Here is a 55,304-nt window from a genome sequence, read left to right as displayed (position 1 = left end):
CCTCGGCCGGCAGCTCGGCTTCGGGCCGCGACGAACGCGCCCGCGTGACGCCGACCAGCCCGGCGAGCTCCTCGGCCAGCTCGGCCTGCGCGGTGCTCAGCGGCCCGCCGGCGGCGATCAGCCACGGCACGGCGTGCCGGCCCTCGACCGGGACGACCGTCAGCGGCCCGGACTCCTTCGCCGCGTACTTGCGGACAACGTCGGCCGCCGGCACCGGCAGCGGCGTCGTCCCGGCGACCACCCGGCCGAGGCCGGACAGCACCCAGCAGGGCACCCCCAGCTCGGCCGACGCGCGCTCCAGCAGCGTCTCGACGGGCGCGTCCGCGGCGGCCTGCAAACGTTTGCGCGCACTCTCGGACGCGGCCGCGAGCGCCAGCACGACCTGCTCGGTGATCACCGAGAACGACAGGTCGGCGGGCACTTCCAGCAGCGGGATCCGGTGCCGGTCGCAGGCCTCGACGACGTCGCCGGGGATGCCGCCGGAGTCGGCGCCGGACGCGGCCAGCGCCGCCGCGCCCGCCCGGGCCAGCGCGGCCACGAACGGCTCGGCGTCGCCCGGGCGCCGCCACCACAGCAGGCCGGACAGCACCAGCTCGCCCGCCGACAGGTAGCGTCCGGGGTCGGGCAGCTCCGTGACGTAGATGCGGGTCACGGGCCGGTCGAGCAGGTCGGCCCCGGCCAGCGGGCGCAGCCGCAGCCCCGGCAGGCCGAGCAGAGTTTTCACGGTCGTCATCAGGCTTGTAGGAAAGCACAAACGTCCCGGGTTTCGCTGCGGTGCGTTTCATGGCCCGTGCCGTTGCCGCCCGCTCCCGGTTGGGCGTCTACTGGTCTATCGCCCTCACGAAGGAGCAACAACGGTGGAGTTCCTGCGTCCCGCGACGCTCGCCGAGGCACTGGCCCTCAAGGCCGAGCGGCCCGGCGCCGTGCCGATCGCCGGCGGCACCGACGTCATGGTCGAGCTGAACTTCGACCACCGCCGCCCCGAAGCCCTGCTGGACCTGACCACGGTCCCCGAGCTGACGGAGTGGTCTACATCGGACGGCACCGTCCGGCTCGGCGCCGGCGTCCCGTACACCCGCGTCATCGCCGATCTGGGTGAATCCGTCCCGGCGCTGGCCATGGCCTCGCGCACGGTCGGCTCGCCGCAGATCCGCAACCGCGGCACGGTCGGCGGCAACCTCGGCGCCGCGTCCCCGGCCGGCGACACCCACCCGGTGCTGCTCGCCCTGGACGCGCGGATCGAGGTGGCCTCCGTCCGGGGGACCCGGATCCTCCGCGCGGAGGAGTTCTACGTCGGCGTGAAACGGCACGCGCTGGACCCGGACGAGCTGATCACTGCCGTGCACCTGCCCGCGCACGCCGGGCCGCAGCAGTTCGCCAAGGTCGGGACGCGCAACGCCATGGTCATCGCGGTCTGCTCGTTCGCGCTCGCCCTGAGCGACGGCGCGGTCGGAGCCGCCATCGGATCCGCCGCACCCACCCCGCGCCGGGCGAAAGCCGCTGAAGAGTTCCTGGCCGCCGAACTGCCGTGGGGCTCGGCGGACGCGCTGCCCGACTCCCTGAAGCGCCGCTTCGGCGACCTGGTGGCCGAAGCGACGTCGCCGATCGACGACGTCCGGGGCAGCGCCGCCTACCGCAAGCACGCGCTGTCGGTGCTCGCGCGGCGTACGTTGACCTGGGCCTGGGACGACCACCGGACGGGGGAGCGGGCATGCGCCTGAATGTCACGATCAACGGCGAGAAACGGCAGGCCGACGACGTCTGGGAAGGCGAAAGCCTGCTCTACGTGCTGCGGGAGCGGCTCGGCCTGCCGGGGTCGAAGAACGCCTGTGAGCAGGGCGAATGCGGCTCCTGCACGGTCTACCTCGACGACGTCCCGGTGTGCGCCTGCCTGGTCGCGGCCGGGCAGGCCGAGGGCCGCGTGGTGCGCACGGTCGAGGGGCTGGCCGACGGTGCCACGCTCGACCCCGTCCAGCAGTCCTTTGTGGACGCGGGTGCGGTCCAGTGCGGGTTCTGCACGCCGGGCCTGGTCGTCGCCGCGCACGACCTGCTGAACCGCGTCCCCGACCCGAGTGACGAGGAGATCCGCGAAGCCCTGGCCGGCAACCTGTGCCGCTGCACCGGCTACGAGAAGATCCTCGACGCGGTGCGCGCCGTCGCGAAGGGCGGGGTCGCGTGAGGACACTCATCACCGGCGGGGCGGTCGCCACGGTCAGCGGCGACGAGTACGCCGATGGGTACGTCGTCGTCGAGAACGACCGGATCGCCGAAGTCGGCGAGGGCGTCTACACGGGCGAGTTCGATGAGCGCGTCGACGCGTCGGGCTGCCTCGTCACGCCTGGGCTCATCAACACCCACCACCACCTCTACCAGTGGGCGACCCGCGGCATGGCCGCCGACCACACGCTCTTCGAGTGGCTGGTCGCGCTCTACCCGGTCTGGGGCCGGCTCGACGCGGAGATCACGCACGCTGCGGGCACGGCCGGGATGGCCCGGCTCGCCCTGACCGGGTGCACGACCGTCGCCGACCACCACTACGTCTTCCCGCGCGACGGCGGCGACCAGGTCGCGGCGCTGGCCGCGGCCCGCCAGCGCGTCGGCGTCCGGCTGCACGTCGTGCGCGGGTCGATGGACCGCGGCGAGTCCGACGGCGGCCTGCCGCCGGACAACCTCGTCGAATCGACCGAGGAGGCGCTGACCGGCACCGAAGCGGCGATCGACCGCTTCCACGACGACTCGCCGGAAGCGCACCTGCAGATCGCCGCGGGCCCGTGTTCGCCGTTCTCGGTCACCGAGCGGCTGATGTCCGGCGCGGCCGAACTGGCCCGCCGCAAGGGCGTCCGGCTCCACACCCACCTGGCCGAGACCCTCGACGAGGAGCAGCAGTGCCTCGCCGAGGTCGGCTGCACGCCCGCCGAGTACGCCGACAAGCTCGGCTGGCTCGCCGACGACGTCTGGCTCGCGCACACCATCCACCTCGCGCCCGAGGCGATCCGCCGCTTCGGCGCCACCGGCACCGGTTCGGCGCACTGCCCGACGTCCAACGGCCGGATCGGCGCGGGCATCGCCCCGGTCCGCGCCCTGCTCGACGCCGGCGTCCCGGTCGGACTCGGCGCCGACGGGGCCGCGTCCAACGAGTCCGGCGGTCTCGGCGAAGAGCTGCACCAGGCGTTGCTGCAGGCCCGCCAGCGCGGCGGCCCGCGTGGGCTGACCACGCGCGAAGCGTTGTGGATGGGCACCCTGGGCGGCGCCCGCTGCCTGGGCCGCGCGGACGACCTGGGGTCGATCGAGCCGGGGAAGCTCGCCGACCTCGCCGTCTGGGACCTGACCGGCCTGAACTACGCCGGGATCACCGACCCGGTCGCGGCGCTGGTGCTGGGCACCACGCCGCCGGTGCGCCGGCTGTTCGTCGGCGGCAAGGCCGTCGTCGAGGACGGCTCGCTGCGCGAAGCGGACGAGTCCGAGATCGCGTCCGAGCTGGCGGCGGCGAGCGCTCGACTGCGGGAGGCAAGATGACCACCACCGTCAGCACTCGGACGGTCGACGGCGTCGGCACGTCGCCGCAGCGTCCCGACGGCGTCGTGAAGGTCCGCGGCGAGTTCGCGTACTCCTCGGACCTGTGGCACGAGGACATGGTGTGGGGCGTGACCCTGCGCAGCCCGCATCCGTACGCGCGGATCACCGGGATCGACATCACCGACGCGCTGAAGGTGCCCGGGGTCTACGCGGTGCTCACCCACGAGGACGTCCCCGGCGTCAACCGGTACGGCCTGGAGCACACCGACCAGCCGGTGCTCGCCGCCGAAGTCGTGCGCTACCAGGGCGAACCGGTCGCGCTGGTCGCCGCCGACCACCCGGAGACCGCGCGTCGCGCGATGAAGCGGATCGTCGTTTCCTACGAAGAGCTTTCTCCGGTGACGGACTCCGAAGCGGCTGTCGCGGGCGAAGGTCCTTCGCTGCACTCTGGCGGGAACGTCGTGCGGCACGTGAAGATCCGCCGCGGGGCGCAGGACGTGGCCGCCGACGTCGTCGTCTCGGGCGTCTACGAGGTCGGCATGCAGGACCAGGCGTTCCTCGGGCCGGAGTCGGGGCTCGCGGTGCCGGACACCGAAGGCGGCGTCGACCTGTACGTGGCGACGCAGTGGCTGCACGTCGACCAGCAGCAGATCGTCGCCGCGCTGGGTCTGCCGGTCGAGAAGGTGCGGCTCACGCTCGGCGGAGTCGGCGGCGCGTTCGGCGGCCGCGAAGACCTCTCGATGCAGGTGCATGCCTGCTTGTTGGCGCTGCACACCGGCAAGCCGGTGAAGATGGTCTACAACCGCGAAGAGTCCTTCTACGGTCACGTCCACCGTCACCCGGCGAAGATGTACTACGAGCACGGCGCCACTCGCGACGGCCGTCTCGTGTACGTGCGCACGCGCCTGTACCTCGACGGCGGCGCGTACGCGTCCTCGACGGGCGCGGTCGTCGCGAACGCCGCGACACTCGGCGTCGGACCGTACAAAGTGGACAGTGCGTCGGTCGACTGCTGGGGCACCTACACGAACAACCCGCCGTGCGGCGCGATGCGCGGGTTCGGCGCGGTGCAGGCGGCGTTCGGCTACGAATCGCAGATGGACAAGCTCGCGGCCGCCTGCGGCCTGGACCCGGTCGAGATCCGCGTCCGCAACGCGATGAGCGAGGGCGACCTGATGCCGACCGGCCAGGTCGTCGACTCCGCCGCGCCGGTCGCCGAGCTGCTGGGGCTGGTGCGGGACAAGCCGATGCCGCCGGAACGGCCGTTCGACCTGCGGCACATGCCGGGCGGGGTGTCCAACACGACGCACGGCGAAGGCGTCGTCCGCGGGGTCGGGTACGCCGTCGGGATCAAGAACGTCTGCTTCTCGGAGGGCTTCGACGACTACTCGACGGCTCGGGTGCGCTTGCAGCTGGTCGGCGGCGAGCCGGCGGCGACGGTGCACACCGCGGCCTGCGAGGTCGGCCAGGGCCTGGTGACGATCATGCAGCAGATCGTCCGGACCGAGCTGGGCGTCGAGCAGGTGACGGTCCTGCCGATGGACACCTCGATCGGCAACGGCGGTTCGACGTCGGCGTCACGCCAGAGCTACGTGACCGGCGGCGCCGTCCAGGCGGCCTGCGTGGCGGTGCGGGCGCGCCTGCTTTCCCGCTTCGACGCGAAGGTGCGCGTGGTCGGCGGCAAGCTCGTCGCGGCCGACGGCCAGGTGCTCGCCGACCTCGTGGACGTCCTCGCCGACGACGTCTACGACGAGACGGTGGAGTGGCGGCACCGGCCCACTTCGGGTCTGGATCCGGAAACCGGCCAGGGCACCGCGCACGTCCAGTACGCGTTCGCCGCGCACCGGGCGGTCGTCGACGTCGACGTCGAGCTGGGCCTCGTCAAGGTGGTCGCGCTGGACTGCGCCCAGGACGTCGGCAAGGCGCTGAACCCGCAGGCCGTGCTGGGCCAGATCCAGGGCGGTTCGGCCCAGGGGCTCGGGCTCGCGGTGATGGAGGAGATCCAGACCTCCGGCGGGAAGATCCGGAACCCCTCCTTCACCGACTACCTGATCCCGACGGTCCTGGACATGCCGCCGATGAGCATCGACGTCCTGGAACGCCCGGACCCGCACGCGCCGTACGGCCTGCGCGGGGTGGGGGAGCCGCCGACGATCTCGTCGACCCCGGCGATCGTGGCGGCGATCCGCGCCGCGACCGGGCTCGCGCTCACACGCGTCCCGGTGCGGCCGGAGCACCTCACGGGCACCTGAGTTACTTGAGGGTCCAGTTCTGGTTGGCGTCGTCGTTGCAGCCCCAGAGCTCGAGCTGAGTGCCGTTGACGTTGCCGGCGGGCTTGTCGCCGCCGGTGACGTCGACGCAGAGCCCGGCCTGGGTGATCGAGCCGTCCGGCGCGAGTTTGAACTTCTGGTTCGCGCCGCCGTGGCAGGTCCAGACGATGAGCTTGGTCCCGGCGGCGCTGCTGCCGCCGTCGGCGTCCAAGCACAGGCCGTTGGCCTTCAGCTCACCGGCGCTGGTGAACGTCCAGGACTGGTTCGCGCCGCCGTCGCAGTCCCAGATGTCGACCTTGGTGCCGGGCGTGGTGACGTTGCCGTTGATGTCGATGCAGCGGGACGACGACGCGCCCTGCAGCGGATGGGCGGTGTCGATGCTGGAGCCGGATGCGTTGGCCTTGACGCGGTAGATCACGGTGCTGTGCGACGGGACGTTCGCGCTGATCGTGCCGGTGCTCGTGGTCAGCTCCTTCGACCAGAGGTTGGTCAGCCGGTAGTTCGACGCGGCGGGCAATCCGGCCGCGGCGGCCGTCGTCGAGACGGTTTTCGTGGTGCTGTTCTCGTTGAACAGCACGACGGCGACGTCGCCGCCTTGCAGGGGTTTCGCGAGGACGTCCAGGCCGTTGCCGGTCGCGATGCGCGTGGCCTGCTTGCCGAGCGAGTCTTGGTCGACGGCGATGACGTCGCCGTTGAGGTAGGTCGAGAAGGTGGCGACACTGGCGCTGCGGAGATCGGCGCCCGCGATCAGCGGCGCGGCCATCGCGGCCCAGAGCGTGAAGTGGGCGCGGTCCTCCTGGAAGTCCATTCCGTCGCCGACCTCGAGCATGTCGGGGTCGTTCCAGGCGCCGGGCTTCGCGGCCGAAGCGAGGCCGACGTTCTGGCGGTAGATCGAGTCGATGCTGCCCCAGTTGTTGGTGATGTCCCCGGTGGTGCGCCACAGGTTGCCGACGTCCGGCGCCCAGGTCGAAGGGTTGAAGTTGCCCCACTCGCAGATGCTGTAGACGATCGGGCGGCCGGTGGCCTTCAGCGCGTCACGCATCGCGGAGTAGCGGCGGACGTAGTCCTGCTGGTTCTCGCCGCTCGGGCTGCCGCAGTTGTCGTACTTGAGGTAGTCGACGCCCCAGCTCGCGTAGCTGTTCGCGTCGGCCTGCTCGTGGCCGAGGCTGCCGGGGTAGTGCTGGCAGGTCTCGGTGCCGGCGCTCTCGTAGATCCCGAACTTCATCCCGCGCGCGTGGATGTAGTCACCGAGGGCCTTGAGGCCGCTGGGGAACTTCGCGGGGTCGGCGACGAGGTTGCCGGCGCCGTCCCGGTTGCGCGTCATCCAGCAGTCGTCGAGGTTGACGTAGGTGTAGCCGCGGTCGCGCATCCCGGAGCTGACCATGAGGTCGGTGGTCTGCTTGACCAGGGTCTCGTTGATGTTGCACTCGAAGGTGTTCCAGGTGTTCCACCCCATCGGCGGGGTTCTCGCGAGCCCGTTTTCGAGGGCTTCCGCGGAGGGACTCACGAGGCCGACGGCGGCGACGGCGGTGGCGAGGACGGCGAGGAATCTGCGCATGGCGGCTCCAACCGAACGACGGTGTTGAGGCAGGAGGACTAGACCACTGTTGACCAGCACTGCGTAGCTTCGATGTCCGATGCTGCGCGGTCAAGCGCCATGTTGAGTATTCTTGTTGGATTCCCGACTAAAGTTGCTCGTTCTGGAGCCGCTTGGCGACGTCCACGCTGGTCGCGCCCGCGACGGCCATGGCCTCGGTGTCCCGGAGCGCGCGGCAGAGGACGAACGCGCCTTCGAGGCTGTTGACGACGGAGATGGTGAGCGTCCGGGCGGCCTCCTGGCTCAGTCCGAACTTCGCGAACTTCTCGGTCCCGGCCTCGATCCAGGCGGTGAAGACGTCCGCGGTGGCTTCCCGCAGCGGTTCGTTGGTGCTGGCGACCTCGAGAGCGACGGTGGCGATCGGGCAGCCTTCGACGTAGTCGGTGGCCTGGAGCGTCGCGATCCCGGCGGCGAAGAAGGCCTCGATCCCGCTGACGAGATCGGGCGCGGGCGCGATGAAGAGGTCGAAGAGCTGGATGTAGGCGAGCCCGGAGGTGCGGATGACCTCCTGGCCGAGCTGCTCCTTGCCCCCGGGGAAGAAGTGGTAGAGCGACCCGAAGGGCGCATTCGCCTCGGTGACGATCTGTTTGAGCCCGGTGCCGGTGTAGCCGTTGCGCCGGAACAGTTCCGCGCCGGCGGCCATGATGCGTTCCTTGGTCCCTGCCACGACGCCACGATACGCCCGGATCGGTAGAGCGTTCTATCAATCCGGGCGCGCGTGGCTCAGCGGCTCAGTGGATGTCCCAGGCCGGGCCCGGGTCCTCGGCGTCGTCGCGCAGGATCGTGCCCTCGATCAGCCCGTACGGCCGGTCCGCCGCGTAGAACACCTCGTTGGCGTTCTTCAGCCCGAACGGGCTCAGGTCCACCAGGAAGTGGTGCTTGTTCGGCAGCGACAGCCGCACCTCGGCGACCTCCGGCCGCTGTTCGAGCACCGCCTGGCCCATCGCGTACAGCGTCTGCTGCAGCGAAAGGCTGTGCTTCGTCGCGAACGTCTCGAGCATCAGCCGCCGGATTTCGCGGTGGCTCTCGGCCCAGTCGATGCCTTCGCCCTGGTAACGCCATTTTGCTGTGACCGCCGTCGCGAGGATCCGGTCGTCGGTCTCGGCGAGCGTCGTGTACTGGTCGCGCGGGAAGCCGTGGAACTCCGAACCCGTCGACTTGAGCAGCGTCAGGCCGTCGATGCCGGACACGACCCACGCGCGGCCGTCCCGGATCGTCACGGCCGTGGTGCGCCGTTCGTCGCCGGAGCGGCTGAACGCGTGGTCGTGCGGCTCGCCGCCGACGGCGATCCGGTCCCAGCCGTGCTCGTCGACCTTGATCCGCGCGCCGGTGATGTTCCCCTGCGTGCCGGTGAAGTGCCGCGCCAGGCGCAGGGCGAAGTCCTCGATCTCGCCGACCGGCGCCTCCTTCGCGAAGGCGTACACGGTGTTCTTCTGCGTGTCGGTGGCGAGCACGCCCGCGTTGTCGCCGGTGAGGTGTGTCGCGGCGAGCTCACCACGCAGCGACGTCGACACGGTGAGGTCCTTGAGGTGGTGCACGGGGCCGTCGCGGCGCACCGTCACCAGGCGGACCTCCGCCTTGCCGTACTGGTTGGGGCCCAGGGTGATGGCCACGGTTCAGCTCCCTCGGTAGGTCGAATAGGCGAACGGGCTGAGCAGGAGCGGCACGTGGTGGTGCGCGGCGCCGTCGGAGATCCGGAAGGTGAGGGCCACCTCCGGGAAGAAGGCGTCCGGGCCCAGGTAGGCGCCGGTGTCGAAGACCAGCCGGTAGGCGCCCGGGTCCAGGGTTTCCGGGCCGAGGTCGCGGATCCGGCCGTCGTCGTCGGTGCGCCCGTCGGCGATCGGCTTCCCCTCGGCGGTCTCGAACCGGACGGCGATCCCCTTCGCGGGGCGGCCGGTCGCCGTGTCGAGGACGTGGGTGGTCACGAGGCTCACGCGGTCACCGCTTTCGCGAGTCGGAGTTCGGCGATCTTCAGCAGTTCCCGCCCGGCGACGGCCAGTTCGGTCGCGGGGTCGTTGTCCAGCCGGCTTTCGAGGATCTTCAGCAGTTCTTCCCCGCTGCGGCCACTGGCGCAGACGAGGTAGACGTGCCCGAACTTGGCTTCGTACTGCGCATTCGCGACGGCGAAGGCGTCGGCGTTGTCCACACCGGACTGTTCGCTCCGGGACCAGTCGCCCTCGGTGCCCTGCTGTTTCGGCTTTTCCCCGATCCGGGGGTGGGCGGCCATGGCCTGTCGGATCTCGTCGCTGCTCAACGGCAGCTCGGCGGCGGCCTTCAGTGCGTCCAGGCCGGCGTACGGCCGGCGGTCGAGAATCGCGTCCACCCAGCGGGGGACGGCGAGACAGGCGGTCAGCGCCGGACGGACGTCATCGGCGCCGGCGGCGTTGAAGTCGGTGAGGGTGAGCGGCACGGGGAACTCCTCGTGAGTGGCGTCCCGCTGACCGTACGTCGACGCCGGAGTTCCGTCAACATTTTGTTGAAAGCCCTGGTCAGTCGGCTTCCCGGTTGAGGTAGTTGTAGACGGTGAACCGCGTGACCCTCAGCGCGTCGGCCACCGAGGAGACGGATTTCCGCAGGCCGAAGGCCCCGCGTTCCCGCAGTAGCCGGACGGCGCGCTGCTTGCCGGGCCGGTCGAGTTCGCCCAGCTTGGCGCCCAGTTCGCGCTCGACGTCGGCGATGAGCCGCGCGAGCGCGTCGTGCAGTTCGACGACCGGCCCGTCGGTCGCCGCGATGTGGCCCGGCTCGCCGGTCGTCAAGCCCGCTGCGGGCTTGACGTCGCCCTCGGCCGGTGCGACCTGGCGGACCTGGAGCGTCACCTGCGTGGCGCCGTTGTCCAGGGCGGCCTTCGCGATCGCCGGGAGCGCGTCGTACAGCTCCTTCGCCTCGCCGCGGGCGAGCGTCCCGAGCGGCCCGAAGTCGGTCTCCAGCCCCGCTTCCGCGGCGGCGTCGCGCGCGGCGAGCGCGTGCTCGGGCGGCGAACCCTCGCCACGGAACGGTTCGCTGGTGAACTCCGCTTCAAGCCGCACGACGATGACCGTAACGCGCCGCGTCCGTCGTTGACGAGCGGCGCGCGCCGTGGTTACTGTCGTTGTGCGAAACCGCCTTTCCGTACTGTGAAATCGGCGGTGGTTCAATCCTCCCGGAGAAGGGTTTTCGGATGGATCTTGTGGTGCGCGCGGCCCGGGCTGTCACGGCCGAGGGCGAGGTTCCGGCGACCGTCGGTGTCGACGGCGGCCGGATCGTCGCGGTCGAACCCGGCGGCGCCGCGCTGTCCGGCGACCGCGTGCTCGACCTCGGCGACGACGTCGTGCTGCTGCCCGGGCTCGTCGACACACACGTCCACGTCAACGATCCCGGCCGCGCCGAGTGGGAAGGCTTCGAGACGGCGACCCGCGCGGCCGCCGCGGGTGGGGTGACCACGATCGTGGACATGCCGCTCAACAGCCTGCCCCCGACGGTCGACGTCGCGGCCCTGGAGGTCAAGCGCAAGGCGGCGACCGGCCGCGTGCACGTCGACGTCGGGTTCTGGGGCGGCGCGATCCCCGGCAACGTCGGGGATCTGCGCGGGCTGCACGACGCCGGGGTGTTCGGCTTCAAGTGCTTCCTGCTCCACTCGGGCGTCGACGAGTTCCCGCCGCTGGATCCGGCCGGACTCGACGAAGCGTTGCGGGAGCTGAGTTCCTTCGACGCGCTGATGATCGTCCATGCCGAGGATGCGCACGAGATCGACGAAGCACCCGAGCCGCACGGCGGTCGCTATGTCGACTTCCTGCGCTCCCGGCCGCGGGCGGCGGAGAACCTCGCGATCACGCACGTCATCGAGGCGGCCCGCCGCAACGACGCGCGCGCGCACATCCTGCACCTGTCCTCGGCGGAGGCCCTGCCGCTGGTCGCTTCGGCGCGCCGCGACGGAGTGGCGCTGACGGCCGAGACCTGCCCGCACTACCTCAGCTTCATCGCCGAGGAGATCCGCGACGGCGCGACGCAGTTCAAGTGCTGCCCGCCGATCCGGGAGGCGGCCAACCGCGAGCTGCTCTGGCAGGGACTCGCCGACGGGGTGATCGACACCGTCGTCAGCGACCATTCGCCGTGCACGCCGGAGCTGAAACGCTTCGACAGCGGCGATTTCGGGCTCGCCTGGGGCGGGATCTCGAGCTTGCAGCTGGGGCTGCCGGCGATCTGGACGCAGGCGCGGCAACGCGGGTTCGCGCTCACCGACGTCATCCGCTGGATGGCCGAGCGCCCGGCCGCGCAGGCCGGGATGCACCGCAAGGGGCATCTCGCGGTGGGCCACGACGCCGACTTCTGCGTGTTCGCGCCGGAAGAGGCGTTCGTGGTCGACGTAGCGAATCTGAAGCACCGCAACCCGGTCAGCGCGTACGACCGGCGGCCGCTCGCCGGCGTCGTGCGCTCGACCTGGTTGCGGGGCACCGAAATCACCGGCGACGAGCCCCGTGGCGCGTTGCTGACCCGGGGGGACTGCTGAAATGGAGGCTGCCTTGTCTGATCGTCCTGTGTGGACGGAACTGCCCGACCTCGCGTCACGCCGCTTCGGCGGGACGGTGATGTGGGCGACCGACGAGCTGTTCGCCGAGAAGGAGAACCTGGTCAACCCGTGGACGCCGGCGCACCGCGCCGAGACGTTCGGCCCGAAGGGCCAGGTCTACGACGGCTGGGAGACCCGCCGCCACCGCGAACCGGGCGACGACCAGGCCGTGGTGCGGCTCGGCCTGGCCGGCACGGTCACCGGCATCATCGTCGACACGGCGTTCTTCAAAGGCAACTACCCGCCGTTCGTCTCGGTCGAGGCGGCGTCGGTACCGGGCTACCCGTCGGCGGCGGAGCTGGCGACGGTGGACTGGGACATCCTGGTCGACCGCGCCCCGGCGGCCGGCCACACGGAGAACTTCTACGCGATCAACGGTTCACGCCGGTACACCCACGTTCGTCTCACCCAGCACCCGGACGGCGGAGTGGCGCGCCTGCGCGTGCACGGCGCCCCGATCCCGGACCCGGAGTTGCTGGACCTGGACGCGCTCGACCTGGCGGCCCTGGAGAACGGCGCCCTGGTCACCGGCTGCAGCAACAAGTTCTATTCGTCGCCGAACAACGTGCTCTCGCCCGGGCTGGCGGCGCACCAGGCCGAGGGCTGGGAGACGGCCCGCCGCCGCGACGACGGCAACGACTGGCTGACGCTGCGCCTGGCGGGCGCGGGCATCGTCCGGTTCGCCGAGCTGGACACGAGCAACCTCAAGGGCAACGCCCCGGGCTGGGCGTCGGTCAGCGGCCGCGACACGTACGGCGAGTGGGTCCCGCTGTTGCCGAAGACCCGCCTGCAGCCGGACACCCGCCACCGGTTCGCGCTGAAGGAGGGCCCGGAGGTCACGGAGGCCCGCCTGGACATCTACCCGGACGGCGGGCTGGCCAGGCTGCGCCTGTACGGCCGGCTCACCGAAGCGGGCCGAACCAACGTGAAGGCGCGCTTCGCCAAGACGCGGTGAGGCGGCGAGCCGTCGGCGGCTTGTGCCGGCGGCTCGCGCTCAGCCCGCGTTCGGCCGGTTGAGGTAGGCGGAGGCCAGCGACAGGACGCAGGCACAGCCGATGATGGCGCTGACCCACCACTGCAGCCCGACGACAATGCTCCAGACGAAGCCCGCCGCCGCCAGCACGGCGACGAGGATGTTCCGGAACTGCAGTGGGGTCGGTTTGGCCATGTCACCAGCCTCTCACGGGCGCGAGCTGGACGATTGCGCGCCCATGAGGACACGTCGCCGGACTGCGGCCGACCCTTGCCGCTCCACTTCGTGTCGCGCACGTCCGGCGCCGCCGCCGAGACCGACGACGACCCCGCGGCGGTCCAGCCCGATCCGGCCGAGGACCTCCCAGCAGCGGCCTGACTTCAGCCCTTGCCTCGCGCTCCCGAGGACACATCGCCGTGCTGCCGGCCTTGTCGCTCTGCTCATGTCGCGCGCGTCCGGCCTAACTCAAGCCCTTGCCTCAGTCCGCCTTTGCCCGCCCAGGTGCGTTCCGGGCAGGCGCTCGTCCTCCCTCGTACTCATGGCGCCGGTGTCAGATCTCTGCGCGCTGCCCGGGTTCGAGCAGCACGAGGCGGTCGGTGAGGCCCGCCGCCTCGAACTCCTTTCGCAGCGTGTCCGGTCCTTCGCTGAAGTGCTGCCAGCCGCGGAAGTGCAGGGGCACCACCTTCGCGGCGTCGAGCACCTTCGCCGCTTCGGCGGCGTTCGCGCTGGTGAGCGTCAGGGGAGCGCCGTCGAAGAGCGCCGTCCGGGCGGCGCCGGCGAACAGCACCGCGATGTCGACGCGGAACCGCGACGCGATCTCCCGCACCAGCTCGACCGACGCGTTGTCCCCGCTGACGTACACGGTCGGCAGGCCGTCGCCGCTCAGGACGAACCCGGTGACCTCGCCGGTCGTCGGCTCGGCGCCCTCCGGCCCGTGCAGCGCCGGCACGGCGGTGACCGTCAACGGTCCGACCTGCGTCTCCTCCCATGGCGTCAGTCCCCGCGCGGTCCCGCCCAGCCGCTCGGCCCCGCTGGGTGTGATCAACGTCAGCGGCACCGTCCCGAGGTAGGCCCGGCCCCGGTCGTCCAGGTTGTCGGGGTGCTGGTCGTGCGACAGCAGGACCGCGTCCACTACGCCGACCGCATCTTCGGTCAGCACGGAGTCTTCGGTCTTGACCAGCACGCGATTGCCGATCGAGTGATCACCGGGCTCGTCGAAGGTCGGGTCGGTGAGCAGCCGGACGCCGCCCAGCTCCAAGAGCGCCGTCGGGCCGCCGGACAGGGTGATCCCCAGGGTTTCGGTCATACCCCGGCCAACAGCGGGAATGCGCGGTCTCTTCCCTAGGGTGCCGACTGCCTCCGGGAGCTGATCACGCCCGTGTTGAACCCAGCCAGGTGGAGCCCGCCTGCGAAGCGCGCGTGTTCGATCTTCACGCACCTGTTCATCACGACGTCCAGCCCGGCCGCCCGCGCCCGGTCGGCCACCGGCTCGTGCCACAGCCCGAGCTGCAGCCACAGCGTCCGCGCGCCGGCGTCGATCACCTCTTCGGCCACCTGAGGCAGGTCGTCGTGCTTCCGGAACACGCTGACCAGATCCGGTTTTCCCGGTACGTCCTTGATCGACGCGTACACCGGTTTCCCGAACAGCGTGTCCAACCGCGGGTTGACGAAGGTGACTTCGTAGCGCGTCGACGAGAGCAGGTACGTCGCCACGAAGTAGCTGGGCCGCGCCGGGTTGGCGGACGCGCCCACCAGCGTCACCGACTTCGTCCGGTTGAGGATCGCGCGCCGCTCGACGGCTCCCACCGCGTAGGTCATCCGGCCACCGCCTTGCCCAGTGCCTGGTCGAGGTCCCAGAGGATGTCTTCGACGTCCTCCAGGCCGACCGACAGCCGGATCAGGTCGGGACCGACACCCGCGGCCGCGAGCTGGTCCTCCGACAGCTGGGCGTGGGTGGTCGACGCCGGGTGGATCACGAGCGTCCGCGCGTCCCCGACGTTCGCCAGGTGCGACAGCAGCTCCACCGATTCGACGAACCTCTCGCCCGCCGCCCGGCCGCCGTCGATGCCGAACGAGAACACCGCGCCCGGCCCGGCGGGCAGATACTTCTTCGCGAGGTCGTGGTGCTGGTGGGAGGACAGCCCGGCATACGACACCCAAGCCACCCGTGGGTCCGCTTCGAGGTACTCGGCGACCGCCCGGGCGTTGGCGACGTGCGCGTCCATTCGCTGGGGGAGCGTCTCGACCCCTTGCAACAGCAGGAAAGCCGAGTGCGGCGACAGGACCGCGCCGATGTCCCGCAGCTGCTCGGCGCGCAACCGCGTGCAGAACGCGTACTCGCCGAAGTTCTCCCAGTACCTCAGGCCGCCGTAGCTCTCCACGGTCTCGGTCATCCGCGGGAACTTCCCGTTGCCCCAGTCGAACTTCCCGGACTCGACGACGATCCCGCCGAGCGTCGTCCCGTGACCGCCGAGGAACTTCGTCGCCGAGTGCAGCACGATGTCGGCGCCGTGCTCGATCGGCCGGCACAGGTACGGCGTCGCCAGCGTCGCGTCCACCACCAGCGGGATGTCGTGGGAATGCGCGAGATCCGCGAGCGCCGCGAGGTCGGCGATGCCGCCGCCGGGGTTGCCGATCACCTCGGTGTAGAGCAGCCGGGTCCGGTCCGTGATCGCGGCCGCGTAGTCGTCGATGCCGCCGCTGACGAACGTCGTCTCCACGCCGAACCGCCTGAGCGTGCCGGTGAGCTGGGTGACCGTGCCGCCGTAGAGACCGCTCGCCGACACGATGTGGTCGCCCGCCTCGGTGAGCGCGCTGAAGGTAAGGAACTCCGCGGCCTGCCCGCTCGCGGTGGCGACGCCGCCGATGGCGCCTTCGAGGCTGGCGATCCGCTCTTCGAACGCGGCCACCGTCGGGTTCCCGATACGGCTGTAGATGTTGCCGTACTTCTGCAGCGCGAAGAGGTTCGCCGCGTCGGCGGCGTCCTCGAAGACGAAGCTCGTGGTCTGGTAGATCGGCACGGCCCGCGCGCCGGTCGCCGGATCGGGGGTTCCGCCCGCGTGCAGTGCGCGGGTGCGGAAGCCCCAGGTGCGTTCACTCATCGGTTCTCACCGTAACCGTCCTCCCCTTCGGATGGCCACGCCTCTCAGGTGTTGGGCGCGACCATTTCGTGCTGCCGAGCGTAGCACGATTTGAAATTGCGTGCGCTACACTCGAAAGCATGAAATGTGCTTCCTGTGGCAAGCCGCTGCCACCTCGGCGCGGAGCTGGGCGAAATCGCCAGTACTGTGACGCCACTTGCCGGAGCGCTGCCCGCCGGCAGCGGGCGCACGTAAAGAGTGACTTGACAACCAGGCCGCGTCAATCCACTCTTGACGTTGTGCCGGGAGGACCCTTGGCCGCGGTCGGTGAGGCGTTGCGGAAAGTCCGTGACGCCGAAGGGACACTGCGGGAAGCCGTGGACGCGGCCAGGGCGGCCGGGCACACGTGGCAGGAGATCGGCGACCTGCTGGGCACCAGTAGGCAGGCCGCCTTCCAGCGGTTCGGCCGGCCGGTCGACCCGGCGACGGGAGCGTCCATGACAGAACTGAAGCCGCCGGACGCGATCCACCGTGCCGAGGGGCTCGTGGCAGAGCTCGTCGGCTGCCAATGGCACGAGGTACGGCGCGACTTCGACGACCGGATGCAGGCGGCGGTCGGCGAGGACGAGCTGCGGCTCGCCTGGGCCCAGGTGGCCGGATCGGTCGGAAGTTACGAGGGGATGGGGGAACCGTATGCGCGGTCCACGGGCGACTACACGGTCGTCCACATGCCGCTGGCCTTCGAGGCCGGCGAGCGGACCGTTCAGGTGACCTACCGCGAAGACGGCCAAGTGGCCGGGCTGTGGATCCGGCCGCCCGACCAGTAGCCGGTGACCAAGGGGGAACGATGGAAACACAGGGGGAAATATGAAGACAGCGATAGCGGGGGTGGTCGCGGTCCTGGTGCCGTTGGTGGCTCCGGCCGCCCAGGCCGCCGAGGTGCCCACGGCGACGCAGCAGCTCGAGTGGGTGGTCGACGCGACCGGGCGCGTCCCGGTGTCCGATGCCGAGGTAAGCGAGCACATCGCCCAGGTCCTGCTCACCGCCGCGGGCGGAACGGCGGGCATCAACGGCGCACTCGCGCGGCTCGGCCGGATCGAGCTGAAACGGATCGTCACCGAGGCTCCGGACCACGTCGAGGCCGCGGTGCACGGACCCGCCGACGACTACCTGCTCGACCTGCACGTCGACCAGGCCGGGCTGATCGACGGGCTCAGGTCGAGCCCGGACGACCCGGTCCCGGCGTCCTGGCCGGAGGTCGATGCGCAGCTCGCGGCGCTGGGCGCCCGCGTGTCGTTCGGGGCGTCGGAGATCCTCCCGGACGGGCGCTGCCGGGACGTGCACGGTGTGAGTGACGACGTGCAGCGGCCGCTCGGCTCGGCCTTCAAGCTCTACGTCCTGGGTGCGCTCGGCAAAGCGGTCGCAGACCACAAGGCGTCGTGGAGCGAGCAGTTGGCGATCCGCGACGACTGGAAGAGCCTGCCGTCCGGGGTGCTGCAGAACGAACCGGCCGGCACGCAGCTCCCGCTGTCCGCGTACGCCGACAAGATGATCTCGATCAGCGACAACACCGCGACCGACCACCTGATCCACCGGCTCGGCCGGGACGCCGTGCAACGGCAGCTCACCGAGTTCGGCAACCAGCGGCCGTCGGCGAACATCCCGTTCCTGACCACGAAGGCGATGTTCGAGCTCAAGGCCACGCAGTACCCGGCTCGCGCCGATGCCTACCTGGCGCTGCCGCGCTGGGCGCGTCCCGCCGCGGTCGCCGGGCTGGAGCGCCTTCCGCTCACCGGTCTCCAGAGCTGGCAGGCGCCCGAGAAGATCGACGACATCGAGTGGTTCGGTTCCCCGGACGACATCTGCCGCGCCTTCTCCGGGCTGCAGAAGGAGAACCAGCCGGAGATCGGGCACGCGTTGTCGCTGAACGACGGCGGCCTCGGACTCGACCGGGTGAAGTTCCCGGAGGTCTGGTTCAAGGGCGGCAGCGAACCCGGCGTGCTGACCTTGAACTACCTGGCACGGACCGCGGACGGCCGCTCGCTGGTCACCAGCGTCATGGTGTCGGACCCGGTCGCTCCGTTGAACGAAGACCACGTTGCCGCACGGGGAATCGCCGTCGCGAAGGGTGCGGTGGCGCTTCTCGCGGCTACGCTTCGTCCGTGACGGTGCGGTGGACTCTGACGATGGACTGCGCGGAGCCCCGCGCGCTGGCGAGGTTCTGGGCGGTGGCCCTCGGCTACATCGAGCGGCCGCCACCCGCCGGGTTCGCGAGCTGGGAAGACTGGTTCGCGCACCACGGAGTCCCCGAAACCGAATGGGATGACGGCGCCTACTTGAGCGATCCGGAAGGCGTGCTGCCGAACCTGAGCTTCCTCAAGGTGCCCGAGGGGAAGGTCGTGAAGAACCGCTTGCACCTGGACGTCCAGGCCGGCGGCGGGCGTGAGGTCCCGTGGGACACGCGGTGGGAGCGGGTCGTCGAAGCGGTCGCCCGGCTCACCGCGGCCGGCGCGACGGTGGTGCAGGAGTACGAGCTGGACGGCCGCCCGGACCACATCTTGATGGCGGACCCGGAGGGCAACGAGTTCTGCGTGCTCTGAGCTGTCGATCCGGGTGCCGCGCATTCGTGTAGCGGGTGGATCCGGATCGTGAAGAGGAGCGCTCATGACATTCACCGCCGAAGAGATCGCCTACCTGCGTTCGCAGCCGCTCGCCCGCGTCGCCACGCTCGGCGCGGGCGAGCAGCCGGACGTCGTCCCGCTCGCGTTCGAGTTCGACGGCGAACACTTCTGGGTCGGCGGAGTCGGCGCGGCGGTGGCGGCGACCCGCAAGTTCCGGAACGTCGCCGCCGGCCGCCGGAAGGTCGCGCTCGTGGTGGACGACCTGGTGTCGCTGCAGCCGTTCGTCGCGCGGGCGATCCGGGTGTACGGCGACGCGGACGAGCCCGTGGAACGGGCCGGCTTGGTCGGGCCGGGGCGGTACTCCCGGATCACCCCGCGGATTTCGTGGAGCTGGAACATGGCGGGGGAGCCGGCGGGAGAGACGTGGTACGAGCCGAGGAGGGCGGTACATGGGTAGTTAGCGGGTGCGTGGTCACGAGCCCGTCCTGAATGACTCAGATCACTCGGAGGTGTCCAGGCGTTCTCGTCACATCGGCCGTCGTCGCGGGGTCTACTGCTACGACTGCGGCGCGAAGGGGACGGGAAACGGTGGACACGCTGACCGAACGGTTCGAGCAGGAGCGCCCGCGGCTGCGGGCGGTCGCCTACCGGATGCTCGGTTCGGCGAGCGAGGCCGACGACGCTCTCCAGGAAGCCTGGCTGCGGTTCGACCGCACCGACACGGGTGAGGTCGAGAACGTCGGCGCGTGGCTGACGACCGTCGTCGCGCGGGTGTGCCTGTCCATGCTCCGGACGCGTCGCAACCACCGCGAGGAGCCTCTGGACGGCCGGCCTGAGCAGGGTGAGGACCGCCGGGACCCCGAGCAGGAGGCGGAGCTGGCCGACTCGGTCGGGCTGGCGCTGCTCGTGGTGCTCGACGCGCTGGCACCGGCCGAACGGGTCGCGTTCGTGCTGCACGACATGTTCGCCGTGCCGTTCGACGAGATCGCGCCGATGATCGACAAGACTCCGGCGGCGGCCCGGCAGCTCGCGAGCCGGGCCCGGCGGCGGGTCAAGGGCGGCACCGCGGCGGACGCGGGCCTGCCGCGGCGGCGCAAGGTCGTCGAGGCGTTCCTGGCCGCGTCGCGGGGCGGCGACTTCGAAGCGCTGCTCGCGCTCCTCGACCCGGACGTGGTGCTGCACGCGGACCGGTTCGTCGGCCCGAGCCCGGCGCCGGTCGTGCTGCGCGGCGTCGAGAACGTGCGCAAGGGCGCGGTGCTGGCGTCCGAGCGGGCTCGTGCCAGCGAGCTGGCCCTCGTCGACGGCTCGCCCGGGCTGCTGTGGGTGCGCGAGGGGCGGCTGTCGGTCGTCCTGGCGTTCCAGGTGGACGGCGACCGGATCACCGGCATCGAGGTCATCGCCGACCCGGAGCGGCTGCGCGGGCTGGAGCTGGCCGTCCTCGACTGAGGTGCGTCAGCCCAGGGCGGCGCGAAGCCGTGCTTCGCGCTCGGCGGGCGTCTGGCGCGGGCAGCTCACGCACTTCGGGTTGCCGACCTCGTAGATCAGGCAGCACGACGCGCGGCGCACGGCGGGCGTCCGGCCGACGCGCACGAAACGCGGCTTCGGCAGGTCCAGGCCGATCGCGGCCACGAGCGGTTCGGCCAGGGCCATCGCGCGCTCGGGATCGGGCGTCCACAGCAGCCGGTTGCCGATCGAGTCGGCGGCGATGGCGCCGAGGGCGCGCGCCCGAGCGCCGGTGACGGCGGCGATCGTGGTGATGGCGGCCCCGAGCGCCTCGCCGAACGCGGTGCCCAGTTCGGGCAGCCCGCCGATGAGGGAGCGGGTGGAGCGGGCGCCGAGGAACCGGCCGTCGGCGAGGAGGTCGATCTCCATGGCGTCGAGCGACGGGTCGGCCAGTACGAGCCGCGGAGACCGGCCGGCGGGGGTGGCGGTCCGATCGGGTGGTGTCGGGTTTGTCGCCGGTTCGCTTACCGCGTGCTGCGGTTGGCCGGGTGACGTCGGGACAGCTGTCGGGTCGCTTGCCGAGCGCTGCGCTTGGCCGGATGGTGCCTGGACAGCTGTCGGGCCGCTTGCCGAGGACTGCGCTTGGCCGGGCGGCACCGAGCCCGCCGCAGCTGAGCGCTCCGCTCGGCCGGGCAGCACTGGGCTTGCGGCGCCGTCCGTCGCAGCCGCCAGGCTCTCCAGCGCGGGCGCCACCAGCACCGACGACAGCGAGTACCACCAGATCGTGCCGAGGACCTCCGGCCGGGCACAGCCGTAGAGCTTGGCCGCGCCGCCGATGCGGGCGCGTACCCACTCCGGGTCCGCGAGCAGGGTCGCGGGCGCGGTCCAGTCGGGCTTCACGTCACCCAGCCTTCCAGACCTCGGCGATCCACCCGCATGGCGTGCGAGGCCCGAAGAGCGGGACGCCTCACAGCCGCCGGTACGTCGAGACCGTGAACGACACCGTCACCGCCTGGGGCTCCGTCAGCGCGTCCAGGCGGGCACGCCGGTCGCCGCGGTCCAGGTGGAAGGCCGTCGGGCCCATCTCCACCGCCTGGCGGATCTGCCGCGGGGTCAGCCGCGCCGTCCTGCGGACCTCCGTCCGGCCGGTGCGGGCGAAGTACTCGCCGAGGGTGCCGTCCAGGCGCTCCTCCTTGCGCTCGTCCACCGACAGCACCAGGTCGCCCAGCTCGCGGAGGTGGTCCGGGGCCGGGGACGCCACCGTCAGCAACCCTCCGGGCCGCAGGACGCGGTGGAACTCCGGCCCGTTGCGCGGCGCGAAGACGTTCAGCACCGCCGATGCCACCTCGTCGCCCACCGGCCACGGCTCCCACAGGTTCCACACCGCCGCACCCAGGCGCGGGTGGGCGCGGGCCGCGCGCCGCAACGCCACCGCCGAGACGTCCAAGGCGAGACCGAAAGCCGCGGGCGCCGCCTCCAGGACGTGCGCCAGGTAGTAGCCCGTGCCGGCGCCCGCGTCGATCACGAGGCCGTCCGCCTCCGCGCACACGCGAGCCAGTTCGTCCGCGAGCGGCCGGTACGCGTCCGACGCCAGGAAGTCCGCGCGGGCCGCGACCATGGGCGCCGTGTCCGCCGTCCCGGCCGGGATTCGCGCGTGCAACAGGTTCACGTAACCCTGGCGAGCTAGATCGAAAGAGTGGCGGTTTTCGCAACGCAGCGTGCGATCGACGGCATCCAGCGGTGTACCGCACACCGAACAGCGCAACGCTTCCACGACCAAGGGTGGCAGTGGGTCATTCCCGTGGTCACTGGAGGTCATGGGGATATTCGACCACGACGTTACGCAACCAGACACTCCAGGACACGTCCCGGGAAACCTGGCCGTAACAACCGGGCACGGACAGTTCACGCGGGTGAAACCTTGCGCGCCGCCTCGTGAAACACCGCGCGCCAAAACTGCCTTCGCAGGACACCCAGGGCACGGGAGGACGATGTGCTGAACGCAGGAGACACCGCATGGGTACTGGCCAGCGCCGCGCTGGTCATGCTCATGACACCAGGATTGGCCTTCTTCTACGGCGGCATGGTCCGCGCGAAGAGCGTCTTGAACATGCTGATGATGAACTTCATCGCGCTGGCCGTGGTGGGGGTGCTCTGGGCCCTGTACGGCTTCTCGATGTCCTTCGGCGACGACGCCTTCGGCGGCCTCGTCGGTAACTTCCACTTCGCCGGCTTGGAGAACACCTTCGGGAAGCTCGCCGGCTTCGCGGTCGCCGCCACCGACTCGGCGCCTGCCGTGGCCTGGCCCGGCACGGACGCGCTGCCGGTGCTCGCGTTCGTCATGTTCCAGCTGATGTTCGCCATCATCACGCCCGCGCTGATCTCCGGCGCCATCGCCGACCGCGCGAAGTTCTGGGGCTGGACGCTGTTCGTCGTCATCTGGGTGTCGGTCGTGTACTTCCCGGTCGCGCACTGGGTGTTCTCCTTCAACGGCTTCGTCGGCGAGAACGCGGTCGGCGGCTGGATCGCCAACAACCTCAAGGCACTCGACTTCGCCGGTGGTACCGCGGTCCACATCAACGCCGGTGCCGCGGGTCTCGCGCTGGCGTTCGTGCTCGGCAAGCGCAAGGGCTGGCCGAAGGACACCGGCCGCCCGCACAACGTGCCGTTCGTCCTGCTCGGCGCCAGCCTGCTGTGGTTCGGCTGGTACGGCTTCAACGCCGGTTCGGCGCTGGCCGCCAACGACCTCGCCGCCGTCGCGTTCACCAACACGACCGTCGCCACCGCCGCCGCCGTGCTCGGCTGGCTGATCGTGGAGCAGCTGAAGTTCGGCAAGCCGACCACCCTCGGCGCGGCTTCCGGTGCGGTCGCCGGCCTGGTCGCCATCACCCCGGCGTGTGGTTTCGTGAGCCCGCTCGGGGCCATCGCGATCGGCCTGATCGCCGGTGTCCTCTGTGCGCTGGCCATCTCGCTCAAGTTCAAGTTCGGCTTCGACGACTCGCTCGACGTCGTGGGTGTCCACCTGGTCGGCGGCATCGTCGGCACGCTGCTGATCGGCTTCTTCGGCACCACGAGCGTCAACGCGCTCGGCGCCGACGGCCTGTTCTACGGCGGCGGGTTCACCCAACTGGGTCGTCAGGCCGCGGCCGCCGGTGCGGTGCTCGCGTACTCGTTCATCCTGTCCTTCATCATCGGGTTCGCGATCAAGAAGGCGGGCGGCTTCCGCGTCAGCACCGAGGACGAGGTCAGCGGCATCGACGAGGCCCAGCACGCGGAGAGCGCGTACGACTTCACCGGGTTGTCCGGCGGTGGCGCTCCGTCCATCATTCCGGTCAAGACCGCCCCGGCCGCGAAACTCGAGGAGAGCAAGGCATGAAGCTCATCACGGCGATTGTCAAGCCATTCACGCTCGACGACGTCCGCTCCGCACTGGAGCAGCTGGGCGTGCTGGGCATGACGGTCAGCGAGGTCCAGGGCTACGGCCGGCAGAAGGGCCACACCGAGGTCTACCGCGGTGCCGAGTACTCCGTGGACTTCGTGGCCAAGCTGAAGATCGAGGTCGTCACCGACGACACCAACGTGGAGAAGGTCCTCGAGGCCATCACCACGGCCGCGCACACCGGCAAGATCGGCGACGGCAAGGTGTGGGTGACCCCGGTCGAGACGGTCATCCGGGTACGGACGGGCGAGCGCGGCACGGACGCGCTATAGGCGACCGGGAAATGGCCGACGGGGGCGAACTGGTCAAGGCCACCGAGCGTTTGCTCGAGGGCAGGCACGGGAGGCTGGGGGCGTCCGCACTGCGGGCGGCCCTGGTCGACCTCTACGAGTTCTGGCTGGGCAGGGGAGCTTCGGCGGCCGGCGTCGACACCGCGGAACCGGGTGTCGCGCTGGTCGCCGTGGGCGGGCTCGGCCGCCGGGAGCTGGTGCCGTTCTCCGATCTCGACCTGGTGCTGGTGCACAACGGCAACAGCAAGGTCGGCGAGATCGCGGACGCGCTCTGGTATCCCTTGTGGGACGCGAAAGTCGGGCTGGACCACTCGGTCCGGACGCCCGGCGAAGCACTGAAGGTCGCTTCGGAGGACCTTCGCACGGCCATGGGCCTGCTCGACGCCCGGCATCTCTCCGGGGACGCCGAGCTGACCGGCCGGCTGGTTTCCGCGGCGCGCGAGCAGTGGCGCCGCACCGCGCGCAAGCAGATCCCGGACATGACGGCGTCGGTCCGGCAGCGCTGGACCCGCAGCGGCGAGATCGCGCAGTCCGCCGAACCCGACCTCAAGCACGGGCGGGGCGGGCTGCGGGACTTCGCCGTCCTGGAAGCCCTGGCCGCGGCACAGCTCACCGCGCGACCCGGCGAGGAGCTCCTGGAAGCCAAGGAGCTCCTGCTCGACGTCCGCACCGAGCTGCGGCGGGAGATCCGGCGCGAACGGGACATCCTGTCCGCACCGGAGGCGGAGCTGGTGGCCGCCGAACTCGGGTTCGGCGACCGCTTCACGTTGGCCCGCAAGCTTTCCGGCGCCGGGCGCACGATCGCGTACGCGCTGGACGTCGCGCTCCGGTCCACTGTGGAGCCGCCGAAACCGCGCTTCGGGCGACGGCCGTCGCGCACTCCGCTGGCGGAAGGCGTCGTGCTGCACGGGAACGAGGTCGCGCTGGCCCGCGACGCCGTCCCCGCGAAGGACCCGGCGCTGCTGCTGCGGGTCGCCGCGGCGTCGGCGCGCACGGGCAAGCCCATCGCGCTCGGCACGCTCAAGGCGCTGGCGGAATCGGCGCCGGAGCTGCGGGCGCCGTGGCCGCCCGAGGCGTTGAACGCCCTGGTCGAGCTGCTGGGTGCGGGGGAGGGCCTGGTCGACGCCGTCGAGTCGCTCGACCGGACCGGCCTGTGGGCCCGGCTGTTCCCCGAGTGGGGCGCGGTCCGCGACCTGCCGCCGCGTTCGCCGGTGCACCAGTGGACGGTCGACCGGCACCTCGTGCGCACCTGCGTCGAGGCGGCCAAGCTGACCACCACGGTGCCGCGGCCGGACCTGCTGCTGATCGGCGCGCTGCTGCACGACATCGGCAAGGGCCGCGACGCCGACCATTCGGAGCTGGGCGCCAAGATCTCCCTCCAGGTCGCGACGCGGCTCGGGCTGAGCCCGGCGGACGCGGCGACGGTGTCGGCGATGGTCCGCCACCACCTCCTGCTGCCGCACACCGCGACGCGCCGCGACATCAGCGAGCCGGAGACGGTCGGGCGCGTGGTGAAGACCCTGGACAGCGACCTCGTCCTGGTCGAGCTGCTGCACGCGCTCACCCAGGCCGACTCGCTGGCCACCGGCCCCGGCGTCTGGACGGACTGGAAGGCGCGGCTGCTGGCCGAGCTCGTCACCGGGTGCGAGGAAGTGTTGCGCGGCAAGGGCTTCACCGCGCCCGAACCGATGAACAGCGAACAGCGCGAACTCGTCGCCCAGGCCGTGGCTTCGGGTACCGGCGAGATCCGGATCAGCGCGCAGGGCAAGGTCGTCACGGTGCTGCTGGCCGTGCCGGCCCGCGCGGAGCTCCTGGCGCCGGCGGCGGGCGTGCTGGCGCTGAACTCGCTGGAAGTGCACTCGGCGGTCCTGCGCGGCCACGACGGCGGCCGGGCCGGCATCTTCACGGCGTCCCCGAAGTTCGGCTCCCTGCCGGACGCGACGCTGCTGCGCGAGCAGTTCGCCCGCGCGGTCGCCGGCACCCTGCCGCTCACCCAGCGCCTGGCGGCGAAGGAACGCGACTACGGATCGCCGGGCGCGGCCCCGGTCGCGCCGAAGGTCCTCTGGTTCGACGACGAGACGAGCGGTCCCGACACGGTGGTCCTCGAACTGCGTGCCGCCGACCGGATCGGCCTGCTGTTCCGGGTCGCGGGCGCCCTGCGCCGCTGCGACGCGGAGGTCCGCTGGGCGAAGGTCTCGACTGTGGGCGGGGCGGTGGTGGACTCGTTCGCGGTGACGCCCCGCGGCGGCCGCATCGAGCCTGGCTGGCGGCGCGAGGTGGAGCAGGCGATCCTGGCCGCCGCTTCGTGAGCGGACCGGTGTAGCCGCCGACATGACGCGATCGGGCCCGCGGCTCGGGTGAACCGGGCCGCGGGTCTCAGGTCACGCGGTCGCGCAAGCGGTGTCCGCCGTGAACGCGTGAGCGGGCAAGCCGGCCTCGGGTCGTCCGAACCACCGCAGCAGTGCGTCTTCCAGGCCCGGGCCACCGGACCACACCACGTACCCGTCCGGCCGGACGAGCCGCGGCTCGGCGCCGGACCGCGGCTCGACCCGGTCGGCCCATCCCCCGGGGAGGGCCGCACCGATCAGCATGGCGCGGCCGTCGGGTGCGGCCGGCACCTCGGCGCGACCGGACACCCCCGGGTAGCTCACCCCGAGGCCCGAGAGCTCCGAGGCGAGGGCACGGCGGGCTTCGGGGACGGCCAGCAGCCCCGTGACGACCTCCCGCACGGCTGCCGCGTCCGGGTCGGGCACGCCGAGCACCGCCTGGGCGCGGGTGCTGACCAGCACGCGGGCGGCGATCGGGTGGCGCTCGTCGTGGTAGCTGTCGAGCAGGCCGTCCGGCGCCGTGCCGCGGACCGTCGCGGCCAGCTTCCAGCCGAGGTTCGCCGCGTCCTGCAGGCCCAGGTTGAGCCCCTGGCCGCCGACCGGGAGGTGGACGTGCGCGGCGTCGCCGGCGAACAGCACCCGGCCGTGGCGGTAGCGCTCGAGCTGCCGGGCCGCGTCGCCGAAGCGTGACGCCCAGCGCACCTCGCCCACCTCGATCTCCGGGCCGTGCGCGGCGGTCAAGGCCCGCTGCAGCTCGTCGAGCGTGACCGGCTCGTCGCGACCCAGCCGCTGCTGCTCTTCGCCGAAGACGATCGTGCGGAAACGGCCGCCGGACAGCGGCAGCAGGTACCCCGACCCCGACGACGGCAGCGTCCACGCCTCCGCCAGGCCGGCGGGTTTGGCCGACAGGGTCAGGTCCGCGACGACCAGCGAGATCCGCGCCGGGCTGCCGGGGAACGCGGCACCCAGCAGCGTGCGCACCGTGCTGTGCCCACCGTCGGCGGCGACGAGCCACTCGGCCCGGTGAGTACGGCCACCCGCCGTGACCGTGACGCCGTCGTCGTCCTGCGTCACCGTGGTGACGGCCGCGTCGCGCAGTACCGGGGTCCGCAGCCGAGCCTCGATCGCCGCCGCGACGTGGACCTGTTCCACGCCGAGCTGGTACGGGAAGCGCGTCGGCAGGTCGGTGTAGTCGATCGGGAGGCCCGAGAAGTGCCCGGCGGGCAGCTTCGCCTGCACGTGCGGCTCGATCGCGGCGAGCAGGCCGCGGTCGGCCAGCACCTCGACCGACCGGGGTTGCAGGCCGAGGGCCTTCGACTGCGTCGTGGGCCGGGCGTCCCGTTCGAGGACCAGCACGTCGAGCCCGGCGCGCTCCAGCTCGAACGCGGTCAGCAGGCCGGTGGGCCCGGCGCCCGCCACGAGGACGTCAGGCATCGAGGTTCGCCTTCTTGAGGTACCAGAGGTGCCAGACGATCAGGACGGCCAGCGCGCCGAACCACGCCACGTTGGTGACCAGCGCGATGAGGTCGATCGGCAGCGTGTAGACGAGCACGATGTGCAGCACCGCGCCGGCCAGCAGCACCGCGCCCCAGACGGCCGTGTTGATCCGCAGGCCACGGCGGAACCGGGCGTCGGTGTCCCAGCGGCCCACCCACGCATCCGCCCCTTCGGCGCCGCGCTTGACCTCGGCGATCGTGCGGCCCAGCGTCAGCTGCGCCGGCCGGCCGATGAACACCGAGACCAGCATCCACGCGCCGAACACGCCACCCAGCGCCGCGGTCCACCCTTCGCGGATCACCAGCGTGCGCGGGTCGTCCGAGAGCAGGCCCAGCACGACCGACAGCACCAGGACGCTCAACGTGACCAGGGCGACCAGGTCGACCTTGCGGTTGCGCGCGATCGTCCACACCACGTACGGCGCGGCCACCAGGACGCCGGCCATCAGCGCCCACCACTGGCTCACGCCCGCCGCGCGCAGGCCGTAGAACAGCGCCATCGGCACGATCACTTCGAACACGACGTTCAGCACGTTCGCGCGGACCAGCCGGCGCAGGCCGGCGTCGGGTTCGGTCTTCTCTTCGATCATCATCCGTGTTCCCCAGTGGATTCGGGTGCGGTCGCCCGCACGTAGAGGTCGGCGAGCTCACGGCCGATGCGCGCGAGCTCAGCGGGTTCCAGCCCGGCCGCGGCCGCCGTCGCGACGACGGCGTCGAGGCCGGAGGTGAAGGCGAGCGCCGTGGTCCGGGCGTCGAGCGGGCCGAACGCGCCCGCTGCCTGCCCGGTGCGGAAGTGCTCTTCGAACAGCGCGAGCCGCCCGTTGACGCCGGCGCTCTGCGAGCCGGCGTTCTTCACCAGGTCGATCAGCGCGCGGATTTCGGCCGGGTGCTCGCCGACGAGCTCGACGTTCGCTTCGACGAAGGCACGCAGCTGCGCGACGTGGCCGACGGCGGCGTCGATGCGCGGCTGCATGAACGCCCCGGTGACCAGCTCGATCTCGGAGACGCACGCCGCGAGCAGGTCGTCCTTGCCCGCGAAGTGGTAGCTGATCATGCCGGTGCTCGACAGGCCCGCCTGCTTCGCGATCCGGCTGAACGACGCCTTCGCGTAGCCGTCCTCGGCGATCACTTCGATCGCCGCCCGCACGATCTGGGCCCGCCTGCCGGACTCGGTGAACGTTCTTGCTCGCATGAGCAAAATTTAGCTCAGCCGAGCAAAAATGACAAGTCGGCTGGTCAGGGCCGGGAAACGGGGGAGTGGATCAGGCGGTGGCGGTGCCGTCAACGACGCGGTTGCGGCCCGCGTCCTTGGCCCGGTAGAGGGCCTTGTCCGGGGTGGCCACTGTCGCGGCAGCATCGAGCCGGGCTGGTGACGAGAGGTCGAGCAGGCAGTGTGGCCACGACTTCCCGAACGATGCGGCAATTCCTGTAACGGCCGACGTCTTCCCACCGAGTTCTCCCGCATGGCCGGGACAAAAATCCAAGCAGCGGAGCACACTGTCGGCGAGATCTTCACCGACGACTACCACTTCACGATCCCTCGTTATCAGCGCCCGTACGCGTGGACGACCGACCAGGCAGGGGAGATGTTCGATGATCTTCTCGCCGCTTCTCGCGCCAAGGATTCGCTCACCGAAGCGGATCCCTACTTCCTCGGCAGCATCGTGCTGGTCAAGGCGGAAAAGCAAGCGCTGGCCGAGGTGGTCGACGGGCAGCAGCGTCTCACCACTCTCACAGTGCTCCTGAGCGTTCTCCGCGACTGTGTCTCGCCTCCCTTCGCCGCTTCACTGGAGAGCCGGCTCTTCCAGAAGGGGGACCCGATCAAACAGACCGCCGATCAACCTCGTCTCCGCCTGCGGGACCAGGATCAGGGGTTCTTCGAGAAGTACATCCAGGAACGAAAAGGAAACGCTCTCCTCCCGTCATTGACGAACGTGCGACCCGACAGCCGGGCACGCCTGGTCGAGAACGCGCTCCAGCTCAAGTCCCGGCTGAACGAGCTCGAGATGGTGGAGCGCGAGCGGCTGGTCTCGTTCATCGACCAGCACACGTACTTGGTCGTGGTGTCGACTGCCGACTTCGAGTCGGCCTACCGCATTTTCTCGGTGCTCAACGAGCGCGGTCTGGATCTCACGCATACCGACATCCTGAAAGCGGAGATCATCGGCTCCATCCCGGACGCCGATCAGGACGCCTACACCACCAAATGGGCCCACGAGGAGGACGATCTCGGCCGCAACGACTTCGGCGATCTCTTCTCCCACATCCGGATGGTGTATGCGAAGACGAAGGCTCGCGAGTCGATCCTCAAGGAGTTCCGCGCGTCGGTCCTGCAGCGCGTATCGGACGGCAAGAAGTTCATTGACGACGTACTGGTTCCTTACTCGGACGCCTTCGAGGTGGTCACGCGTGCGAGCTACGCCGGGGGGGACGCTGACGCAGAAGCGATCAACAGGCTGCTGGGCTGGCTGAAACTGCTGGACAACACGGACTGGATTCCCCCGGCCATCAGCTACTTCAGTCGTCCGACCGCCGATTCCGCGGAGCTTCTTCGCTTCCTTGCCGAACTCGAAAGGCTAGCGGCGAGCATGCTCGTCCGCCGGGTGGACATCACCCGCCGGGTCGAACGTTACGGACGCGTCCTGGATTGGATGGAGAGCGATCTCGACCTGTACGCGGACGAGTCCCCGCTTCAGTTGTCCGCTGAAGAACGAACGGCGACCACCACGAAGCTGAACGCCGAGATCTACACGGTCACGCGGATTCGCCTCTACGTGCTGCTACGCCTCGACTCTGCGCTGTCGGACGGTGGGACGAGCTACGATCACTCCCCGTTGATCAGCGTAGAGCACGTTTTGCCCCAATCGCCCGCTGTGGACAGCGCGTGGACCACGGCGTTCACTCCGCAAGAGCGGTCGTATTGGGTTCACCGCCTGGCGAACCTCGTCCTGCTTTCGAAACGGAAGAACTCTCAGGCTGGCAACCTCGAGTTCGAAGTGAAGAAGACCAAGTACTTCGAGAAGACGAGCTGGCCGCCGTTCGTCCTGACCGGGCAGGTACTCGATAGTCCCGAGTGGACTCCAGCCGTCCTCGAGGGGAGACAGGAGGTCCTGTTGAAAGTCCTTGGAAATCTTTGGCGGCTGGATCCCGGTAGTCCCGCTGTTTCCTAGGCGGTGGCGGTGCCGTCGACGACGCGGTTGCGGCCCGCGTCCTTGGCTCGGTAAAGGGCCTTGTCCGCGGCCTGCAGCAGGCGCTCGACGGCCGTGCCGCCGTCCGGGTACGTCGCGACGCCGATCGATGCCGACAGCGCGTCGATCACGCGCAGGTGGGTGCCGTCCTCGTACTCGACCTTCAGCGACTCGATCGCCGACCGGATGCGCTCGGCCACCGTGAGGACCGCCGCCGGGCCGATGTCCGGCAGCAGGACCACGAACTCTTCGCCGCCGAAGCGGCCGACCGAGTCGTAGTCGCGCACCGCGCTCTTGATCGTCGCCGCGACCGCGCGCAGCACCGTGTCGCCCGCCAGGTGACCGTGCGCGTCGTTGATCAGCTTGAAGAAGTCCAGGTCGATCATCAGCACGCCGAACGTGCTCCGTGAGCTGCGTTGCGCGCGGGCCAGTTCGCGCGAAGCGAGCAGATGCCACCCGGTCGTGTTGAACAGGCCCGTCTTCTCGTCGGTCGTCGCGGCGATCTCGAGCTGCTTGATCAGCACCGCCCGGTGCAGCACCAGCAGCGGCGGCACGATCGCGACGGCGAGCGCCGGCAGCGTGGCCAGCGTCAACGCCGTGAGCAGGCCCAGGCAGAGCGTCGCGACCTCGAGGAGGTTGTCGCCGAGACCGCCGAAGAACGCCTTGATCGTGCGCTTGGTGATCGTCAGCGCCGGGACGATCGTGATCGCCGAGACCAGGAAGTACGTCACCGCGGCCAGCGCGATGGCCGTGACGCCGCGCCAGCCCGACGTCAGCGCCGAGTACATGTCGCCGACGCCGAGCCGGGCCAGCACGAACTCGGCCGAGTAGCAGGTGACCACGACCAGTGTCGCGTTCAGCACGGTCCGGAACGGCGGGACGCGCTTCATCCGCGCGAGGCTGCGCGTCGCCAGGTGCAGGTAGAGGACGGCGATCAGGGCCGTGACGAGCGCGGGCGGCAGGAGCAGCACGGCGGCGAACGTCCAGACCGACGTCAGGTTGATGTGCGGGGTGTCGGACACCAGCCGCCGGACGCGCTCGATCTGCCTGCCGAGCTCCGCCTGCAGCACGCCGAGGACGACGAGGACGCCGAAGACGACGAAATCCCACCCGTGGACGGGCACCACGGCGGCGGTCCAGACGGTGGCCACGAGCGCCACGGACTCGACGAGGAAGCAGTAGAAGATCAGCGACCCGCGCTGCTGCCAGAGCGTCCAGTGAGCAGGGTTCAGCGCCCCACGGATCCGGCCCACGCGGGGTTCGGCCGGACGGGCGCCGTCCATACTCAAGGCGGGTGCAACTCCCCTGGGTGATCCGACGATCCGCGTCCACTTCACCACATCGGGCGACCGCGATCGACGATTGCCACACGTTCGGAGCAGCGAAGGGAGGCCGTCATGCGCAACCGCGAGTCCTGAGCCGCCGAAGCCCCGCCGGAATGCCCGAGAGGAGACGTGCCGTGCGCAACCGCGAGTCCTGAGCCGCTGTTGATCCGAGCCCGACGCAGGAGAGGAGAGCCAAGTGCGCAACCGCGAGTCCTGAAACCAGTGCCCACCCCGTCCATCACGCGCGAGAGGAGAGCGCTGTGCGCAACCGCGAGTCCTGAACCAGTACCCACCCGTCCGCTACGCGCGAGAGGAGAGCCCCGTGCGCAATCGCGAGTCCTGAACCCACGCCCGCCTGCCACGACGTCCGGAAGGAGACGCGCCGTGCGCAACCGCGAGTCCTGATCCCGCCGAACACCCGTCCGTCCACCATGAGAGGGGAAACGTCACCATGCGCAACCGTGAATCGTGAACTCCCGCCGGAGGAGCTCCGGCCTGCCCAGTACCCGCGGGCCCGGGTGGGGCCGCTCAGGCGGTCGCGCCGCCGTCGACGACCAGGTCGTGCCCCACGGTGAAGGCCGCTTCGTCCGAAGCCAGCCACAGCACCGCGGCGGCCACCTCGGCGGTGGCCCCCACCCGGCCCAGCGGGATCGCGCCCTTCAGCCGCTCGGCGCGGTCGGCGTCCGTCTCGCCGGGGCGCAGCGACATGTCCGTGGCGGTCGCCCCCGGGCTGACCGCGTTGATGCGGACGCCGTCGGCGATGTGGTCGCGCGCCGCCGTGCGGGTCAGCGCGCTCACCGCGGCCTTCGACGCCGCGTAGGCCGCCATGTTCGGCAGCCGGCCGTGCGCGCCGATGTTCGACGCGATCGTGACGATCGCGCCGCCGCCGTGCGCCCGCATGTGCGCGACCTCGTGCTTCAGGCACAGCCAGGTGCCGGTGAGGTTCGTGCCGATCACCGCGCCGAAGGCGTCCTCGTCGAGGTCCGCCGCCGGTGCCGGCGACCCGAGGATGCCTGCGTTGTTGACCGCGACGTCCAGCCCGCCGTGCCGCTCGACGACCGTGGCGACCATCCGCGCCACGTCCGCCGAGTCGGTGACGTCCACCGTCACCGCGCTCGCCGCGTCCCCGATCTCCTTCACCGCGGACGCGAGCCGCTGCTCGTCCCGGCCCGCGACGACGACCGTCGCGCCTTCCGCCGCGAACGCCTTCGCCGTCGCCAGCCCGATGCCCGAGCCGCCGCCCGTCACCAGGACGACCTTGCCTGCGAACCGTGCCCCCATGTCTGCCTTCTTTCTGGTCTGATCAGTCTCGAATGAGTACGCGCATCGCCTGTGAGACGGCCGCGTGCAGCCGGCTCGCCGCGTCCGTGCCCTTGCCCAGGACGCGCAGTCCCTGGAGCACGGTGAGCAGGAAGCGCGCCAGTGTTGCCGGGTCGCTGCCAACGGGGAGTTCGCTCTGCGACCGAGCGCGTTCGAGCGCCATGGTCAGGGCGACTTCGAGGGTGTCCCAGCTGCGCTCCACGATCCGGGCGACCGCCGGATCGCGGGGGAGCAGCTCGATCGCCGCGTTGACGACGAAGCAGCCGACGGGCCCGTCTTCGCCGAGGATGTCCGCGACGTATCCGTCGAGAAGCTGTCGCACCGCGGCCACGCCTGAGCCCGGTTTCGACAGCTCGGTCATCACCCGGGTGTCAGTCCGCTCGGCGTAGCGCTTCAACGCCGTTACGTAGAAGTCGTGCTTCGTGCCGAAGGTGGCGTACAGGCTCGCCTTCGCGACGCCGAGGTGCGTGACGAGGTCGCTGACCGACGTCGCTTCGTAGCCCTGACGCCGGAAGAGCGCGAGCGCGGCGTCGCAGGCTTCGTCGACGTCGAACTCCTTGACCCGGGACATGATCGAAACCCTAGCCGTTTCGAGAACGATCGGTCAAATAAGTGCCCTGCGGTGTGTCGCCTCCGATGACGGGCCGTGCGGTGGCACGATGGCTGATCTGACCGGCCTGAGGGGGTGAGTGATGCAGGACCTGACGCTGCCGCCGACGGTCGTCGCCACTCACCTGCGCTCCTGCGCCGAGGAACTCGCCGCCGGCCTGCGCTGCGGCGGCCCGGGCGCCACGACCGGCGAGCTCACCGACGTCGTCGCGCACCTGATCGCGAGCCAGGAAGCCATCTCCCATGCGCTCGCCGGCCTCGCCGCCCGCGTCGAAGGCGGTGCGAACGCGCTGGCCGCGGCCCCGCCGCCGGACGTCGAGGTCGTCGCCGAGGTGCTCCGCGAGGCGGCCATCGCGGCCCGCTGCGCGGCCGAAGCGCTCGACGAGGTCACGCCGTCGTTCGAATGTGTGAGCGAATCCGTCGCGCCTGACACCCGTTTGTAGCTGTCGGGGCGCGCGGGCGCCTGTCTAGCCTGGGAGCTGCGGAGGTGGCTCGCATGCGCGCGATGTGGATGGGCACGATCGGGTTCGGCAGCTACGCCATCCCGGTGAAGGCGTACAGCGCGACCGAGGACCGCGAGATCCCGCTGCACCAGGTGCACGACGCCGACGGCGGCCGCGTCCGGGTGAAGCGGGTGTGCGAGGTCGACGGCGCTGAGGTGCCGCCCGAGCAGATGGTCCGCGGGTACACCGTGCCCGGCGGCGACGTCGTGCTGCTGTCGGACCACGAACTCGCGTCGCTCCCGATGCCCGGCCGCACGATCGCCATCCGCGGCTTCGCGCCGCTGGCCGACGTCGACCCGATCTGGTTCGCGAAGAGCTACTACCTCGAGCCGGAGCCGGCGGGCACGAAGCCGTACGTGCTGTTCAGCGAGGCCCTGCAGCAGTCCGGGCGGATCGCGCTGGTCACGGTCGCGCTGCGCCGCCGCGAGACGCTCGGCGCGCTGCGCGTGCGCGACCAGGTGATCGTGCTGGAGACGATGCTGTGGCCGGACGAGGTGCGCACGCCCGACTTCCCGTTCCGGCACGCCGACGTCGACATCCGGCCCGGCGAGCTGCGGCGCGCGGTGAACCTCGTCGAGGAGCTGACCGGCGAGTTCGACCCCGGCCGCTACCCCGACCGTTACCGCGAGGCGTTCCAGGCGTTGGTCCAGGCGAAGATCGACGGCGCCGAGGTCGTCCAGCCGACGGCCGCGGAGCAGGCGGAGGGCGTCACGCGGCTGCTGGCGGCGCTGCAGGAGTCGGCGTCCGAAGCCGAGGACGCGCGCAGTGCGGCCGTCGCGAAGGCCAAGGCTGCCGCGTCGAGGGCGGCGAAGGCGCGTACGACGGCGAAGCGGGCCGCTGCCCGCGGTCGCACGACGACGTCCTGAGTAGTACTACCCACGGGTAATTGAGGGTTCTCCCACTGCTGGCCGGTGTTCCGGCGCGGCAGACTTCGTCCTGTCAGCGGATACCGGATCGCTGGCGAGGGGGAGGGAAACCGGACGGCCCCTGGGGAGGTGAGCCGTCCGGGCACCAGGGTTCCGGGGCGGGCCGACGGAGGAGCGGCCCGTTCCCGGAACCCGTGTCGCACCGCGGGGAGGCGGAGCGACAGAGGGGAGTGGCCCGGAGCCGCCGTGGAGGGATCGAGGGGTCTCCGCGGCGGCTTTCAGGCGTCCGCGACCCGGAGCAGCAGCTCCGAAGCCAGTTTCAGCAGCTGCCGTTCGGTCGGTGACAATGTCGCCTCGATCGCGCCGGCCAGCCAGCGCTCCCGGCGGGCGCTGTACTCGCGCAGCACTGTCAGCCCCGCCGGCGTGATGCTCACCAGCGAACGGCGCCCGTCCGCCGGGTCCGGCGAGCGCGTCACCAGTTCGCGTTCGGTCACCCACGCGAGGATCCGGGTCAGTGACTGCGGCTGCAGCCGTTCGGCTTCGGCCAGCTCGGTCGGCGTGTGCGTGCCCGCCCGGTAGAGGCGGCTCAGCACCGCCAGCACCGCCGGACCCGGGCCGTTGAGGTCCCGCTCCGCGCGCATCCGCCAGTTCAGCCGCCCGACGCCCTCGCGCACCCGGTGGGCCAGGTCGGCGAGCTCGGCGTCCTCGCTGATCTGCAAGGTGACTCGGCCGAGGGCGTCGGGTTCGGGCTGCATGGCCCCAGGTTAGGCGGTTCCCCGGACCAGCCGGGCATAACGCCCGTCGCGCGCCAGCAGCTCGTCGTGCGTCCCGCGTTCCACGATCCGGCCTTCGTGCAGCACCACGATCTGGTCGGCGTGCTCCACAGTGGACAGCCGGTGCGCGATCGTCAGTGTCGTGCGGCCCGCGGCGAGCCGGTCGAGCTCGGCCTGCACCGAGCGTTCCGTGCGGGTGTCGAGCGCGCTGGTCGCCTCGTCGAGGATGAGCACCGGCGGGTTGCGCAGCAGGATCCGCGCGATCGCCATCCGCTGCTTCTCGCCGCCGGAGAAGCGGTAGCCGCGCTGGCCGACGACCGTGTCGTAGCCCTCGGGCAGCCCGGCCAGGGTGTCGTGGATGTGCGCGGCCTTCGCCGCCGCCTCGATCTCCTCGTCGGTCGCGTCCGGCCTCGCGAAGCGCAGGTTCTCACGGACGGTGTCGTGGAACAGGTAGGTCTCCTGCGACACCATCCCGACACCCGCCGCGAGCGACGCCAGCGTCACGTCGCGGATGTCGGTGCCGTCGATCTCGACGGACCCGTCGCTCACCTCGTACAGCCGCGCCACCAGGTACGCGAGCGTCGTCTTGCCCGAACCGGTCGAGCCGACGAGCGCGGCCGTGGTCCCGGCCGGGACGTGGAGGTCGATGTCCTTCAGCGTCAGCGGGCCGTCTTCGTCGTAGCGGAACGAGACCCCGCGCAGGGAGACGTCGCCGCGCCGCACGTCCAGGGTGCCCGCGCCCGGCTTGTCGCTGATCTCGACCGGCAGGTCCAGCACCTCGAAGATGCGCCCGAACAGCGCCTTCGACGTCGCGACGTTCTGCCCGATCGTCTGCATCGCGCTGGCCGGTGCGACCAGCCGGTTGAGCATGCTGGTGAACGCCACGACCGTGCCGAGCGAGATCGGCGACGCGCCGCCCGCCAGGGCCAGGCCGGCGATCCAGTAGACGAGCGCGGGGATGACGGTCAGGCTCATCCCGCGCGACGCGATCTGCCAGCGCCCGGCCAGCGCCGCCGCGCGTTCCAGTGAAGCGATCTCCCGGGACTCGGCGCCGAAGCGCTCGCGCATCGCCCGTTCGTTGCCCATCGTCTTCGCGAGCAGCACGCCGGTGACCGAGAGGGACTCCTCGACCATCGTCGTCAGCCGGGCCATCCGCCGGGTCCGGCCGCGGGCCAGCGTCCGCCGCTTCTTGCCGAGCCGGAGCGTGAACAGCAGGAACAGCGGGACGACGATCAGCGACAGCGCCGCGAGCTGCCAGTCGAGCACGATCAGGGCGACGGTGATGGCGATCGTCGTCGTCGCGTTCTGGACCACCGACCCGGCCGTCGTGGTGATGACGTTGTCGACGCCGCCGATGTCGTTGAACACCCGCGAGAGGACTTCGCCGCTCTTCGTCCGGGTGAAGAAGCCCAGCGACATCCGCTGCAGGTGGCCGTAGACGGTGACGCGCAGCTCGTTCATCACCCGCTGGCCGATGGTGTTGGACAGCCCGGTCGTGGCCACGCCGAGGGAGCCGCTGCCGACCGCGCAGACGATCATCCCCGCGGCCAAGACGCTGATCAGGAGCGTGTCGCGGTGCGGGAGGGCGTCGTCGAGGATCTCGCGCAGCAGGAACGGCGAGACGACGCCGAGGCCGGCCTGCAGCACGATCAGCGCGAACAGCGCGGCGAGGGGCCGGCGGTGCGGGCGGAACAGGCCGGCGATCCGCCGGAGGGGGACCGGTTCGTCGGTGTCGGCGGCCGGTTCGGCGAGCGACGGCCGGGGTCTGGTCGCGGAAGTCATACACGCATGTTTACCGATTCTCGGAGAGCGCGCCAGCGAATTTCGCCAGGTAAAGCCACTTTTACCTTTTCTCGCGCACGAGGTGGTAAACCTATGTTTACTGATCGCGTGCGCGACCTGCGCGTACCCGTGAGGCGGGGGAGCCGGAGCGACTACCCTCGGGAGGGCCGGCCTCGTCCGGCGCGCCACTCTCGACCCAGCTGGAGCGTGCACACCCGTGTTCGACACCCTCTCCGATCGGCTCACCGCCGCCCTGCAGACGCTCACGCGCAAGGGCAGGCTGTCCGACGCCGACATCGACGCCACCGCGCGCGAGATCCGCATCGCGCTGCTGGAGGCCGACGTCGCCCTCGGCGTGGTCAAGACCTTCATCGCGAGGATCAAGGAACGGGCGAAGGGCGCCGAGGTCTCCCAGGCGCTCAACCCCGCGCAGCAGGTCGTCAAGATCGTCAACGAGGAGCTCGTCGGGATCCTCGGCGGCGAGACCCGGCGGCTGAACCTGGCGAAGAACCCGCCCACCGTGATCATGCTCGCGGGCCTCCAGGGTGCCGGTAAGACGACGCTCGCCGGCAAGCTCGCGCTGTGGCTGAAGAAGCAGGGCCACGCGCCGATGCTCGTCGCCTGCGACCTCCAGCGCCCGAACGCCGTGACGCAGCTGCAGGTCGTCGGCGAGCGCGCCGGCGTCGTCACCTTCGCGCCCGAGCCGGGCAACGGCGTCGGCGACCCGGTCGACGTCGCCCGCCGCGCCATCGCCGAGGCCAAGCACGCGCAGCACGACGTCGTCGTGGTCGACACCGCCGGCCGCCTGGGTGTCGACGAAGAGCTGATGAAGCAGGCCGCGGACATCCGCGACGCCGTGCAGCCGGACGAGACGCTGTTCGTCGTCGACGCGATGATCGGCCAGGACGCCGTGACCACGGCCGAGGCGTTCCGCGACGGCGTCGGCTTCACCGGCGTCGTGCTCACGAAGCTCGACGGCGACGCCCGCGGTGGTGCCGCGCTCTCCGTCCGCGAGGTCACCGGCCAGCCGATCCTCTTCGCCTCCAACGGCGAGAAGCTCGAGGACTTCGACACCTTCCACCCGGACCGGATGGCATCGCGGATCCTCGGCATGGGCGACATGCTGACCCTGATCGAGCAGGCCGAGCAGGCCTTCGACCAGGACCAGGCCGAGCAGGCCGCGGCGAAGCTGTCGAGCGGCCAGCTGACCCTCGAAGACTTCCTGGAGCAGATGCTCGCGGTCCGCAAGATGGGCCCGATCGGCAACCTGCTCGGCATGCTCCCGGGCGCCGGCCAGATGAAGGACCAGCTCGCCCAGGTCGACGACAAGCACCTGGACAAGCTGCAGGCGATCATCCGCGGCATGACGCCCGCCGAGCGCGACAACCCGAAGATGATCAACGGGTCGCGCCGGCTGCGCATCGCCAACGGCTCCGGCGTGTCCGTCCGCGAGGTCAACGACCTGGTCAACCGGTTCTTCGAGGCCCGCAAGATGATGGCCCAGATGGCCGGCCGGTTCGGCTTCGGCGGCGGGGGCGGCGGTTCCAAGACGCGCAAGGGTAAGAAGGGCAAGAAGGGTCGCGGCCCGACGCAGCCCAAGGTCCGCGGTGGCTTCCCCGGCGGCATGCCGATGCTGCCCCCGGGCGGTCAGATGCCCGGCGGCATGCCCGACCTCTCGAAGCTGGGCGGGATGAACGACGTCCCGGGCTTCGACCCGACGAAGTTCAAGCTGCCGAAGAACCCCAAGGACAATTGAGCACCGCGCTCCACGCCGCCGGGGTGATCCTGCCCGGCGGCGAGTCCCGGGACCTCTGGATCACCGGCGGCCGGATCTCGTTCGAGCCGGTGCCCGGCGCCGAGACGCTCGGCCGGGACGTCTTCCTCGTGCCCGGCCTGGTCGACGCGCACTGCCACCCCGGCATCGGCGTCGGCGGGCCCGTGTCGCTGGAAGAGGCGACCGAGCAGGCGCTGGCCGACCGGGCGGCGGGCACGCTGCTGATCCGCGACTGCGGCCTGCCGATAGACGTCCGGCCGCTGCAGCGACGAGCGGACCTGCCGACGATCATCCGCGCCGGGCAGCACTTGGCGCTGACCAAGCGCTACATCCCGGGCCTGGGCATCGAGCTGGACGACCCTGCGCAGCTGCCGGCCGCCGTCGCCGAGCAGGCCCGCGACGGCGACGGCTGGGTCAAGCTGGTCGGAGACTGGATCGACCGCGGCGTCGGCGACCTCGCGCCGCTTTGGCCGGACGACGTCCTCGCCGAAGCCGTCAAGGTCGCGCACGACCACGGCGCCCGCGTCACCGCGCACGTGTTCGGCGAAGCGGCGCTGCCCGGGCTGATCGCGGCCGGCATCGACTGCCTCGAACACGGCACCGGCCTGAGCAGCGACCAGCTCGCCGAACTGGCGCGCAACGACGTCGCGCTGGTGCCGACCCTGATCAACATCGAGAACTTCCCGGGCATCGCGGACAAGGCCGGCAAGTACCCGGCCTACGCGGCTCACATGCGGGCGCTGCACGCGGGAGTCGGCGAGATGGTCGCGACGGCCGTCGAAGCGGGCGTACGCGTCTTCGCGGGCAGTGACGCCGGTGGCATGGTCGAGCACGGCCGGCTCGTCGACGAGATCGAGGCGCTGCACCGCGCGGGCATGACCCGCGAGGCGGCGCTGGCGAGCGCGTCCTGGGCCGCCCGCGATTGGCTCGGCCACCCGGGCATCGCCGACGGCGCACCCGCCGACCTGCTCGTCTACGCGAGCGACCCGCGTGAGGACCTGGGCGTCCTTCGCCATCCGCGGCACATCGTGCTCGGCGGTGTGGTGTACGCGTAGACCCCGCCGATTTTCTTACGGGGTCGGCACTTTAGCGTTGGGGCCGTGACGGACGACGACGGCGCACGGCGCGTGCTGGGGGCGCACTGGTGTTTCGTGGCGTTCTTCGCGGGGATCGCCGGCTACTACCTGATCAACCTCGTCATCGCCGCCGCGGTCAACCGCAACGTCGGCGAGTTCGACCCCCTGGAACTGCACGACATCGGCCCGCTGCTGCTCCTGGCGTTCGTGCCCAACCTCCTGCTCGGCCTCGGCCCGGCGGTGGGTTCGTGGCGCTGGGGAGAGGGCCTGCGGACGGACTTCGGGCTCAAGCCGACCTGGCGCGACGTCCGGATCGGCCTCGCCTGCGGCGCGCTCGCGCTGGTCGTCGGCTACGGCCTCAACCTGGTGCTGATCGCCGTCTACGGCGCCGACGACGTCTCCGACAGCCCGCTGAGCGACCTCGCCGACACCTTCGACGGCGACACCGTCTGGCTGGTGCTCGCCGCGGTGATCGTCATCGCCGGCGCGCCGATCACGGAGGAACTGCTGGTCCGCGGCACGCTGTGGAAGGCGCTGCAGTTCCACCGGGTCCCGCCGTGGGTGGTGCTGCTGCTCACCTCGCTGGTGTTCGCGCAGCTGCACGGCGAGCCGACCCGCACGATCGCCCTCTTCGGCCAGGGCATCGCGATCGGGCTGGCCCGGCACCTCTCCGGCCGGGTGAGCGCCGGGGTGATCGCGCACGCGGCCAACAACCTGCCGCCGGCGGTCCTGCTGTTCGTCGCGCACTGAGCGTGTTGCGCAGTTCGATGGACAGTAGTCGGACGGATACTGTGTGATCACTCTCCGGCGGCTAGGCTCGGGACCAGGAGCCGACGATCGCGGAGGGCAACGCGTGACCACTTCCCAGCCCCGGGACCCGGCTCCCGACGCGGCGTCGTTCCCCGAGCCCGAGGAACCAACGGCGACGGCGTTCCTGCCACCCGCGCGGCGGCACCGGTGGGGCTTCGGGGCGTTCCTGCTGGTCGAGGCTGTGCTGCTGTCCTCGGCCGCGTTCGTGTCCGTGCTGGTCGGCGACACCGGCCCCGGCCCGCTGCCGATCCGGGTCGTGCTGCTGGGCACCATGCTGCCGACGATGATCGCGGCCGGCGTCGCGGTGCTGATCACCTACGTGCGCGGCAACGGGCCGGTGATCGACCTGCGGCTGGAGTGGCGCTGGGCCGACGTGAAGACCGGGTTCCGCTTCGGCTGCGTCGGGCTCGTCTTCACCACCCTCGGCGCCTACCTCTGGACGCAGCTGGTCGGCAACGCCAACGCGACGTCGGCGATCAGCGCGCTGGTGGAGGACCGGAAGATGTCCGTCTCGGCGGCCGTCGTGATGTTCGTCTACCTGTGGCTGCTCGGCCCGATCTGCGAAGAGATCATCTACCGCGGCCTGCTCTGGGGTGCCGCCGAACAGCTGCAGTGGCGCAACGAGCGCTGGGCGGGCGCAGCGGCGTTCCTGCTGTCCACGGCGGTGTTCGCGGCGAGCCACCTCGAGCCGCTGCGCACGACGTTGCTGCTGGTCATCGCGGTGCCCATCGGCCTCGCCCGGCTGGTCACCGGACGGCTGCCGGGCAGTATCGTCGCGCACCAGGTGAACAACTTCCTGCCGGCGCTCACCATCCTGCTCGGGGCGCTCGGAGTGGCCTCTTTCTGAGCCTCTTTCCCGGTGCGCGGGGGCCGTCTGGCAGAATGGCACACTGCCTGCTTCCGCCGGACCCTCTCACCGTGCGAAAGCTCCTGACCTTCGGGTGCCCGCGACCGTGTCCCCACTCGGCCCGCGTGCGCCCAGCCCAGCACCAGAGAGATTCGAGGAGAACCCACACCCGTGGCCGTCAAGATCAAGCTGCAGCGCCTCGGCAAGATCCGTGCGCCGTACTACCGCATCATCGTTGCCGACGCGCGCACCCGCCGGGACGGCAAGGCCATCGAGACGATCGGCAAGTACCACCCGAAGGAAGAGCCGAGCCTCATCGAGGTCGTCTCCGAGCGCGCCCAGTACTGGCTGGGTGTCGGCGCGCAGCCGACCGAGCCCGTGCAGCGCCTGCTCGAGATCACCGGTGACTGGCAGAAGTTCAAGGGCCTGCCGGGCGCCGAGGGCACCCTGAAGGTGGCCGCGCCGAAGCCGTCCAAGCAGGACCTGTTCAACGCGGCACTGGCCGCCGCCGGCGAGGAGCCCTCCACCGAGGCCACCACGCCGAAGAAGAAGTCCGCCCCCAAGAAGGCCGAGGCCGAGAAGGCCGAAGCCACCGAGGGTGAGAAGGCCGAGTGAGCTTTCTGGCTGACTCCCTCGAGCACCTGGTGCGCGGGATCGTCGACAACCCGGACGAGGTCCGGGTCGAGCTGCTGACCACGCGCCGTGGCCGGACGCTCGAGGTGCACGTGCACCCCGACGACCTCGGCAAGGTGATCGGCCGGGGTGGTCGCACGGCGACCGCCCTGCGCACCGTCATGGGCGGCATCGGTGGCCGCGGCGTCCGCGTGGACGTCGTCGACACCGACCGCTGAAGCCTGTCTCGGAAACGGTCATGGACGTCGTAGTCGGTCGCATCGCCAAGGCGCACGGAATCCGCGGGGAGCTCGCGGTGGACGTGCGCACGGACTCGCCGGACCAGCGGTTCCGGATCGGTGCGGCCGTGACGACCAAGCTGCGTGACGGCAGCAAAAGGGAACTCACCATCGCAGCCGCCCGCGAACACAGCGGGCGGCTGCTGGTGCGTTTCGAGGAGGTCCTGACCCGCGACGTCGCCGAGACGCTGCGGGGCGCCCTCCTGCTCGCCGACACCGACACACTGCCGCCGACCGGCGACCCCGACGAGTTCTACGACCACGAGCTGGCCGGCCTGCGGGCCGAGCTGGCCGACGGGACGGTCCTCGGCAAGGTCGTCGAGATCGTCCACTCGCCCGCGGGCGAGCTGCTGGAACTCGACGTCGAGGGCCGCGAGCTCCTGGTGCCGTTCGTCCACGCGATCGTCCCCACGGTGGACATCGCGGGAGGCCGGGTCGTGCTCGATCCCCCGGAAGGGCTCCTGGACGCCTGAGATGCGCATCGACGTCGTCACGATCTTCCCCGAATACCTCGACCCGCTGCGCGCCGCGCTGCTGGGCCGGGCGATCGACCGCGGCCTGATCGAGGTCGGCGTGCACGACCTGCGCGACTGGACCCACGACGTGCACCGCGCGGTCGACGACGCGCCGTACGGCGGCGGGCCCGGCATGGTGATGAAACCGCAGATCTGGGGCCCGGCGCTGGACGACGTCTGCCGTCCGGAGACCCGGCTCGTCGTGCCGACGCCGGCCGGGCGGCCGTTCACCCAGGAGCTGGCCCACGCCTACGCCGCGGAAAAGCACCTGGTCTTCGCCTGCGGGCGGTACGAGGGCATCGACCAGCGCGTCGTCGACGACGCCGCCCGCCGGATGCCGGTCGACGAGGTGTCGATCGGCGACTACGTCCTGGTCGGCGGCGAGGCGGCGGTGCTCGTCATGGTCGAGGCCGTCGTCCGGCTGCTGCCCGGCGTGCTCGGCAACGCCCGCTCGGCCGAGGAGGACTCGTTCTCCGACGGCCTCCTCGAAGGGCCCAGCTACACGCGCCCCGAGGTGTGGCGGGAGCTGTCCGTGCCCGACGTGCTGCGGTCCGGGAACCACGCCCTGATCGACCGCTGGCGGCGAGACCAGGCCCTGGAGCGCACCGCCCACCGCCGCCCGGATCTCCTGGCGCGGCTGCCGGAAGGTAGCCTCGACAAGCACGATCGCGGGGTCCTGGAGGGCTTGGGCCCCGAGCAGGCCTAGGGGCGGTTACTTGTACCCTGCCCCGGTCTGCAATACTTGACAGGTTGGCGTGAGTGGACCTCGTCGTCCACGAGCCCGCCAGCAGCCCCCTGGGTCGCCCGCAGCGGCGTCGTTGCGCGCCCGGGGACGTGTACGCAAGCCATACGAAGACGAGGACGGACCACCGATGAACACCCTGGACGCGCTGGACAAGCAGTCACTGCGTTCCGACATCCCGGCTTTCCGCCCGGGCGACACGCTCAAGGTGCACGTCCGCGTCATCGAGGGCAACCGTGAGCGCAACCAGGTCTTCCAGGGCGTCGTGATCCGCCGTCAGGGCGGCGGCATCCGGGAGACCTTCACCGTTCGCAAGGTCTCCTTCGGCGTCGGCGTGGAGCGCACCTTCCCGGTGCACTCGCCGAACGTGGCCGAGGTCGAGGTCCACAAGCGCGGTGACGTGCGGCGCGCGAAGCTGTACTACCTGCGTGACCTGCGCGGCAAGAAGGCCAAGATCAAGGAGCGCCGCGAGAACCGCGAGACGGCTTCGGCTAACTGAGTCACAACCCGGTTACCGGTAGCCTGACGACGTGGCCGAACCCGTGTCCCAGAACGCTCCTGAGGATGACCCCGATCGCTCCGAGGAGGACCAGCCAAGGCGGTCCCGCTCCGAGGAGCGCGGGGGATCCCGGCGGCGGCGTGCCAAACCCGCCAAGAAACGGTCGTTCTGGAAGGAATTGCCGATCCTGCTCGTGATCGCCCTGGTGCTCACGATCTTGATCCAGACGTTCCTCGCCAAGGTCTTCATGATCCCCTCGGGGTCGATGGAGGCCACCCTGCACGGATGCCCCGGGTGCACCGGAGACCGGATCCTCGTCGACCGGGTCACCTACGACTTCACCGAGCCCTCGCCGGGCGACGTGATCGTGTTCAAGGGTCCGCCGGCGTGGGTCAACAACGAGATCGCGCCGCAGGAGTCGAGCAACATCGTCGTCCAGGGCCTGCGCGGTCTCGGCTCGCTGGTCGGGTTCGCCCCGCCGGACGAGCGCGACTTCGTCAAGCGCGTGATCGCAGTGGGCGGCCAGACCGTCCAGTGCTGCGACACGCAGGGCCGGGTCGTGGTGGACGGCAAGGGGCTCGACGAGCCGTACGTCCACTGGGAAGACCCGTCCAACCAGAACGAGCGTGCTTTCGAGCCCGTCAAGGTCCCCGCGGGGACGCTCTGGGTCATGGGCGACAACCGGAACAACTCCGACGACTCCCGGTTCCAGGGCGGCGGCCGTGAAAACGGCGCGGTTCCCGTGGACAACGTCATCGGCAAGGCCAGGATCATCGTCCTGCCGCCGGGCCGGTGGGGCGGGATCACCGACCACAACCCGCAGGCGTCGGCCCAGCCGGTGGCGCTCGGCGCGCCGGCGTGGCAGAGCGGTCTCCCGCTCGGGGCCGGCATCGCGGCGGCCTGGCCGGCGCTCTTCGTCGGGCGCAAGCTCAAGTCCGGACTGCGCCGGGCGGCCTGGCGGAAACGCTAGCCACCCCGATCCGTGCCGGCAGACGGGTGATCCAGCCTTGACTCTTCCCGTTCCCCTCACCGCGGCCGAGCCGATCCGGCCGCCGCGGGCCGTGGTGCGCGGCGACCTCTTCTGGGGTCTGCAGGGCGCGCTCGACCGCCGTGGCCTCGGCCCGGTCGCCGGTGTGGACGAAGCCGGCGCCGGGGCGTGCGCGGGGCCGCTGGTGGTCGCGGCCTGCGTGCTCAAACAGGGCGACGCGGCGAAGCTCACCGAGCTGACGGACTCCAAGCTGATGACGGCCAAGGCGCGTGACCGGGTCTACGACCTGGTCCTCGCCCGGGCCGTCGACTACTCCGTGATCGTCATCCCGACCGCGGAGGTCGACCGCTACGGCATCCGGGTGATGAACCTCGAGGGCATGCGGCGCGCCGCGGCGGCGCTGCGCGTGTCCCCGGGCTACATCCTCACCGACGGCTTCCGGGTCCCGGGCCTCACGGCCCCGAACGCGGCGGTGATCAAGGGCGACCGTTCGGTGGCGTGCATCGCGGCCGCGTCGGTGCTGGCGAAGGTGACGCGCGACCGCATCATGGCCGGCTACCACGACGACTTCCCGCACTACGGTTTCGACGTGCACAAGGGTTACAGCACGTCAGAGCACTTGGCGGCGCTGCGCGAACACGGTCCCAGCGATGTCCACCGGTGGTCTTATACGAACGTCGCGACGGTGGCCATCAAGCACGGCGTGCGACCCGCGCGGCCGGTCCTGCTGACCTACGCGGCGCTGGAAAAGGCCATGGACGTCAGGGCCGGGGCGGAGCTCGCCGCGGTGCTCGACGAGGCCCTCGAGCCACAACTCAGCCTGCCGCTGCATGCCCCGGCAGCGGGTGTGGGTCACAATGAACGCTCCGCCGGCGGAGCAGCAGCACGATCCCGAGGAGGGGCGCGGATTTCATGAGCGCAGAGGATCTCGAGAAGTACGAGACCGAGATGGAGCTCTCGCTGTACCGCGAGTACCGCGACATAGTCGGCCAGTTCTCGTACGTGGTGGAGACCGAGCGGCGGTTCTACCTGGCGAACGCGGTCGACGTCCAGGTCCGCGACGGCGGCGGCGAGGTGTACTTCGAGGTCCGCATGTCCGACGCGTGGGTCTGGGACATGTACCGCCCGGCCCGCTTCGTCAAGCACGTCCGCGTCATCACGTTCAAGGACGTCAACGTCGAGGAGCTCGACAAGCCGGACCTCCGGCTGCCCGAAGACGGCCCGTTCTCGGGCTGAGCTGGTCTTTCCCCGCGCCGGTTCGTCCTGGACGAGCCGGCGCGGTGCTTTTGCGTGATCTTTTCGGGCTGTAGCACAACGGGCCGACAGTTCGGCGCTTTCTTCGTGTTCGGTGGACCGAGTTGTCCACATACCCCCGGTTGTCCACAGAGCGGCGATTTCGGCCTGGTTTCGCCGCGTCGTGCGCTGGCATCGTCGAACGCACACGCACCGTGATCGCCGGGACCGCCCCGGTGACCGGCGCACCGACGAGGGGCGAACACGATGACGGGCACCGACCAGCTCGCAAGACACCGCCGCGACCTGGGCGCGTGGGGCGAAGACCTCGCCGCCCGGCACCTGCAGGACCGCGGCCTCGTCCTGCTCGGCCGCAACTGGCGCTGCCGCGAAGGCGAAATCGACCTCATCCTCACCGACCGCACCCGCGTGGTGTTCTGCGAGGTCAAGACCCGCACCGGCACCGAGTTCGGCCTGCCATCGGAGACGGTCACGGAGGAGAAGGCCGGCCGAGTGCGCCGAGCAGGTCAACGCTGGCTGCGCGAGTTCCGCATCGGCTGGTGCCCGGTCCGCTACGACGTCGTGACGATCCTCGCCGAGCCGGGAACCCGCCCCCGCGTCCAGCACATCGAGGCGGCGTTCTGATGCCCATCGCCAAAGCGTGGAGTGTGGCCTTGCTCGGCATCGACGGCCGCGTCATCGAGATCGAGGCCGACCTCGGCGGTGGGCTGAGCCGCGTCACCCTGGTCGGTCTCCCGGACGCGGGGCTGCGCGAAGCCAAGGACCGCGTCCGCTCGGCCGTCCGCAACTCGGGCCAGTCCTGGCCGGACGGCAAGGTGACGCTCGGCCTGTCCCCGGCGAACCTCCCGAAGGTCGGCTCGGCGTACGACCTCGGCATCGCGGCGGCCGTGCTCGCGGCAACGGGATCGGTCCCGGCGACGCGGTTGCTCGGCACGGTGCTGCTGGGCGAACTGGCGCTCGACGGCCGCGTCCGCCCGGTCCGCGGCATCCTCCCGGGCCTCCTGGCGGCCCGCGCGGCTGGCTACGAACGAGCCGTCGTTCCGGCGGACTCGCTGGTCGAGGCGGGGCTGGTGGACGGCATCGACGTCGCGGGCGCGGCCCACCTGCGTGATCTGGTGGCGTGGCTGAAGAAGGAGGCCGAGCTGGTGCCACCGGAGCCTCCGGTGCCGCCGACCCCACCGGCGGTACCGGACCTGGCCGACGTCATCGGCCAGCCTGAGGCGCGCTGGGCACTGGAGGTCGCGGCGGCGGGCGGGCACCACCTCCTGCTCACCGGCCCACCGGGCGTCGGCAAGACGATGCTCGCCCGCCGTTTGCCCGGTCTGCTGCCGCGCTTATCGCACGAAGAATCCTTGGAGGTGACGGCGGTGCACTCGGTCGACGGCTCGCTGTCGAAGTCGTCGCCCCTGGTCACGGTGCCGCCCTTCGTGGCCCCGCACCACTCGATCACGGTGGCGGCCCTGATCGGCGGCGGCAGCGGCCTGGCCACCCCGGGCGCGATCAGCCGCGCCCACCGCGGCGTCCTGTTCCTCGACGAGGTGTGCGAGTTCGGCGGCCAGCGCCTGGAGTCGCTGCGCACGGTCCTCGAGGAGGGCGAGGTCCGCATCGCCCGGGTCAAGGGCGCGATCACGTACCCGGCGCGGTTCCAGCTGATCCTGGCGACGAACCCGTGCGCATGCGCACCCCCGAAGGAAGCCGACTGCGTGTGCTCGCCGACAGCCCGCCGCCGCTACCTGGGCCGCCTGTCCGGCCCGCTGCTGGACCGCGTCGACCTCCGCGTCCGCCTACGTCCGTTGAGCGCGATCACCGCCCACGACACCGGAGCGACGGAGTCGTCGGAGGCGGTCCGCACCCGGGTCTTGCAGGCCCGAGACCGGGCAGCCCACCGCTGGCAGGCCCACGGCTGGCGATCGAACTCGGAGGTCCCAGGCCCGGCATTGCGCCGCGAGTTCACCCTCCCAGCTGCCGCAACGCAGTTACTGGACCGAGCAATGGACCGCGGCGCTTTGAGCGGCCGCGGAGCAGACCGCTGCATACGCATCGCCTGGACCCTGGCCGATCTGGACGGCGAGCAACGCCCAGGCACAGACCAAGTCGGCTCAGCCCTGGCCTTCCGAGAGCGAGTAGCGGCATGACCCCCGACGACCAGCGCCCGGCACCGCCGGCCCCGGGCAGCGGCATCGGCCCGGATGAGCAGCGGGAGGCGCGGTCAGCTGCTCCGGGCCGCGGCACGAGCCCAGATGATCTCTGCCCCGCGCACCCACTTGCCGCAGGCGGAGGCGCGAGCCTGGATGAGCCACGCGAGGTGCCTCCTGCTGCAGGTGGCAGCACGAGCCCGGATGAGCAGCGTGAGGCGCGGCCCGCCGCCGCGGGAAGCGTTACGAGCTCGGATGAATTGCACCCGGCGCACCTTCTGACTGCAGGCAGCCGCCCCGATGAGCAGCGCTCGGCGCACCCGCCGGCTGCGGGCAGCGGCACAGGCCCGGAGGTGAAGCGTGAGGCGCGGCCGGCTGCTGCAGGTAGTGGCACGAGAACGGATGAGTTGCGCGAGGTGCCTCCTGCCGCAAGCGGCGGCACGAGCCCGAACGAGCGGCGAGAGGCGCACCCAGCAGCACGCGTCAGCCCCGACGAGCTGCGCCGCGCCCGCGCCTACCTGCTGCGAGTCGCCGAACCCCCCGCCCCTGCACTGGTCGCCTTCGTGGCCCAACACGGTCCGATCGACGCGGCCGCCCGGGTGCGGCGAGGTGACTGCCCGCCCGAGGTGCTCAAAGCGACCGAAGCGCGCCGCGGGTACGACCTCGTCGACCAGGACTTTGCGCGGGCCGCCGCCGTTGGTGCTCGGCTGGTTGTTCCCGAGGACGACGAATGGCCCGCCTGGCCGCTGCTCGCCCTCGACCTCGCGGCTCAACGCGGTGTTTCCGAAGCCGTGCCTCCGCTCGCGCTCTGGGTCTCCGGCGATGTCGCGCTCGGCACTGCCGCCGATCGGGCCGTCGCCGTCGTCGGGGCTCGGGCTGCCACCGAGTACGGCGAACACCACGCCGCCGAACTCTCGTACGGCCTCGCCACCCGGGGCGTTCCGGTGTTCTCGGGTGCTGCCTACGGCATCGACGGCGCCGCCCACCGGGGTGCGCTCGCCGCCGAAGGGGTCACCGTTGCGGTGCTCGGCTGCGCCGTCGATGCGGGCTATCCGGCGGGGCACGTCGGGCTGCTGAACCGGATCGTCCGCAACGGTGGCGCGGTCGTCAGCGAATACCCGCCCGGCACCCCGCCGGCCCGGCACCGCTTCCTCGTCCGCAACCGGCTCATCGCCGCCCTCACCGAGGGCACCTTGGTCGTCGAGGCCGGGCAGCGCAGCGGCGCGCGCAACACCGCGAGCACCGCAGGCGCCCTCGGGAAGGTGGTGATGGCGGTGCCGGGACCCATCTCGTCCGGGATGTCCGTCGGCTGCCACGAACTGATCCGCGACTCGCGGGCGACGCTCGTCTCGACCGTCGACGAGGTCCTCGAGACCGTGGGCCGCTTCGGTATCGCCGAGGACCAGGCCGCCCGGCCGAAACGTCCGACCGACCGGCTGGGCCCCGACGCGCTGCGGACCTACGAGGCTTTGGCCGCGCGCACCAACCGGTCGGACACCGAAATCGCGGCCGAATCCGGGCTCCCGCTGCGGAAAGTGCGGGCGCTGCTGCCCGCGCTGGAGATCGACGGATTCGCCGTTCGCGGGGAAGCGGGGTGGCGACGACGGAGGCAAAGCGCGTGAAGGCCACGAAATCCCTGCGAAATCGTCGAAAGTGTTCGGCCGGTCCGGTGGGCCCGCGTGGCGATCCTTGACCGATGGCGGTTGTTCGCGCAGCGTGACAGCCATGCCGCCGCCATCACGCTCCGGCCAGGGGCGCCGCCCGGACCTGCGCGCGCTCCGGGCCGCGCTGCCCGAGCCGGTCCGGGCCGCCGTCACCGGCTACGAACGGCACCTCGGGCTGGAGCGGGGCCTGTCCGCGCACACCGTCCGGGCGTACGTCGGCGACGTGGTTTCGCTGCTGGGGTTCGTCGTGGACGGCGGTGGAGGGCTCGCGGAGCTGGACCTCGCCCGGCTGCGGGCGTGGCTCGCCGCCCAGCAGTCCGGCGGGGCGAGCCGGACGACGCTCGCACGGCGCGCGGCCTCGGCGCGGACGTTCACCGCCTGGGCGCACCGCACCGGCGTCCTCGCCACGGACCCGGGCGGGCGGCTCGCCGCGCCGCGGGCGCACCGCACCCTGCCCGGGGTGCTGCGCGCCGGGCAGGCGGGGGAGGTCATGCGGGCGTCGGCGGCCGGCGCGGCTCAGCGCGATCCTGTCGCACTGCGTGATCGCGCGATCGTCGAGCTGCTCTACGCGACCGGCATCCGCGTGTCCGAGTTGTGCGGGTTGGACGTCGGCGAGGCCGATTTCTCCCGTCGTGTCGTGACGGTGCTCGGCAAGGGCGGCAAGGAACGCGTCGTGCCGTTCGGCGTCCCGGCGGCGGAAGCGCTGGACGACTGGATCACCGAGGGGCGGCCGAAGATCGTCGCGGAAACCGCCGGTGAGGGCGTCGAGCCGGCGCTTTTCCTCGGGGTGCGGGGGAAACGCGTCGACCCGCGCGCGGTCCGGCGTGTCGTGCACGACGCCGTCACGGCGGTGCCCGGAGCGGCCGACATGGGGCCCCATGGCCTGCGACATTCGGCCGCGACGCATCTGCTGGAGGGGGGTGCCGATCTCAGGAGCGTTCAGGAACTGCTTGGTCACGCTACGCTTGCCACGACGCAGCTCTACACTCATGTGACCGTCGACCGGTTGAAAGCGATCCATGACCGAGCGCACCCCAGGGCCTGAGGCGGCCCGGGGAGTCTCGCCGGGGTCGTCACCAGCGGGCCCGGCGGCGCACGCGCATCCGCACGAGCACGGAGACGACACTGAGCCGCATGCCGAGAACGACTGTGCAATGACCGCAGGCCCGCACGTGACCGACGCCACCGGAGTGACCACTCGCGGTGACGCCGCCGTGCCCGCCGAAGCGCGGGCCGGTTACGACGTCGACGCCGGGATCGCGGCGCTGTGGCGGCAGTTCGCCGACAGCCCCGACCAGGCGTCGCGCGATCGGCTCGTGCTGCACTACGCGCCGCTGGTCAAGTACGTCGCCGGCCGGGTCGGCACCGGCCTGCCGACCCACGTCGACGTGGGCGACCTCGTGCAGTCCGGCATCTTCGGGCTCGTCGACGCGATCGAGAAGTTCGACCCCGAGCGCGGCCTGCGCTTCGAGACGTACGCGATGCAGCGCATCCGCGGCGCGATCCTCGACGACCTCCGTTCGCAGGACTGGGTGCCGCGCGCCGTCCGCAGCAAGGCCAAGGAGGCCGAGCGCGCGATGGAGCGCCTCGGCGCCCGCCTGAACCGCACCCCGACCGACGCGGAGCTCGCCGCCGAGCTCGGCATCGGCCTCGACGACCTGCGCGACTTCTACGGCCAGCTGCAGCTCACCAGCGTCGTCGCGCTGGAGGACCTGGTGGCCGCGGGCAAGGACAGCGGCTCGCTGGTCGACACGCTGCCCGACGACGACGCCGTCGACCCGGTCGCGGTGCTCGTCGACCAGGACAACCGCCGCCAGCTCGCGCAGGCCATCGGACAGCTGACCGAGCGCGACAAGATCGTGGTCAGCCTCTACTACTTCGAGAGCCTGACCCTCGCCGAGATCGGCAAGGTCCTCGGCGTCACCGAGTCGCGGGTCAGCCAGCTGCACACGCGGGCGGTCATGCGGCTGCGCGCCAAGCTGGTCGAGCAGACCGGCTCCTGATCAGGGACCACCTCCCCACGGCTTGAGCCGGAACTCGCCCACCTCACCGGTCAGGGCGAGGGGATCGACGTACTCGTCGCCCCGCCGCACGCCCCAGTGCAGGCACGCGGTGATCGCGCAGCCGGGATGGCCGGCGAGGACGGTCCCGAGCACCTGCCCCCGGTAGACCTGCTCCCCGACGGCCACCTTCGGCTCGACGGGCTCGTAGGTGGTGCGCAGGCCGCCGTCGTGGTCGACGGAGAGCACGGGCCGCCCGGCCACGAGCCCGGCGAAGACGACCACGCCGGCATCGGCGGCCAGCACCTCCTGCCCGGGCACGGCGGCCAGGTCGACGCCGCGGTGCCCGGGGCCGTAGGGCGTTTCCGGGGCGTCGAAGTACTTCGTGACCACCGGAACGGGTGACAACGGCCAGGACAGCCGCGCCTGCCGCACGGTTCGCGACCGGGCAAGCACCGTCAGGCCGACGCCGGTCCACTCGGCCTGCGGATGACCGGCCGCCGAGTCACTCGCCCGTGGTGGCGGTGCCGGTGGTGGGCCGAGGCCGCCTGCCCGGGCGGCAGTCATCCCCAGCCCTGGCGAAGCTGTCGCCACCTTCGAGCCGGTCGGCTGACCGCTCACCGTCGGAGGTGAAGCCCAAGCGCCGCCGAGCAGCGGCAAACCGGCCGTGACCAGCGCGATCACGACCAAACCACGACCCGTCATCCGGTGCCGGAACTCCTTGATCGACTCCATGACTTCAGCCTGCGGCACCGCGGAGCCCGATGGGGAGCCGAAGCCGAATCTGTGGATAACCGGACCCGATGTGGACAACTCCGTCCGTCCGCGGCCGCCGGTGGGGGAGGGGCTGGTGGCAGGGGGTAGAATCTTTTCCGCGGTCCGCGTGAGCGGGCTGACTTCGCGTGCACGTGCGCGATCCCCGGCAGAAAGTCGCCGGCGAGTCGCACGATGTCCGGCGGTCCCTGGGGCTCCTCACTCCTCAGGGTCCGGACAGCGCCACGGGCACCAGGGCGAGCGGCCACCCGGCCGCGAGCGACAAAACCGAGCAGCGCGTCAGCGGTGAACCGCCGCGAGCGCGCACTACACAGAAGAGGTTGATTCCGGCAATGGCCGTCGTCACCATGAAGCAGCTGCTCGACAGCGGCGTGCACTTCGGGCACCAGACTCGTCGGTGGAACCCGAAGATGAAGCGCTACATCTTCACCGAGCGCAATGGCATCTACATCATCGACCTGCAGCAGACGCTGACCTACATCGACCGCGCGTTCGAGTTCATCAAGGAAACCGTCGCGCACGGTGGCACGATCATGTTCGTCGGCACCAAGAAGCAGGCTCAGGAAGCCATCGCGGCCGAAGCCTCGCGCGTGGGCATGCCCTACGTGAACCAGCGCTGGCTCGGCGGCATGCTGACCAACTTCCAGACCGTGCACAAGCGTCTTCTCCGCCTGAAGGAGCTCGAGTCGCGGGAGCAGACCGGCGGCTTCGAAGGTCTCACCAAGCGCGAGATCCTGACGCTGACCCGCGAGAAGGACAAGCTCGAGAAGACCCTCGGCGGTATCCGCGACATGGCCAAGGTGCCGAGCATCGTGTGGATCGTCGACACGAAGAAGGAGCACATCGCCGTCGGCGAGGCTCGCAAGCTGAACATCCCGGTCGTCGCGATCCTGGACACCAACTGCGACCCGGACGAGGTCGACTACCCGATCCCGGGCAACGACGACGCGATCCGCTCGGCCGCGCTGCTGACCAAGGTCGTCGCCGAGGCCGCGGCCGCCGGTCTGATGCAGCGGTCCAGCCGCAACGGTGCTTCGGCCGACTCCAAGCCGGAGCCGGGTGTCGCCACCGACGAGCCGCTGGCCGAGTGGGAGAAGGAGCTGCTCGCCGGCTCCGAGACCGCCGCCGCCGACGCGACCGAGGCGGCCGCGGCCGTCGAGGCGCCGGTCGAGACGCCGGCCGAGGTTCCCGCCGAGCAGGCCACCGCCTCCTCCTGATGCAACCGCGTCCGTGGGGGGGGGGGGGGGGCCCCCCCCCCCGCGGCCCCAAGAGCCCCCGCACGGTTAGCGTAGGGCGAGACAGGGGTAGTGATGGATATAGGAAAAAAAACACCCCCACCCGGGGTGCCCGC

56 protein-coding genes and 2 pseudogenes (1 of these 58 running past the window's edge) are annotated in these 55,304 nt (G+C 71.1%); 35 read left to right on the top strand and 23 right to left on the bottom strand.

Annotated features, from left to right (window positions below; translation table 11 throughout):
* On the bottom strand, positions 1-733 hold the 5' portion of the coding sequence (locus QQ657_RS19385; protein ID WP_284743576.1) for a PucR family transcriptional regulator. Its footprint begins 599 nt before the window's first position; only the first 733 of its 1,332 coding nucleotides appear in the window; the start codon lies at positions 731-733; the stop codon falls past the left edge of the window.
* Between the two features lie 124 nt (positions 734-857).
* Between QQ657_RS19385 and QQ657_RS19380 the strand changes: the two genes are divergently transcribed.
* From QQ657_RS19380 to pucD, 4 genes are read left to right on the top strand one after another with little or no spacing between them, the layout of a single operon-like run.
* The gene (locus QQ657_RS19380) at positions 858-1,721 is read left to right on the top strand and encodes an FAD binding domain-containing protein (protein ID WP_284743575.1); all 864 of its coding nucleotides are present in this window, start codon (positions 858-860) and stop codon (positions 1,719-1,721) included.
* Positions 1,712-2,179 carry a (2Fe-2S)-binding protein gene (locus tag QQ657_RS19375; protein WP_284743574.1) on the top strand — a complete coding sequence of 156 codons (468 nt, stop codon included), beginning with the start codon at positions 1,712-1,714 and terminating at the stop codon, positions 2,177-2,179. Before QQ657_RS19380 ends, QQ657_RS19375 begins: the two co-directional genes overlap by 10 nt.
* The gene (locus tag QQ657_RS19370) at positions 2,176-3,516 is read left to right on the top strand and encodes an 8-oxoguanine deaminase (protein ID WP_284743573.1); all 1,341 of its coding nucleotides are present in this window, start codon (positions 2,176-2,178) and stop codon (positions 3,514-3,516) included. The genes QQ657_RS19375 and QQ657_RS19370 overlap by 4 nt, the downstream gene beginning before the upstream one ends.
* On the top strand, positions 3,513-5,768 hold the full coding sequence (gene pucD, locus QQ657_RS19365; RefSeq protein ID WP_284743572.1) for a xanthine dehydrogenase subunit D: 2,256 nt from the start codon (positions 3,513-3,515) through the stop codon (positions 5,766-5,768). Before QQ657_RS19370 ends, pucD begins: the two co-directional genes overlap by 4 nt.
* Position 5,769: 1 nt before the next feature.
* Here the strand turns inward: pucD and QQ657_RS19360 are convergent, their stop codons facing one another.
* From QQ657_RS19360 to QQ657_RS19335, 6 genes are all read right to left on the bottom strand, one after another.
* The gene (locus QQ657_RS19360; RefSeq protein ID WP_284743571.1) at positions 5,770-7,344 is read right to left on the bottom strand and encodes a glycoside hydrolase family 27 protein; all 1,575 of its coding nucleotides are present in this window, start codon (positions 7,342-7,344) and stop codon (positions 5,770-5,772) included.
* A gap of 127 nt (positions 7,345-7,471) precedes the next feature.
* Positions 7,472-8,050 (bottom strand): TetR/AcrR family transcriptional regulator, encoded by a 579-nt coding sequence (locus QQ657_RS19355; RefSeq protein ID WP_434056754.1) that lies wholly within the window; start codon positions 8,048-8,050, stop codon positions 7,472-7,474.
* A gap of 64 nt (positions 8,051-8,114) precedes the next feature.
* Positions 8,115-8,996 (bottom strand): factor-independent urate hydroxylase, encoded by an 882-nt coding sequence (gene pucL, locus QQ657_RS19350; RefSeq protein WP_284743570.1) that lies wholly within the window; start codon positions 8,994-8,996, stop codon positions 8,115-8,117.
* A 3-nt stretch (positions 8,997-8,999) separates the two neighbouring features.
* Complete coding sequence (uraH, locus tag QQ657_RS19345) at positions 9,000-9,317, bottom strand: hydroxyisourate hydrolase (RefSeq protein ID WP_284743569.1); 318 nt, start codon at positions 9,315-9,317, stop codon at positions 9,000-9,002.
* Positions 9,314-9,793 (bottom strand): 2-oxo-4-hydroxy-4-carboxy-5-ureidoimidazoline decarboxylase, encoded by a 480-nt coding sequence (gene uraD / locus QQ657_RS19340; RefSeq protein ID WP_284743568.1) that lies wholly within the window; start codon positions 9,791-9,793, stop codon positions 9,314-9,316. The genes uraH and uraD overlap by 4 nt, the downstream gene beginning before the upstream one ends.
* 79 nt (positions 9,794-9,872) lie before the next feature.
* A complete protein-coding gene (locus tag QQ657_RS19335; RefSeq protein WP_284743567.1) occupies positions 9,873-10,409 on the bottom strand; it encodes a helix-turn-helix domain-containing protein in 537 nt (178 codons plus the stop codon).
* A gap of 131 nt (positions 10,410-10,540) precedes the next feature.
* Between QQ657_RS19335 and allB the strand changes: the two genes are divergently transcribed.
* Together allB and alc are read left to right on the top strand one after the other, a co-directional pair.
* Entirely contained in the window at positions 10,541-11,869 is a 1,329-nt protein-coding gene (allB, locus tag QQ657_RS19330) for an allantoinase AllB (RefSeq protein ID WP_284743566.1), read from the top strand.
* Position 11,870: 1 nt separating this feature from the next.
* The gene (gene alc / locus QQ657_RS19325; RefSeq protein ID WP_284743565.1) at positions 11,871-12,884 is read left to right on the top strand and encodes an allantoicase; all 1,014 of its coding nucleotides are present in this window, start codon (positions 11,871-11,873) and stop codon (positions 12,882-12,884) included.
* 39 nt (positions 12,885-12,923) lie between these two features.
* Here the strand turns inward: alc and QQ657_RS19320 are convergent, their stop codons facing one another.
* The 4 genes from QQ657_RS19320 to QQ657_RS19305 all read right to left on the bottom strand — a co-directional run bounded on the left by QQ657_RS19320 (position 12,924) and on the right by QQ657_RS19305 (position 16,003).
* Complete coding sequence (locus QQ657_RS19320) at positions 12,924-13,097, bottom strand: hypothetical protein (RefSeq protein WP_284743564.1); 174 nt, start codon at positions 13,095-13,097, stop codon at positions 12,924-12,926.
* Positions 13,098-13,452: 355 nt separating this feature from the next.
* Complete coding sequence (locus tag QQ657_RS19315; protein WP_284743563.1) at positions 13,453-14,208, bottom strand: MBL fold metallo-hydrolase; 756 nt, start codon at positions 14,206-14,208, stop codon at positions 13,453-13,455.
* A gap of 35 nt (positions 14,209-14,243) precedes the next feature.
* Positions 14,244-14,720: a CoA-binding protein gene (locus QQ657_RS19310; RefSeq protein ID WP_284743562.1), complete on the bottom strand. Its 477-nt coding sequence runs from the start codon at positions 14,718-14,720 to the stop codon at positions 14,244-14,246.
* Positions 14,717-16,003, bottom strand: a complete 1,287-nt coding sequence (locus tag QQ657_RS19305; protein WP_284743561.1) for an O-acetylhomoserine aminocarboxypropyltransferase/cysteine synthase family protein — start codon at positions 16,001-16,003, stop codon at positions 14,717-14,719. The genes QQ657_RS19310 and QQ657_RS19305 overlap by 4 nt, the downstream gene beginning before the upstream one ends.
* 293 nt (positions 16,004-16,296) lie before the next feature.
* On the opposite strand from QQ657_RS19305, the gene QQ657_RS19300 reads away from it, so the two are divergent.
* The 5 genes from QQ657_RS19300 to QQ657_RS19280 all read left to right on the top strand — a co-directional run bounded on the left by QQ657_RS19300 (position 16,297) and on the right by QQ657_RS19280 (position 20,049).
* The gene (locus tag QQ657_RS19300; protein ID WP_284743560.1) at positions 16,297-16,809 is read left to right on the top strand and encodes a DUF3887 domain-containing protein; all 513 of its coding nucleotides are present in this window, start codon (positions 16,297-16,299) and stop codon (positions 16,807-16,809) included.
* Between the two features lie 40 nt (positions 16,810-16,849).
* Positions 16,850-18,148 (top strand): serine hydrolase, encoded by a 1,299-nt coding sequence (locus tag QQ657_RS19295; RefSeq protein WP_284743559.1) that lies wholly within the window; start codon positions 16,850-16,852, stop codon positions 18,146-18,148.
* 20 nt (positions 18,149-18,168) lie between these two features.
* Positions 18,169-18,582, top strand: a complete 414-nt coding sequence (locus QQ657_RS19290; RefSeq protein ID WP_284743747.1) for a VOC family protein — start codon at positions 18,169-18,171, stop codon at positions 18,580-18,582.
* 64 nt (positions 18,583-18,646) lie between these two features.
* Entirely contained in the window at positions 18,647-19,060 is a 414-nt protein-coding gene (locus tag QQ657_RS19285; protein ID WP_284743558.1) for a PPOX class F420-dependent oxidoreductase, read from the top strand.
* Positions 19,061-19,191: 131 nt separating this feature from the next.
* Positions 19,192-20,049 (top strand): sigma-70 family RNA polymerase sigma factor, encoded by an 858-nt coding sequence (locus QQ657_RS19280; RefSeq protein ID WP_284743557.1) that lies wholly within the window; start codon positions 19,192-19,194, stop codon positions 20,047-20,049.
* A 6-nt stretch (positions 20,050-20,055) separates the two neighbouring features.
* On the opposite strand, the pseudogene QQ657_RS56970 reads toward QQ657_RS19280, so the two are convergent.
* The 3 genes and pseudogenes from QQ657_RS56970 to QQ657_RS19270 all read right to left on the bottom strand — a co-directional run.
* Positions 20,056-20,496, bottom strand: a pseudogene (locus QQ657_RS56970) ((2Fe-2S)-binding protein); the annotation flags it as partial.
* Between the two features lie 264 nt (positions 20,497-20,760).
* Positions 20,761-20,946, bottom strand: a pseudogene (locus tag QQ657_RS56965) (Fe-S oxidoreductase); the annotation flags it as partial.
* A 67-nt stretch (positions 20,947-21,013) separates the two neighbouring features.
* Positions 21,014-21,865 (bottom strand): putative RNA methyltransferase, encoded by an 852-nt coding sequence (locus tag QQ657_RS19270; protein WP_350310686.1) that lies wholly within the window; start codon positions 21,863-21,865, stop codon positions 21,014-21,016.
* A gap of 174 nt (positions 21,866-22,039) precedes the next feature.
* On the opposite strand from QQ657_RS19270, the gene QQ657_RS19265 reads away from it, so the two are divergent.
* The 3 genes from QQ657_RS19265 to QQ657_RS19255 are packed head-to-tail and all read left to right on the top strand — an operon-like array spanning position 22,040 to position 26,084.
* A complete protein-coding gene (locus QQ657_RS19265; protein ID WP_284743554.1) occupies positions 22,040-23,422 on the top strand; it encodes an ammonium transporter in 1,383 nt (460 codons plus the stop codon).
* The gene (locus QQ657_RS19260; RefSeq protein ID WP_086677886.1) at positions 23,419-23,757 is read left to right on the top strand and encodes a P-II family nitrogen regulator; all 339 of its coding nucleotides are present in this window, start codon (positions 23,419-23,421) and stop codon (positions 23,755-23,757) included. Before QQ657_RS19265 ends, QQ657_RS19260 begins: the two co-directional genes overlap by 4 nt.
* Before the next feature lie 11 nt (positions 23,758-23,768).
* The gene (locus QQ657_RS19255; RefSeq protein WP_284743553.1) at positions 23,769-26,084 is read left to right on the top strand and encodes a [protein-PII] uridylyltransferase; all 2,316 of its coding nucleotides are present in this window, start codon (positions 23,769-23,771) and stop codon (positions 26,082-26,084) included.
* A 72-nt stretch (positions 26,085-26,156) separates the two neighbouring features.
* Here QQ657_RS19255 and QQ657_RS19250 read toward each other — a convergent pair whose 3' ends face one another.
* From QQ657_RS19250 to QQ657_RS19240, 3 genes are read right to left on the bottom strand one after another with little or no spacing between them, the layout of a single operon-like run.
* Positions 26,157-27,536: an FAD-dependent oxidoreductase gene (locus tag QQ657_RS19250; protein WP_284743552.1), complete on the bottom strand. Its 1,380-nt coding sequence runs from the start codon at positions 27,534-27,536 to the stop codon at positions 26,157-26,159.
* Positions 27,529-28,191 (bottom strand): VC0807 family protein, encoded by a 663-nt coding sequence (locus tag QQ657_RS19245; protein WP_284743551.1) that lies wholly within the window; start codon positions 28,189-28,191, stop codon positions 27,529-27,531. The genes QQ657_RS19250 and QQ657_RS19245 overlap by 8 nt, the downstream gene beginning before the upstream one ends.
* Positions 28,188-28,790, bottom strand: a complete 603-nt coding sequence (locus QQ657_RS19240; RefSeq protein WP_284743550.1) for a TetR/AcrR family transcriptional regulator — start codon at positions 28,788-28,790, stop codon at positions 28,188-28,190. Before QQ657_RS19240 ends, QQ657_RS19245 begins: the two co-directional genes overlap by 4 nt.
* Before the next feature lie 271 nt (positions 28,791-29,061).
* Here QQ657_RS19240 and QQ657_RS19235 point away from each other — a divergent pair, with 271 nt between their 5' ends.
* Entirely contained in the window at positions 29,062-30,768 is a 1,707-nt protein-coding gene (locus QQ657_RS19235; protein ID WP_284743549.1) for a DUF262 domain-containing protein, read from the top strand.
* Here QQ657_RS19235 and QQ657_RS19230 read toward each other — a convergent pair.
* The 3 genes from QQ657_RS19230 to QQ657_RS19220 form a co-directional block, all read right to left on the bottom strand.
* Positions 30,765-32,069, bottom strand: a complete 1,305-nt coding sequence (locus QQ657_RS19230; protein WP_284743746.1) for a GGDEF domain-containing protein — start codon at positions 32,067-32,069, stop codon at positions 30,765-30,767. The genes QQ657_RS19235 and QQ657_RS19230 overlap by 4 nt on opposite strands.
* A 570-nt stretch (positions 32,070-32,639) precedes the next feature.
* Positions 32,640-33,392, bottom strand: coding sequence for an SDR family NAD(P)-dependent oxidoreductase (locus QQ657_RS19225; protein WP_284743548.1), 753 nt, complete (start codon positions 33,390-33,392; stop codon positions 32,640-32,642).
* Positions 33,393-33,414: 22 nt separating this feature from the next.
* The gene (locus QQ657_RS19220) at positions 33,415-34,002 is read right to left on the bottom strand and encodes a TetR/AcrR family transcriptional regulator (protein WP_284743547.1); all 588 of its coding nucleotides are present in this window, start codon (positions 34,000-34,002) and stop codon (positions 33,415-33,417) included.
* Positions 34,003-34,123: 121 nt separating this feature from the next.
* On the opposite strand from QQ657_RS19220, the gene QQ657_RS19215 reads away from it, so the two are divergent.
* Both QQ657_RS19215 and ku read left to right on the top strand, forming a co-directional pair.
* Positions 34,124-34,483, top strand: coding sequence for a hypothetical protein (locus QQ657_RS19215; protein ID WP_284743546.1), 360 nt, complete (start codon positions 34,124-34,126; stop codon positions 34,481-34,483).
* Between the two features lie 53 nt (positions 34,484-34,536).
* On the top strand, positions 34,537-35,409 hold the full coding sequence (ku, locus tag QQ657_RS19210; RefSeq protein WP_284743545.1) for a non-homologous end joining protein Ku: 873 nt from the start codon (positions 34,537-34,539) through the stop codon (positions 35,407-35,409).
* A gap of 278 nt (positions 35,410-35,687) precedes the next feature.
* Here the strand turns inward: ku and QQ657_RS19205 are convergent, their stop codons facing one another.
* Both QQ657_RS19205 and QQ657_RS19200 read right to left on the bottom strand, forming a co-directional pair.
* Positions 35,688-36,164 (bottom strand): MarR family winged helix-turn-helix transcriptional regulator, encoded by a 477-nt coding sequence (locus QQ657_RS19205; RefSeq protein ID WP_284743544.1) that lies wholly within the window; start codon positions 36,162-36,164, stop codon positions 35,688-35,690.
* 9 nt (positions 36,165-36,173) lie between these two features.
* The gene (locus QQ657_RS19200; RefSeq protein ID WP_284743543.1) at positions 36,174-37,964 is read right to left on the bottom strand and encodes an ABC transporter ATP-binding protein; all 1,791 of its coding nucleotides are present in this window, start codon (positions 37,962-37,964) and stop codon (positions 36,174-36,176) included.
* 217 nt (positions 37,965-38,181) lie between these two features.
* Between QQ657_RS19200 and ffh the strand changes: the two genes are divergently transcribed.
* The 17 genes from ffh (at position 38,182) to QQ657_RS19115 (ending at position 53,182) form a co-directional block, all read left to right on the top strand.
* Entirely contained in the window at positions 38,182-39,720 is a 1,539-nt protein-coding gene (gene ffh / locus QQ657_RS19195; RefSeq protein WP_284743542.1) for a signal recognition particle protein, read from the top strand.
* Entirely contained in the window at positions 39,717-40,793 is a 1,077-nt protein-coding gene (locus QQ657_RS19190; RefSeq protein ID WP_284743541.1) for an amidohydrolase family protein, read from the top strand. Before ffh ends, QQ657_RS19190 begins: the two co-directional genes overlap by 4 nt.
* A 45-nt stretch (positions 40,794-40,838) precedes the next feature.
* Positions 40,839-41,564 carry a CPBP family intramembrane glutamic endopeptidase gene (locus QQ657_RS19185; RefSeq protein WP_284743540.1) on the top strand — a complete coding sequence of 242 codons (726 nt, stop codon included), beginning with the start codon at positions 40,839-40,841 and terminating at the stop codon, positions 41,562-41,564.
* Between the two features lie 103 nt (positions 41,565-41,667).
* Complete coding sequence (locus tag QQ657_RS19180; protein ID WP_284743539.1) at positions 41,668-42,471, top strand: CPBP family intramembrane glutamic endopeptidase; 804 nt, start codon at positions 41,668-41,670, stop codon at positions 42,469-42,471.
* 171 nt (positions 42,472-42,642) lie between these two features.
* Entirely contained in the window at positions 42,643-43,086 is a 444-nt protein-coding gene (rpsP, locus tag QQ657_RS19175) for a 30S ribosomal protein S16 (RefSeq protein WP_284743538.1), read from the top strand.
* On the top strand, positions 43,083-43,322 hold the full coding sequence (locus QQ657_RS19170) for an RNA-binding protein (protein WP_003103110.1): 240 nt from the start codon (positions 43,083-43,085) through the stop codon (positions 43,320-43,322). The genes rpsP and QQ657_RS19170 overlap by 4 nt, the downstream gene beginning before the upstream one ends.
* 20 nt (positions 43,323-43,342) lie before the next feature.
* On the top strand, positions 43,343-43,855 hold the full coding sequence (gene rimM, locus QQ657_RS19165; protein ID WP_284743537.1) for a ribosome maturation factor RimM: 513 nt from the start codon (positions 43,343-43,345) through the stop codon (positions 43,853-43,855).
* Position 43,856: 1 nt separating this feature from the next.
* The gene (gene trmD / locus QQ657_RS19160) at positions 43,857-44,603 is read left to right on the top strand and encodes a tRNA (guanosine(37)-N1)-methyltransferase TrmD (protein WP_284743536.1); all 747 of its coding nucleotides are present in this window, start codon (positions 43,857-43,859) and stop codon (positions 44,601-44,603) included.
* A 166-nt stretch (positions 44,604-44,769) separates the two neighbouring features.
* Complete coding sequence (gene rplS / locus QQ657_RS19155) at positions 44,770-45,138, top strand: 50S ribosomal protein L19 (RefSeq protein ID WP_155545319.1); 369 nt, start codon at positions 44,770-44,772, stop codon at positions 45,136-45,138.
* Positions 45,139-45,169: 31 nt separating this feature from the next.
* On the top strand, positions 45,170-46,108 hold the full coding sequence (lepB, locus tag QQ657_RS19150) for a signal peptidase I (protein WP_284743535.1): 939 nt from the start codon (positions 45,170-45,172) through the stop codon (positions 46,106-46,108).
* 91 nt (positions 46,109-46,199) lie between these two features.
* Entirely contained in the window at positions 46,200-47,042 is an 843-nt protein-coding gene (locus QQ657_RS19145) for a ribonuclease HII (protein ID WP_284743745.1), read from the top strand.
* Positions 47,039-47,362, top strand: a complete 324-nt coding sequence (locus tag QQ657_RS19140) for a DUF2469 domain-containing protein (protein ID WP_003096226.1) — start codon at positions 47,039-47,041, stop codon at positions 47,360-47,362. The genes QQ657_RS19145 and QQ657_RS19140 overlap by 4 nt, the downstream gene beginning before the upstream one ends.
* Positions 47,363-47,626: 264 nt before the next feature.
* The gene (locus QQ657_RS19135; protein ID WP_284743534.1) at positions 47,627-48,004 is read left to right on the top strand and encodes a YraN family protein; all 378 of its coding nucleotides are present in this window, start codon (positions 47,627-47,629) and stop codon (positions 48,002-48,004) included.
* A complete protein-coding gene (locus QQ657_RS19130) occupies positions 48,004-49,515 on the top strand; it encodes a YifB family Mg chelatase-like AAA ATPase (protein ID WP_284743533.1) in 1,512 nt (503 codons plus the stop codon). Before QQ657_RS19135 ends, QQ657_RS19130 begins: the two co-directional genes overlap by 1 nt.
* A gap of 497 nt (positions 49,516-50,012) precedes the next feature.
* Positions 50,013-51,137: a DNA-processing protein DprA gene (dprA, locus tag QQ657_RS19125; RefSeq protein WP_284743744.1), complete on the top strand. Its 1,125-nt coding sequence runs from the start codon at positions 50,013-50,015 to the stop codon at positions 51,135-51,137.
* A gap of 103 nt (positions 51,138-51,240) precedes the next feature.
* Entirely contained in the window at positions 51,241-52,224 is a 984-nt protein-coding gene (locus QQ657_RS19120) for a tyrosine recombinase XerC (protein ID WP_284743532.1), read from the top strand.
* 109 nt (positions 52,225-52,333) lie between these two features.
* On the top strand, positions 52,334-53,182 hold the full coding sequence (locus tag QQ657_RS19115) for a FliA/WhiG family RNA polymerase sigma factor (protein WP_284743531.1): 849 nt from the start codon (positions 52,334-52,336) through the stop codon (positions 53,180-53,182).
* Here the strand turns inward: QQ657_RS19115 and QQ657_RS19110 are convergent, their stop codons facing one another.
* The gene (locus QQ657_RS19110; RefSeq protein ID WP_434056756.1) at positions 53,183-53,752 is read right to left on the bottom strand and encodes a M23 family metallopeptidase; all 570 of its coding nucleotides are present in this window, start codon (positions 53,750-53,752) and stop codon (positions 53,183-53,185) included.
* Between the two features lie 533 nt (positions 53,753-54,285).
* Between QQ657_RS19110 and rpsB the strand changes: the two genes are divergently transcribed.
* A complete protein-coding gene (gene rpsB, locus QQ657_RS19105) occupies positions 54,286-55,170 on the top strand; it encodes a 30S ribosomal protein S2 (protein ID WP_284743530.1) in 885 nt (294 codons plus the stop codon).
* The last annotated feature ends 134 nt before the right edge of the window (positions 55,171-55,304 follow it).

The organism is Amycolatopsis ponsaeliensis (assembly GCF_030182635.1).
GTDB classification, from domain to species: Bacteria; Actinomycetota; Actinomycetes; order Mycobacteriales; family Pseudonocardiaceae; genus Amycolatopsis; species Amycolatopsis ponsaeliensis.
Note: the sequence above shows the minus strand (reverse complement) of the source record. Positions and strands in the feature narration are given on the sequence as shown.

Bases quoted from the DNA above. Each gene is read 5' to 3' on its own strand.
- QQ657_RS19375 (WP_284743574.1), top strand. From the start codon at position 1,712: ATGCGCCTGAATGTCACGATCAACGGCGAGAAACGGCAGGCCGACGAC.
- QQ657_RS19215 (WP_284743546.1), top strand. From the start codon at position 34,124: ATGCAGGACCTGACGCTGCCGCCGACGGTCGTCGCCACTCACCTGCGC.
- QQ657_RS19310 (WP_284743562.1), bottom strand. From the start codon at position 14,720: ATGACCTACGCGGTGGGAGCCGTCGAGCGGCGCGCGATCCTCAACCGG.
- QQ657_RS19305 (WP_284743561.1), bottom strand. From the start codon at position 16,003: ATGAGTGAACGCACCTGGGGCTTCCGCACCCGCGCACTGCACGCGGGC.
- ku (WP_284743545.1), top strand. From the start codon at position 34,537: ATGCGCGCGATGTGGATGGGCACGATCGGGTTCGGCAGCTACGCCATC.
- QQ657_RS19115 (WP_284743531.1), top strand. From the start codon at position 52,334: ATGACCGCAGGCCCGCACGTGACCGACGCCACCGGAGTGACCACTCGC.
- rplS (WP_155545319.1), top strand. From the start codon at position 44,770: ATGAACACCCTGGACGCGCTGGACAAGCAGTCACTGCGTTCCGACATC.
- QQ657_RS19230 (WP_284743746.1), bottom strand. From the start codon at position 32,069: ATGGACGGCGCCCGTCCGGCCGAACCCCGCGTGGGCCGGATCCGTGGG.
- alc (WP_284743565.1), top strand. From the start codon at position 11,871: ATGGAGGCTGCCTTGTCTGATCGTCCTGTGTGGACGGAACTGCCCGAC.
- pucD (WP_284743572.1), top strand. From the start codon at position 3,513: ATGACCACCACCGTCAGCACTCGGACGGTCGACGGCGTCGGCACGTCG.
- QQ657_RS19120 (WP_284743532.1), top strand. From the start codon at position 51,241: ATGCCGCCGCCATCACGCTCCGGCCAGGGGCGCCGCCCGGACCTGCGC.
- trmD (WP_284743536.1), top strand. From the start codon at position 43,857: ATGCGCATCGACGTCGTCACGATCTTCCCCGAATACCTCGACCCGCTG.
- QQ657_RS19285 (WP_284743558.1), top strand. From the start codon at position 18,647: ATGACATTCACCGCCGAAGAGATCGCCTACCTGCGTTCGCAGCCGCTC.
- QQ657_RS19135 (WP_284743534.1), top strand. From the start codon at position 47,627: ATGACGGGCACCGACCAGCTCGCAAGACACCGCCGCGACCTGGGCGCG.
- QQ657_RS19295 (WP_284743559.1), top strand. From the start codon at position 16,850: ATGAAGACAGCGATAGCGGGGGTGGTCGCGGTCCTGGTGCCGTTGGTG.
- QQ657_RS19205 (WP_284743544.1), bottom strand. From the start codon at position 36,164: ATGCAGCCCGAACCCGACGCCCTCGGCCGAGTCACCTTGCAGATCAGC.
- QQ657_RS19290 (WP_284743747.1), top strand. From the start codon at position 18,169: ATGGACTGCGCGGAGCCCCGCGCGCTGGCGAGGTTCTGGGCGGTGGCC.
- QQ657_RS19255 (WP_284743553.1), top strand. From the start codon at position 23,769: ATGGCCGACGGGGGCGAACTGGTCAAGGCCACCGAGCGTTTGCTCGAG.
- QQ657_RS19130 (WP_284743533.1), top strand. From the start codon at position 48,004: ATGCCCATCGCCAAAGCGTGGAGTGTGGCCTTGCTCGGCATCGACGGC.
- QQ657_RS19245 (WP_284743551.1), bottom strand. From the start codon at position 28,191: ATGATGATCGAAGAGAAGACCGAACCCGACGCCGGCCTGCGCCGGCTG.
- QQ657_RS19320 (WP_284743564.1), bottom strand. From the start codon at position 13,097: ATGGCCAAACCGACCCCACTGCAGTTCCGGAACATCCTCGTCGCCGTG.
- QQ657_RS19200 (WP_284743543.1), bottom strand. From the start codon at position 37,964: ATGACTTCCGCGACCAGACCCCGGCCGTCGCTCGCCGAACCGGCCGCC.
- QQ657_RS19250 (WP_284743552.1), bottom strand. From the start codon at position 27,536: ATGCCTGACGTCCTCGTGGCGGGCGCCGGGCCCACCGGCCTGCTGACC.
- rimM (WP_284743537.1), top strand. From the start codon at position 43,343: ATGGACGTCGTAGTCGGTCGCATCGCCAAGGCGCACGGAATCCGCGGG.
- QQ657_RS19315 (WP_284743563.1), bottom strand. From the start codon at position 14,208: ATGACCGAAACCCTGGGGATCACCCTGTCCGGCGGCCCGACGGCGCTC.
- QQ657_RS19140 (WP_003096226.1), top strand. From the start codon at position 47,039: ATGAGCGCAGAGGATCTCGAGAAGTACGAGACCGAGATGGAGCTCTCG.
- QQ657_RS19235 (WP_284743549.1), top strand. From the start codon at position 29,062: ATGGCCGGGACAAAAATCCAAGCAGCGGAGCACACTGTCGGCGAGATC.
- rpsB (WP_284743530.1), top strand. From the start codon at position 54,286: ATGGCCGTCGTCACCATGAAGCAGCTGCTCGACAGCGGCGTGCACTTC.
- QQ657_RS19240 (WP_284743550.1), bottom strand. From the start codon at position 28,790: ATGCGAGCAAGAACGTTCACCGAGTCCGGCAGGCGGGCCCAGATCGTG.
- QQ657_RS19225 (WP_284743548.1), bottom strand. From the start codon at position 33,392: ATGGGGGCACGGTTCGCAGGCAAGGTCGTCCTGGTGACGGGCGGCGGC.
- QQ657_RS19220 (WP_284743547.1), bottom strand. From the start codon at position 34,002: ATGTCCCGGGTCAAGGAGTTCGACGTCGACGAAGCCTGCGACGCCGCG.
- QQ657_RS19360 (WP_284743571.1), bottom strand. From the start codon at position 7,344: ATGCGCAGATTCCTCGCCGTCCTCGCCACCGCCGTCGCCGCCGTCGGC.
- allB (WP_284743566.1), top strand. From the start codon at position 10,541: ATGGATCTTGTGGTGCGCGCGGCCCGGGCTGTCACGGCCGAGGGCGAG.
- QQ657_RS19270 (WP_350310686.1), bottom strand. From the start codon at position 21,865: ATGACCTCCAGTGACCACGGGAATGACCCACTGCCACCCTTGGTCGTG.
- QQ657_RS19260 (WP_086677886.1), top strand. From the start codon at position 23,419: ATGAAGCTCATCACGGCGATTGTCAAGCCATTCACGCTCGACGACGTC.